The 57671-nt window shown below is 75.7% G+C and carries 48 protein-coding genes and 2 tRNA genes (2 of these 50 running past the window's edge); 12 read left to right on the forward strand and 38 right to left on the reverse strand.

All coding sequences use genetic code 11. The features are described from left to right. The 4 genes from BM414_RS12000 to BM414_RS12015 all read right to left on the reverse strand — a co-directional run. On the reverse strand, positions 1-319 hold the 5' end (the start) of the coding sequence (locus BM414_RS12000) for a M28 family metallopeptidase (RefSeq protein WP_245784658.1). Its footprint begins 1133 nt before the window's first position; 319 of the gene's 1452 nt are visible here — the first part of the coding sequence; the start codon lies at positions 317-319; its stop codon lies beyond the left edge, outside the window. Between the two features lie 315 nt (positions 320-634). Then, a tRNA-Leu gene (locus tag BM414_RS12005) sits at positions 635-708 on the reverse strand. 36 nt (positions 709-744) lie between these two features. After that, a complete protein-coding gene (locus BM414_RS12010) occupies positions 745-2127 on the reverse strand; it encodes an NAD(P)/FAD-dependent oxidoreductase (protein ID WP_093579671.1) in 1383 nt (460 codons plus the stop codon). A 51-nt stretch (positions 2128-2178) separates the two neighbouring features. After that, positions 2179-2943 carry a uracil-DNA glycosylase gene (locus BM414_RS12015; protein WP_093579672.1) on the reverse strand — a complete coding sequence of 255 codons (765 nt, stop codon included), beginning with the start codon at positions 2941-2943 and terminating at the stop codon, positions 2179-2181. A gap of 236 nt (positions 2944-3179) precedes the next feature. Here BM414_RS12015 and BM414_RS12020 point away from each other — a divergent pair, with 236 nt between their 5' ends. Then, positions 3180-4331 (forward strand): GNAT family N-acetyltransferase, encoded by a 1152-nt coding sequence (locus BM414_RS12020; RefSeq protein ID WP_175551565.1) that lies wholly within the window; start codon positions 3180-3182, stop codon positions 4329-4331. A gap of 68 nt (positions 4332-4399) precedes the next feature. After that, complete coding sequence (locus tag BM414_RS12025) at positions 4400-4693, forward strand: DUF4235 domain-containing protein (RefSeq protein ID WP_093579674.1); 294 nt, start codon at positions 4400-4402, stop codon at positions 4691-4693. A gap of 81 nt (positions 4694-4774) precedes the next feature. Here the strand turns inward: BM414_RS12025 and BM414_RS12030 are convergent, their stop codons facing one another. The 4 genes from BM414_RS12030 to eno form a co-directional block, all read right to left on the reverse strand. Further along, the gene (locus BM414_RS12030; protein WP_217644685.1) at positions 4775-5725 is read right to left on the reverse strand and encodes a Ppx/GppA phosphatase family protein; all 951 of its coding nucleotides are present in this window, start codon (positions 5723-5725) and stop codon (positions 4775-4777) included. Continuing rightward, a complete protein-coding gene (locus BM414_RS12035) occupies positions 5722-6222 on the reverse strand; it encodes a DUF501 domain-containing protein (RefSeq protein WP_093579675.1) in 501 nt (166 codons plus the stop codon). The genes BM414_RS12030 and BM414_RS12035 overlap by 4 nt, the downstream gene beginning before the upstream one ends. Before the next feature lie 73 nt (positions 6223-6295). Beyond that, a complete protein-coding gene (locus tag BM414_RS12040) occupies positions 6296-6832 on the reverse strand; it encodes an FtsB family cell division protein (protein ID WP_093579676.1) in 537 nt (178 codons plus the stop codon). 4 nt (positions 6833-6836) lie between these two features. Then, positions 6837-8117 (reverse strand): phosphopyruvate hydratase, encoded by a 1281-nt coding sequence (gene eno / locus BM414_RS12045; RefSeq protein ID WP_093579677.1) that lies wholly within the window; start codon positions 8115-8117, stop codon positions 6837-6839. Between the two features lie 220 nt (positions 8118-8337). Here eno and BM414_RS30215 point away from each other — a divergent pair, with 220 nt between their 5' ends. Further along, positions 8338-9681 carry a glycosyltransferase family 2 protein gene (locus BM414_RS30215; protein WP_217644686.1) on the forward strand — a complete coding sequence of 448 codons (1344 nt, stop codon included), beginning with the start codon at positions 8338-8340 and terminating at the stop codon, positions 9679-9681. Next, complete coding sequence (locus tag BM414_RS29390; protein ID WP_175551556.1) at positions 9675-9839, forward strand: hypothetical protein; 165 nt, start codon at positions 9675-9677, stop codon at positions 9837-9839. The genes BM414_RS30215 and BM414_RS29390 overlap by 7 nt, the downstream gene beginning before the upstream one ends. Before the next feature lie 78 nt (positions 9840-9917). Here the strand turns inward: BM414_RS29390 and BM414_RS12055 are convergent, their stop codons facing one another. Both BM414_RS12055 and BM414_RS12060 read right to left on the reverse strand, forming a co-directional pair. Continuing rightward, entirely contained in the window at positions 9918-10832 is a 915-nt protein-coding gene (locus BM414_RS12055; protein WP_093579678.1) for a nucleoside triphosphate pyrophosphohydrolase, read from the reverse strand. Between the two features lie 4 nt (positions 10833-10836). Continuing rightward, positions 10837-11829 (reverse strand): SurA N-terminal domain-containing protein, encoded by a 993-nt coding sequence (locus tag BM414_RS12060; protein WP_175551566.1) that lies wholly within the window; start codon positions 11827-11829, stop codon positions 10837-10839. 80 nt (positions 11830-11909) lie between these two features. Between BM414_RS12060 and BM414_RS12065 the strand changes: the two genes are divergently transcribed. Further along, the gene (locus BM414_RS12065; protein WP_093579680.1) at positions 11910-12611 is read left to right on the forward strand and encodes a 4'-phosphopantetheinyl transferase family protein; all 702 of its coding nucleotides are present in this window, start codon (positions 11910-11912) and stop codon (positions 12609-12611) included. Next, entirely contained in the window at positions 12608-15526 is a 2919-nt protein-coding gene (locus BM414_RS12070; RefSeq protein ID WP_093579681.1) for an acetoacetate--CoA ligase, read from the forward strand. The genes BM414_RS12065 and BM414_RS12070 overlap by 4 nt, the downstream gene beginning before the upstream one ends. Here the strand turns inward: BM414_RS12070 and mfd are convergent. From mfd to BM414_RS12100, 6 genes are all read right to left on the reverse strand, one after another. Beyond that, positions 15523-19083 (reverse strand): transcription-repair coupling factor, encoded by a 3561-nt coding sequence (mfd, locus tag BM414_RS12075; RefSeq protein ID WP_093579682.1) that lies wholly within the window; start codon positions 19081-19083, stop codon positions 15523-15525. The two genes, BM414_RS12070 and mfd, sit on opposite strands and share 4 nt — an antisense overlap. Positions 19084-19231: 148 nt before the next feature. Next, positions 19232-20737 carry a sugar transferase gene (locus BM414_RS12080; protein WP_093579683.1) on the reverse strand — a complete coding sequence of 502 codons (1506 nt, stop codon included), beginning with the start codon at positions 20735-20737 and terminating at the stop codon, positions 19232-19234. 471 nt (positions 20738-21208) lie between these two features. Further along, positions 21209-21667 (reverse strand): FAD synthase family protein, encoded by a 459-nt coding sequence (locus BM414_RS12085; protein WP_093579684.1) that lies wholly within the window; start codon positions 21665-21667, stop codon positions 21209-21211. Positions 21668-21808: 141 nt separating this feature from the next. Beyond that, positions 21809-22651 carry a hypothetical protein gene (locus BM414_RS12090; RefSeq protein WP_093579685.1) on the reverse strand — a complete coding sequence of 281 codons (843 nt, stop codon included), beginning with the start codon at positions 22649-22651 and terminating at the stop codon, positions 21809-21811. After that, positions 22648-23412, reverse strand: coding sequence for a polysaccharide deacetylase family protein (locus BM414_RS12095; RefSeq protein WP_093579686.1), 765 nt, complete (start codon positions 23410-23412; stop codon positions 22648-22650). Before BM414_RS12095 ends, BM414_RS12090 begins: the two co-directional genes overlap by 4 nt. Then, the gene (locus BM414_RS12100) at positions 23409-24215 is read right to left on the reverse strand and encodes a CDP-alcohol phosphatidyltransferase family protein (RefSeq protein ID WP_245784659.1); all 807 of its coding nucleotides are present in this window, start codon (positions 24213-24215) and stop codon (positions 23409-23411) included. Before BM414_RS12100 ends, BM414_RS12095 begins: the two co-directional genes overlap by 4 nt. 274 nt (positions 24216-24489) lie before the next feature. Here BM414_RS12100 and BM414_RS12105 point away from each other — a divergent pair, with 274 nt between their 5' ends. Beyond that, entirely contained in the window at positions 24490-25644 is a 1155-nt protein-coding gene (locus BM414_RS12105) for a glycosyltransferase (RefSeq protein ID WP_139245828.1), read from the forward strand. Between the two features lie 65 nt (positions 25645-25709). Here BM414_RS12105 and BM414_RS12110 read toward each other — a convergent pair whose 3' ends face one another. Next, positions 25710-26300, reverse strand: coding sequence for an arsenate reductase/protein-tyrosine-phosphatase family protein (locus tag BM414_RS12110; protein WP_093579688.1), 591 nt, complete (start codon positions 26298-26300; stop codon positions 25710-25712). 2 nt (positions 26301-26302) lie between these two features. After that, the gene (locus BM414_RS12115; RefSeq protein ID WP_093579689.1) at positions 26303-27733 is read right to left on the reverse strand and encodes a tyrosine-protein kinase domain-containing protein; all 1431 of its coding nucleotides are present in this window, start codon (positions 27731-27733) and stop codon (positions 26303-26305) included. A gap of 265 nt (positions 27734-27998) precedes the next feature. Between BM414_RS12115 and BM414_RS12120 the strand changes: the two genes are divergently transcribed. Genes BM414_RS12120 through BM414_RS12130 form a run of 3 tightly spaced genes read left to right on the forward strand, consistent with a single transcriptional unit; the run spans position 27999 to position 31857 of the window. Further along, on the forward strand, positions 27999-29279 hold the full coding sequence (locus BM414_RS12120) for a hypothetical protein (protein WP_093579690.1): 1281 nt from the start codon (positions 27999-28001) through the stop codon (positions 29277-29279). After that, positions 29276-30751 (forward strand): lipopolysaccharide biosynthesis protein, encoded by a 1476-nt coding sequence (locus tag BM414_RS12125; protein ID WP_093579691.1) that lies wholly within the window; start codon positions 29276-29278, stop codon positions 30749-30751. The genes BM414_RS12120 and BM414_RS12125 overlap by 4 nt, the downstream gene beginning before the upstream one ends. After that, on the forward strand, positions 30748-31857 hold the full coding sequence (locus BM414_RS12130) for a glycosyltransferase (protein WP_217644687.1): 1110 nt from the start codon (positions 30748-30750) through the stop codon (positions 31855-31857). Before BM414_RS12125 ends, BM414_RS12130 begins: the two co-directional genes overlap by 4 nt. 84 nt (positions 31858-31941) lie before the next feature. Here the strand turns inward: BM414_RS12130 and BM414_RS30810 are convergent, their stop codons facing one another. The 12 genes from BM414_RS30810 to BM414_RS12190 all read right to left on the reverse strand — a co-directional run bounded on the left by BM414_RS30810 (position 31942) and on the right by BM414_RS12190 (position 47165). Beyond that, positions 31942-32697: a polysaccharide deacetylase family protein gene (locus BM414_RS30810; protein ID WP_093579692.1), complete on the reverse strand. Its 756-nt coding sequence runs from the start codon at positions 32695-32697 to the stop codon at positions 31942-31944. After that, positions 32694-33719 (reverse strand): glycosyltransferase family 2 protein, encoded by a 1026-nt coding sequence (locus BM414_RS12140; RefSeq protein WP_217644688.1) that lies wholly within the window; start codon positions 33717-33719, stop codon positions 32694-32696. Before BM414_RS12140 ends, BM414_RS30810 begins: the two co-directional genes overlap by 4 nt. Positions 33720-33730: 11 nt before the next feature. Next, a complete protein-coding gene (locus tag BM414_RS12145) occupies positions 33731-34729 on the reverse strand; it encodes a glycosyltransferase family 2 protein (RefSeq protein ID WP_175551567.1) in 999 nt (332 codons plus the stop codon). 14 nt (positions 34730-34743) lie between these two features. After that, positions 34744-38931, reverse strand: coding sequence for a PKD domain-containing protein (locus tag BM414_RS12150; RefSeq protein ID WP_245784660.1), 4188 nt, complete (start codon positions 38929-38931; stop codon positions 34744-34746). Positions 38932-39150: 219 nt separating this feature from the next. Next, positions 39151-39810 (reverse strand): hypothetical protein, encoded by a 660-nt coding sequence (locus tag BM414_RS12155; protein ID WP_093579695.1) that lies wholly within the window; start codon positions 39808-39810, stop codon positions 39151-39153. 29 nt (positions 39811-39839) lie between these two features. Next, positions 39840-41099, reverse strand: a complete 1260-nt coding sequence (locus BM414_RS12160) for a DUF1972 domain-containing protein (RefSeq protein ID WP_245784661.1) — start codon at positions 41097-41099, stop codon at positions 39840-39842. A gap of 155 nt (positions 41100-41254) precedes the next feature. Continuing rightward, on the reverse strand, positions 41255-42658 hold the full coding sequence (locus BM414_RS12165) for a sugar transferase (protein WP_245784662.1): 1404 nt from the start codon (positions 42656-42658) through the stop codon (positions 41255-41257). A 273-nt stretch (positions 42659-42931) separates the two neighbouring features. After that, positions 42932-43498 (reverse strand): aminoacyl-tRNA hydrolase, encoded by a 567-nt coding sequence (pth, locus tag BM414_RS12170; protein WP_093579696.1) that lies wholly within the window; start codon positions 43496-43498, stop codon positions 42932-42934. Positions 43499-43587: 89 nt separating this feature from the next. Continuing rightward, the gene (locus BM414_RS12175; protein ID WP_093579697.1) at positions 43588-44292 is read right to left on the reverse strand and encodes a 50S ribosomal protein L25/general stress protein Ctc; all 705 of its coding nucleotides are present in this window, start codon (positions 44290-44292) and stop codon (positions 43588-43590) included. Positions 44293-44514: 222 nt separating this feature from the next. Further along, positions 44515-45495: a ribose-phosphate diphosphokinase gene (locus tag BM414_RS12180; RefSeq protein WP_093579698.1), complete on the reverse strand. Its 981-nt coding sequence runs from the start codon at positions 45493-45495 to the stop codon at positions 44515-44517. Between the two features lie 12 nt (positions 45496-45507). After that, positions 45508-47019: a bifunctional UDP-N-acetylglucosamine diphosphorylase/glucosamine-1-phosphate N-acetyltransferase GlmU gene (glmU, locus tag BM414_RS12185; protein WP_093579699.1), complete on the reverse strand. Its 1512-nt coding sequence runs from the start codon at positions 47017-47019 to the stop codon at positions 45508-45510. A 73-nt stretch (positions 47020-47092) separates the two neighbouring features. Then, positions 47093-47165 (reverse strand) — tRNA-Gln (locus BM414_RS12190). 211 nt (positions 47166-47376) lie between these two features. On the opposite strand from BM414_RS12190, the gene BM414_RS12195 reads away from it, so the two are divergent. Both BM414_RS12195 and BM414_RS12200 read left to right on the forward strand, forming a co-directional pair. Continuing rightward, positions 47377-48360: an acyl-CoA desaturase gene (locus tag BM414_RS12195; RefSeq protein WP_093579700.1), complete on the forward strand. Its 984-nt coding sequence runs from the start codon at positions 47377-47379 to the stop codon at positions 48358-48360. A 38-nt stretch (positions 48361-48398) separates the two neighbouring features. Next, complete coding sequence (locus BM414_RS12200) at positions 48399-48986, forward strand: TetR/AcrR family transcriptional regulator (RefSeq protein WP_093579701.1); 588 nt, start codon at positions 48399-48401, stop codon at positions 48984-48986. Between the two features lie 9 nt (positions 48987-48995). Here the strand turns inward: BM414_RS12200 and BM414_RS12205 are convergent, their stop codons facing one another. The 8 genes from BM414_RS12205 to BM414_RS12240 all read right to left on the reverse strand — a co-directional run. Beyond that, entirely contained in the window at positions 48996-49955 is a 960-nt protein-coding gene (locus tag BM414_RS12205) for a 4-(cytidine 5'-diphospho)-2-C-methyl-D-erythritol kinase (RefSeq protein WP_093579702.1), read from the reverse strand. Continuing rightward, positions 49952-50671, reverse strand: coding sequence for a 16S rRNA (adenine(1518)-N(6)/adenine(1519)-N(6))-dimethyltransferase RsmA (gene rsmA, locus BM414_RS12210; RefSeq protein WP_245784663.1), 720 nt, complete (start codon positions 50669-50671; stop codon positions 49952-49954). Before rsmA ends, BM414_RS12205 begins: the two co-directional genes overlap by 4 nt. Before the next feature lie 145 nt (positions 50672-50816). Next, on the reverse strand, positions 50817-51926 hold the full coding sequence (locus tag BM414_RS12215) for a resuscitation-promoting factor (RefSeq protein ID WP_093579704.1): 1110 nt from the start codon (positions 51924-51926) through the stop codon (positions 50817-50819). A gap of 316 nt (positions 51927-52242) precedes the next feature. Beyond that, complete coding sequence (locus tag BM414_RS12220) at positions 52243-53082, reverse strand: hypothetical protein (RefSeq protein ID WP_093579705.1); 840 nt, start codon at positions 53080-53082, stop codon at positions 52243-52245. Between the two features lie 27 nt (positions 53083-53109). Further along, positions 53110-54000, reverse strand: coding sequence for a TatD family hydrolase (locus BM414_RS12225; protein WP_093579706.1), 891 nt, complete (start codon positions 53998-54000; stop codon positions 53110-53112). After that, positions 53997-55790 (reverse strand): methionine--tRNA ligase, encoded by a 1794-nt coding sequence (gene metG / locus BM414_RS12230; protein ID WP_093579707.1) that lies wholly within the window; start codon positions 55788-55790, stop codon positions 53997-53999. The genes BM414_RS12225 and metG overlap by 4 nt, the downstream gene beginning before the upstream one ends. 35 nt (positions 55791-55825) lie before the next feature. Further along, a complete protein-coding gene (locus tag BM414_RS12235; RefSeq protein ID WP_093579708.1) occupies positions 55826-56431 on the reverse strand; it encodes a hypothetical protein in 606 nt (201 codons plus the stop codon). Between the two features lie 98 nt (positions 56432-56529). Beyond that, positions 56530-57671 carry the 3' portion of an amino acid permease gene (locus BM414_RS12240; RefSeq protein ID WP_093579709.1) on the reverse strand. Its footprint extends 379 nt past the window's final position, so 1142 of the gene's 1521 nt are visible here — the last part of the coding sequence; its start codon lies off the right edge, out of view; the stop codon is at positions 56530-56532.

Here is a 57671-nt window from a genome sequence, read left to right on the forward strand (position 1 = left end):
CGGTGGCGGCGAGGTCGACTGCGGTGACGGCGCCGTTGTCGACCGTCCCGGGGCCGGTGTAGGTCATGGGGGTGAAGTCGGCAGGCGTGTAGGTCGTCGCCGTGGGCGTGACGCGGCTGAACGAGCTGCTGCGCAGCTGGAAGAACGGGAACTGGAAGGCCTGCCTGGTCACCTGGTAGCCGGCTGCCTCGAGCCGCTGCTCCACGTAGGCGACCGAGGCGTCGTACCCCGGCGTGCCCGAGGCGCGGTTGCCCCCGTTGGCGTCGGCGATGCCCTGGAGGGCCTCCAGGTGGTCGGTGACGCCTCGAGCGTCACGCACTCGGTCAGCTTCGCCACGGTGTTGTTGGTGCGCTGGTCGCAGCCGTTGCCGCCGGCGGCCCCGGCGGGCAGCGCGGCGACCACGCTCCCGGCGAGCGCCAGCACGCCGGCGGTGCCGGCCACCGCGATGCGTGATCGCCGGAACGGGTGGGTCTGGGTCATGGACGTCTTCCCCTCGAACGTCAGCCGTGGGCTCCGTTGCTCACGAGGGGTAACCCTGTCAATACAGTCAGGGGGGACGTCAAGCCCTGTATTCTTTCGGCCCATGGTGTAACGGGCCGGAAGAAGTCGTGAGCCGGGCGTAGGGTCGTGGTCGTGCCCCCGGTGGGGTTCGAACCCACACTGTGACCCTTTTAAGGGGCCTGCCTCTGCCGGTTGGGCCACGGGGGCGGTCCACGCCGTCCGTCCGGACGGACGGCGTGGCGGTCAGCGCGCCTGCGCGCGGTCGGCCGGCGAGGGCGCCGGCATCTGACCGGTCCCGCCGGAGGTCGCCGCGGTGACGAACTCCCGGCGCGGGTCCTGAAGCTGGCCGAGCGCGACGACCTCCCGCCGGAACAGCGAGGCCAGCGTCCAGTCGGCGACCACCCGGGCCTTGCGGTTGAACGTCGGCACCCGGCTGACGTGGTAGCTGCGGTGCATGAACCAGGCCGGCCAGCCCTTGAGCTTGACCCCGTAGACCTGCGCGACGCCCTCGTGCAGGCCGAGGCTGGCCACCGACCCGGCATAGGCGTGCCGGTAGGGCCGCGGCTGCTCGCCGTGCAGCGTCGCCGCCACGTTGTCGGCCAGCCGCTTGGCCTGCCGGACGGCGTGCTGGGCGTTGGGCGCGGTGGTGGCCCCCGGCTCGCTCTTGGTGAGGTCGGGGACGGCGGCGAGGTCGCCGGCGGCCCAGGCGTCCTCGAGCCCGCTGACCTGCAGCGTCGGCTCGCAGCGCACCCGGCCCCGCTCGTCCAGGGGCAGGTCGGTCGAGGCCAGCAGCGGGTTGGGCTTGGTGCCGGCGGTCCACACGAGGGTGTCGCTGGCGAACTCCCCGCCGTCGGAGAGGCGGACGACGCCGTCGGCGACCGACTCCAGGCGCGTGTTGAGCCGCACGTCCATGCCGCGCGCGGTGAGCTGCTTGACCGTCCAGGCGGCCATGTCCAGGTCGACCTCGGGCAGGATCCGGCCGGTGGCCTCGACCAGCACCCAGCGCATGTCGCTGGGCGACAGCCGCGGGTAGTAGTGGGTGACGGCGTAGCGGGCCATGTCCTCGAGCTCGGCGAAGGCCTCGATGCCGGCGTAGCCGCCGCCGACGAAGGTGAAGGTCAGGGCACGCTGCCGGACGAGGGGGTCGTCGGTGGAGGCGGCGGCGTCGAGCCGGGCGAGGACGTGGTTGCGCAGGTAGATGGCCTCCCCCACGGTCTTGAAGCCGATGCCGTGCTCGGCCAGGCCCGGGATGGGCAGCGTGCGGGCCACCGACCCCGCCGCCATCACCAGCACGTCGTAGGACAGCTCGTACGGGTCGCCCTCGGCCGGCAGCACCCGCGCCCGCCGGTCGGCGTGCGACAGCCCGACGACGGCGCCCGTGACCACCCGGCAGCGGGGCAGCGTGCGGCGCAGCGGGACGACGACGTGCCGCGGCTCCACCGAGCCGGCCGCGGCCTCGGGCAGGAACGGCTGGTAGGTCATGTGCGGCTGCGGGTCGACGACGACGATCTCGGCGCGCCCCCGGGACAGCTTCCGCTGCAGCCGCAGCGCGGTGTAGAGGCCGACGTACCCGCCGCCGACGACCAGCACCACCGGACGGGACCCCAGATCCGGACGAGACGACATGGGCCCACCCTAGGGGCGCCCGCCCCGGCCGCGACCCGGCCGCGACCCGGCTCAGCCGGGGCCGGCGAGCTCCGTGGCCCGGGACAGCACGGCGTCGAGCATCGGCTCGGTCAGCCGGCCGGTGAAGGTGTTCTGCTGGCTCACGTGGTAGCTGCCCAGCAGGGTCAGCGGCCCGCGCGGGCCCTCCAGCGTCACCTCCACGCCGTGCCCGAAGGCCGGCCGCGGCCGGGGCAACGGGTACCCGGCCCCGGCGAGCACGGGCCACAGCGCCGTCCAGCCGAACCCGCCGAGGACGACGACCACCCGCAGGTCCGGCAGCAGCGCCAGCTCGCGGGCCAGCCAGGGCGAGCAGGTGTCGCGCTCGGCCGGCGTGGGCGCGTTGTCGGGAGGCGCGCACCGGACCGCGGCGGCCACCCGCACGCCGGTCGGCTCGAGGCCGTCCCCGACGTGCGTCGACGTCGGCTGGTTGGTCAGGCCCGCCCGCCACAGCGCCGCGAAGATCCAGTCCCCGCTCCGGTCGCCGGTGAAGACCCGGCCGGTGCGGTTGCCGCCGTGCGCGGCCGGCGCCAGCCCGACGACGGCGATCCGCGCGGAGGCGGGACCGAGGCCCGGCACCGGGCGGCCCCAGTAGTCCTCGTCGCGGAAGGACGCGCGCTTGACCCGGGCGACCTCCTCGCGCCAGGTGACCAGCCGCGGGCAGGCACGGCAGCCGGAGATCCGGGCATCGAGGACGGCGAGGTCGCGGGCCCCGCGGGCGGAGCGGGCGACCCCCGCCGGCGTCCGCGTGACCGGGAACCCCTGCGCGTCGACCGCCACCGGCCCAGTGGACCACCCCGCGCCGGCGCGGCTCCCGGGTGGGGTGCGCCCGGTCATCTCCCCCTTCGGAGGGTCGGCGCCGGCTGATCCGGTCCCTACGCTCGCTGTCGTCAGCGACCCGGCCGGACGGCGGGAGGCGCCGGGCGGAGAAGGGGTGGAGACCGGTGAGTGCAGCGGTGGGAGCGTCCAGGAGCGGGCCCGGCCTCGCGGCCGGACGCGGGACCCCGCCCGCGCCGGTGCCGCCGCCCCCGGGCCGGCCGCGCACGGCGGTGGTCTCCGGGCACGCCGACCTCGACGCCCTGGCCGGGGCCTGGGACCACCTGTGGCGCCGCGTCCCGGGCGCGACCGCCTTCCAGACCCACGCGTGGAGCAGCGCCTGGGCCCGCGCGTACGTGCCGGCCGCGCGGCTCGCCGTCGTCACCGTGTGGGACGGCGACACGCTCGTCGCGGCAGCGCCGCTGCACCGGGTGCGCCGCGGTCCCGTCACGGCCCTGGTACCCCTCGGTGGCCCGCTGAGCGACTCGACCGACGTCCTGGTCGACCCGCAGGTGCCCGACGCCGGGGCGCGGCTCACCGACGCGCTGCTGCAGGTCCCCGGGTGGCGGGTCCTCGACCTGCCCGAGGTGCTGCCCGGCTCCGCCGCGGAGACCTGGGCGCCGGGGTGGCCGGGCCGGGTCCGCCGCACACCCTCCTCGCTGAACCTGCAGCTGCCGGTGCTGCCGCAGGCCGAGGTCCTCGCGCGGGTCCCCGCCCGGACGGCGGGGACGCTGCGCCGCAAGCTCAGGAAGGTCGACAAGGCCGGCATCGAGCGCACCGAGCTGACCCCCGACGCCGTGCCGGACGCCGTCCCCGCACTCATCCGGCTGCACGAGGCCCAGTGGGCGGGCCGGCGGGGCAACCCCGAGCACCTCACCGCGCGGTTCCGCACCTTCCTGACCGAGTCCCTGGTGCCGATGGTCGAGCGCGGCCAGGCGGTCGTGGTGGAGTACCGGCTCGACGGCCGGCTGGTGGCCAGCGAGGTCGACCTCGTCGGTCACCGGCAGCTGGCCTACTACCTCGCCGGGATCGACCCCTCGCTGCGCTCGCACATCGACACCTCGGTGCTGCTGGTGAGCGGCGCCCTCGACCTGGCCCGCCGGCTCGGGCTGGTGGAGTACTCCTTCCTGCGGGGGGACGAGGACTACAAGCTGCGCTGGCGTCCGGACCACGTGACCGCCGAGCGGGTGCTGCTCGCGCGGCCCGGCCTACTGGGGTCGGGCGGCCACCTCCCCGTGACCGCCGCCGCCTCCGCCGTCATGTCCCTCGCCCGGCGGCTGCTGGCCGGCCGCGCGCGGGAGGTGGCCCGGGCCGTCATGCACCGCGTCCGGCAGGCGCGGGCGAGCGGGTAGCCACCCCGACCATGCGGGTCCACCGCCGGGGACGCGCGGCCCGCGCGAGCGCCAGGCATGATCACCCCATGGCCCGCACGCAGAAGCCGCCGCTGACCTGGAAGCTGCTGGGGACCGGCTCCGCCACCCTGTCCGGCATCGCCGCCCGCAAGCTCACCGACGCGGCCTGGTACGCGGCCCGCGGCAAGACCCCGCCGAAGAACCCCGCCGCACCGGGCGTCTCCTGGCCCGAGGCGCTGGCCTGGGCCGCGTTCTCCGGGCTCACGGTCGCCGGTGGCCGGCTGCTCGCCGCCCGCGGGGCGGCGGCGGCCTACCAGTCGTTGACCGGCAAGCTCCCGCCCGGGATCAACGAGGCCAGCTGAGACGGCGGAGCACGAACGGCCCCTCGGCCCCCTTCCGGGTCCCGCCCCGAGCTCGCGAGGGGTGAGGAGGAAGGGGGTCCTTCACCCGCGGGCGAGACGCAGTGCGATGCCGTCGAGGATGTCGTGCTCGCTGACGACGACCTCGTCGAGCGCGAACGCGTCCATGACCACCCGCAGCACCAGCGCGCCGGCGCCGATGACGTCGACCCGGCCGGGGTGCATCACCGGGAGGGCGGCCCGCCGCGCGCGGGTGGCCGTGAGCAGCCCCGCGGTGACCGAGCGGACGGCACCCACCGGGATGCGCGAGCCGTGGATGGCCTCGGCGTCGTAGCCCGGCAGCCGCAGCGCGAGGGCGGCCACGGTGGTCACCGAGCCGGCCAGGCCCACCAGCGTGGCCGTCTCGCCCACCGGCACCGCCTCGGCCACCTCGGCCAGCGCGACCCGGATGTCGGCCTCGCTGGACCCGATCTGGTCCGGTGTCGGCGGGTCGCCGTGCAGGTGGCGCTCGGTGAGCCGCACACACCCGACGTCCACCGAGCGGGCGGCGTGCACACCGCCGGCGTCGCCGAGGACGAACTCGGTGGACCCGCCGCCGATGTCGACGACGAGGTACGGCGGGCGCGGTGGCGGGCCGCCGTGGGCGGCGGCCGCGGCGTCGAGGGACGCGGTGGCGCCGAGGAAGGACAGCCGCGCCTCCTCGTCACCCGGGACGACGTCGGGCGGCTGGCCCAGCGTGGCCTGCACCATCGCCTCGAAGTCGGCGCGGTTGGCGGCGTCGCGGGTGGCACTGGTGGCCACCATCCGCACGGCGGTGGCGCCGAGGTCACGGGCCTGGGCGGCGTACTCGGCGAGCACGACGCGGGTGCGCTCGATCGCCTCCGGCGCCAGCCGGCCGGTGGCGTCGACGCCCTGCCCGAGCCGCACGACCTCCATCCGGCGCAGCAGGTCGGTGTGCGCGCCCTCGGGCGGCACGTCGGCGACCAGCAGGCGGATCGAGTTGGTGCCGCAGTCGACGGCGGCCACCCGCGTCACGACGGCTCCTCCGGCCGCACGCAGGGGCCGGCGGCCCACCACTCCCCCATCTCGGCCACCGCGCGGTCGCCGACCGGGTTGACGCCCGGCCCCGCGGCCAGCGCGTGGCCGGCGAGGGCGTGCAGGCACTTGACCCGGTCGGGCATGCCGCCGGCGGTGGCGCGGGTGGGCAGCTCGCCGAGGGCGTCGCGCTCGGCGAGGTAGGCCTCGTGCGCCGCCCCGTAGGCCGCGGCGAGGTCGGCGTCGGTGGCGAGGTCGGCCTGCCACTCGCGCATGCGGCCGGCCGACTCCAGCCGGCTGGCGGCCGCCGACGCCCGCGGGCAGGTCAGGTAGTACAGCGTCGGGAACGGCGTGCCGTCCTCCAGCCGCGGCGAGGTCTGGACGACGTCGGGCTGGCCGCACGGGCACCGGTGCGCCACCGCCCGGACCGCGCGCGGCGGCCGGCCCAGCTGCCGGCCGACGACCTCGCGCTCCTCCGGCGTGATCGGGATGTCCACCCGGTGAGTCTGCGGCAACGGGCCGGCGGACCGCGCGGCCCCCTCCCGAGCCCGAGGGGTGAGGAGGGACCCGTCAGCCGTCGGCGTCGGCCACCGAGCCGAGCAGCTCCTCGTACCAGGGCCGCGGGGTGGCGTCGACGGCGTCGGGCAACGTGCCGGCGTCGCCCTCGGCCGCCTCCCCGTCGACCACGACGACGAGCCGGTCGCCGGGCAGCACGTAGGCCAGTCGCTCGCGGGCCTCGCGGGCGGTCCAGGCCGGGTCGGACTGGCGCTCGAGCTGCTCCTGCAGGTCGGCGATGCGCTCGTCGTAGGCGGTGCTCTCGGCCGCCAGGCGGGCGATCTCGGCACGGCCCTCCAGCCACTGCCGGACCGGACCGGCGAGGGTCAGCGACAGCAGCAGGAGCAGCCCGACGAACACGACGGCACGGCCGGTGAACAGCGGCCGGCGGGCCGTCGCGGGACGGGAGGGCGTCCGCGGCGTGCGCCGGCCGGGGCGCCGGGCGTCGGGACGGCTGCCGGCACCCGAGCGCGTCCCGGCCGGGATCGGCCGGGACGCGGCGTGCGACAGCGGGCGGCCGGTCGAGCGCCGCCGCCCCGTACCGGCGCTCACCGGGTCAGGAGGTGCGCAGGCGCGGGAAGGCCGCCGCGCCGGCGTAGCGCGCGGCGTCGTCGAGCTCCTCCTCGAGGCGCAGCAGCTGGTTGTACTTGGCCACCCGCTCGCTGCGCGCCGGGGCGCCGGTCTTGATCTGCCCGCAGTCGGTGGCGACGGCGAGGTCGGCGATCGTGGTGTCCTCGGTCTCGCCGGAGCGGTGGCTCATCATGCAGCGGTAGCCGCTGCGGTGCGCCAGGTTCACGGCGTCGAGGGTCTCGGTGAGCGTGCCGATCTGGTTGACCTTGACCAGCAGGGCGTTGGCGGCCCCGCGCTCGATGCCGTCGGCGAGCCGGACGGGGTTGGTGACGAACAGGTCGTCGCCGACGATCTGCACGCGGTCGCCCAGGGCGGAGGTGAGGGCGATCCAGCCGTTCCAGTCCTCCTCCGACAGCGGGTCCTCGATCGAGACGATCGGGTAGTTCGCGACGAGGTCGGTGTAGTACTCGGTGAGATCGGCGGCCGAGAGCGTCTTGCCCTCGAAGGTGTAGCCGGCCTCACCGTGGAACTCCGTCGCCGCGACGTCGAGGGCGAAGGCGACGTCGGTGCCCAGGGAGTAGCCGGCCTGGTCCACGGCCCGGACGATGAGGTCGAGGGCCGCGCGGTTGCTGGACAGGTTCGGGGCGAAGCCGCCCTCGTCGCCGAGCCCGGTGGCCAGGCCGTCCTTCTTCAGCACCGACTTCAGCGCGTGGTAGGTCTCGGTGCCCATGGCCAGCGCCTCGGCGAAGGTCGCCGCGCCGATCGGGGCGATCATGAACTCCTGCACGTCGACGTTGCTGTCGGCGTGGGCGCCGCCGTTGAGGATGTTCATCATCGGCACCGGCAGCAGGTGCGCGGAGGGCCCGCCGACGTAGCGGAACAGCGGCAGGCCGGTGGACTCGGCGGCCGCACGGGCGACGGCGAGGCTGACGCCGAGGATGGCGTTGGCGCCCAGGCGGGACTTGTCGGGGGTGCCGTCGAGGTCGAGCAGCCGCTGGTCGACCAGGCGCTGCTCGGTGGCCTCGTAGCCCACGAGCTCGGGGCCGATGACGTCGAGGACGCCGTCGACGGCCTTGGTCACGCCCTTGCCGCCGTAGCGCTCGCCGCCGTCGCGCAGCTCCACCGCCTCGAAGGCGCCGGTGGAGGCGCCGCTCGGGACCGCCGCCCGGGCGATCGTCCCGTCGTCGAGGGCGACCTCGACCTCCACGGTGGGGTTTCCGCGCGAGTCCAGGATCTCCCGCGCGCCTACGGCGTCGATGCTCGGCACGGGGGGCAGCCTAACCAGCCCGCGCGGCGACGACGGGACGCCGCTCCCGCGGGCCGGGGTCGCTCTGCGTCACCGGCGCCGCGACCACCCCACCCGAGACGGGTGGCACACGACCCGATGGGAGGAGGCCGACCTCCGTTCCGGGTGCAACGCGTCCGCACCGCCGCAGACTCGGGCGGCACCCGCCGATCCCCCGGCGGCCCGAGGAGGAGGTCCGGCCGTGACCGCGAGTCCGACGCTGGAGCGCCTCGACGCGGCCGACGTCCGCGCGGGCGAGCCGCAGGTCCACGTCGTCGCGCTGGAGGCGCTGGGCGCCGCCGACGCCGGCGTCGCACTCCCCCGCGAGCCCTACGTCACCGTGCTGGTGCCCGCGCATGACGAGGGCGACCAGATCGCCGCCACCCTCGAGGGTCTGCGCCGCCAGACGCTGCGCCCGACCCGGGTCGTCGTCGTCGCCGACAACTGCTCCGACGACACCGTCGCCATCGCCCGCGCCGCCGGCGCCGAGGTGTTCGAGACCGTGGGCAACACCGCCAAGAAGGCCGGCGCCCTGAACCAGGCGTGGTCGCTGCGCTTCCGCCGGGTCGCCGAGGGCGACCGCCGGGACGGCGAGCGGCGCGCGGCCGACCGCCGCACGGTCAGCGGCACCGTCCGGGGCCCGGAGCGCCGCGCGCAGGACCGGCGGGCCGACGACGACCGCCGTGGGCCCGACGGGGACCGGCGCAGCGACAGCACCGGCCGGCCCGACGCGGCCGACGACGACCTGGTCCTCGTCCAGGACGCGGACTCCTCGCTCGACGAGGGCTTCCTCGAGGGTGCGGCCACCCACGTGCGGGCCGACGACCGGCTGGGCGCCGTCGGCGGCACGTTCCGCGGCGATCCCGGCGGTGGCCTCGTCGGGCACCTGCAGCGCAACGAGTACGCCCGCTACGCCCGCGACGTGCGGCGCCTGAAGGGCAAGTGCCTGGTCGTCACCGGTACCGCGGCGATGTTCCGCGCGGCCACCCTCCGCCGCATCTCCGAGGCCCGGCTCGACGGCCGGGTGCCGCGCGGTGACGGCGCCGGCGGCATCTACGACACCACCGTCCTCACCGAGGACAACGAGCTGACCTTCGCGATCCTGCACCTGGGCTACCAGGTGCTCAGCCCGAAGGAGTGCACGCTCACCACCGAGGTCATGCCGACCTGGCGGGCGCTGTGGAACCAGCGGCTGCGGTGGAAGCGCGGCGCGATCGAGAACTGCGTCCAGTACGGCGTCACGCGCGTCACCTGGCGCTACTGGGGCCGGCAGCTGCTCACCTTCGCCGGTGTCGTGGTCACGTTCCTCTACCTCGGGTCCCTGGCCGCGTCGCTGCTGAGCAGTGGTCACGTCAAGGTGCAGCCGTTCTGGCTCGCGGTGACGGGGGTCTTCGTCGTCGAGCGGGTGGTCACCGTCCGCGACCGCGGCTGGCGGCACATGGTCGCCGCGGCGACGATGTACGAGCTCCTCTACGACGTCTTCCTCCAGCTCGTCCACGCCAAGGCGTACCCGGACGCGGCCCTCCGTCGTGAGAGGAGGTGGTAGAGATCTACGACAACCCCGCGGCTCCGCTGGCGGCGGGCGGCACCGGCTCGGTGCTCGCCTACACCGGCTTCGGCAGCATCTGGCTGGCCCTCGCGGCCTTCGCGCTCATCGCGGTGGGCACCGCGCTGTTGCGCATCGTGCCCCGCGAGCAGGGATGACCCCCGGGACCCGGTGGCGACGGCGCCACCGGGTCCCCGTGCGTCCGGTCCGGCGCACGGCTCGGTCCGGTGTGCGGCTCAGTCCACGGACCGGCGGTACGCCTCGGCGTCGAGCTCGCCGGCGTAGCGGCGGACCGCCTCGCGCAACGCGTCCTCGGCATCCCACCCGCGCTGCGCGGCCGCGGCGACGACCGCCAGCAGCCGCTCCCCCAGCTCCTCCGGCGACGACGAGCCCAGCTCGGCCGGCTCCGGCGTCGGGAACCCGGCCCGCGCGGCCCGGCGCACCAGCGCGGTCCCCCAGGCGGTGGCCGGCTGCGAGCGCGAGACGCCCTCGGTGGGCGAGCGCCGCTGCTTCTCCGCCTTCTTGATCTCCTCCCAGCCTGCCTCGACGCCGGCGACGTCGCGGGGGCCGGCGTCGCCGAAGACGTGCGGGTGCCGGCGGACCAGCTTCTCGACCAGCTCGCCGGCCACGTCGTCGACGTCGAAGCGCCGGTCCGGACCGGCCTCGGCGGCGACGCGGGCGTGGAAGACGACCTGCAGCAGCACGTCGCCGAGCTCCTCGCGCATGGCGACCGGGTCGTCGTCGACGATCGCGTCGTAGGCCTCGTGCGCCTCCTCGAGCAGGTAGCCGCGCAGCGAGGAGTGGGTCTGCTCGGCGTCCCACGGGCAGCCGCCGGGCGAGCGCAGCCGGTCCATCACGGTGACGACGTCGAGCAGGCCGGCGCCGGGCGGCTCGGGGGTGCCCTCGACGACCGGCGCGCCGGGCACCGCCTCCCCCGGCCCGGCCAGCACGGCGACCGCGCCGGGCAGCGCGGCGGCGGCGTCGGCGTCGAGCACGTCGGCGACCTCACGGCCGGCGGCCCGCAGGACGTCCGCGGTGGCCGCCGCGCCGGGCAGCGCGGCGAGCGGGCGGTCGGCGAGCGCAGCCCAGCCGGCAGGGCCGAGGAGACCGGGCAGACGGGGGCTGACCGGGACCACGACGGCGACCGGCACCGCCTCAGCCCCCGGTGCCGGACGCGGGAGCGGCTCCGGTGCCGTCGTCGAGCAGGTCGACCACGCCGCCCTGGGCCTCCTGCACGACGTCGTCGCCGGAGAACTCGCCGTAGCTCGGGTTGACGGTGACGCCCACGTCGTCGCGGACCCCGTCGACGACGGTGGCCCCCGCCTCCTCCGCGCCCGTCGCTGCCTCGCTCTCCAGCTGCGGGCGGACCTCCTCGAACGACGGCGTGATCCGCTGCCCGACGAAGGCGACGACCACGCCCTGCAGGTCGGGGACGGTGACGCTGAAGCCGGTGTTCGGCGCCGCGGCGGTGACGCCCTCGGCCAGCGGCGCCGGCACCTCGGCGACGCCGGTGGGCTGCAGCGCCGGCAGGGCGACCTCCCCCGGGTAGCGCGCCGCGACGGCCGGGTAGGACGCCGGGGCGGCGGCCAGCTCGGCGACGGCGGCGTCGGCGGTGGGCTGGTCGGGGACGACGAAGTAGCCGAGCTCGATCTGCTCGAGGCTGCCGCGCACCTCTTCGTACCGGGCGCGCAGCGCGGCCTCGTCGGTGCCGGCGTCCTCCCCGGAGGCGGCGCCGAGCTCACGGCGCACCAGCTGCTGGCGGGCGCTCTCCCGGACGTCCTCGGGTGAGTAGCCCTGCGCGGCGGCCTGGGCGTAGAGCTCGTCCTCGTCCCGGCCGGCGAGGGCCGCGTCGACGAAGGCGGTGACGTCGGAGTCGGTCACCTCGACGTCGTTGCGCCGCGCCGCCTCGGCGTAGAGCTCCTCCCGCACCAGCAGGGTGAGCACCTGGCGGGTGAAGCCGGTGCCGGCGCCGCCCACCGCCTCGGCGATCGCCGGGTCGGCGAGCCGCTCGTCGACGGCGGACTGCAGCTCGGCCACCGTGACCTGTTCGTCCCCGATGTAGGCGGCGACGTTGGGCGAGGTCCGGCAGCCGGTCAGGACGACGGCCGCCAGCAGCCCGAGGGCGACGACGGGACGGCGGGTACGCACGGACGCAGGCTGCCACACCCGGTGTGGTGCACGACGCAGGCGGCGGGCCACCCGGGAGGGTGGTGTCCCCACGAGGAGGGATGGCCACGCTCCCCGCCGCTGCCAGCATCGCGGGCATGCCGCCGTCCGTCCCCGCGCCCGCGCGCACGGGAGCGCCCGGCGTGACCGTCATCCTCGTGCCCCTGGTGGCCGACGACGACGCGCTGGCCCGCGCCGAGGCCGTGCTCGCGCCTGCCGAGCTGGCCCGCGCCCGGCGCGGCACGCCCGCCGTCCACCGGCGCCGGGTCCTGCTGCGCGCCGCCCTGCGGACCGCGCTGGCCACCGAGCTGGGGACCGACCCCCGGCACGTGCCGCTCACCACGGGCCCCACGGGTCGCCCGGAGCTGCCGGCGCACACCGGCCTGGACGCCGGCTGCTCGGCCGGCGGTGCGCTGGGCGTGGTCGCGGTGGGCCGCGGCCGCCGGATCGGCGTCGACCTGGAGCCGGTGGCTCCCTGGACGCCGGACGTCGCCGACGAGGGCTGGCTGCACCCGGCCGAGCTGCGGGCGATCGCCCTCCTGCCGCCCGCCGCCCGCCCGGTCGCGGTGACCCGCGCCTGGACCCGCAAGGAGGCCGTCCTCAAGGCCCGCGGGACCGGCCTCCGGGACGACCCGTCCGCCGTGGTCACCCCCGTCGGGCGGACCGGCGGGACGGTGGCCGGCTGGACCCTGCACGACGTGCCCGTGCCCGACGGGTGGGTGGCCAGCCTCGCGGTCGCCCCTGACGAGGGGAACCCCCGATGACGCTCGCCCCCGCCGCTCCCCAGCTCGCCTCCTTCCGGGCCCGCTGCGAGGAGGTGGCCGGCACCGCCCTGGACGCGCCCGGCGCCCTGCACGCCTTCTCGGTGCAGCGGCCCGAGGAGTTCTGGCGCACCCTGCTCGACTGGTCGGGGGTGCCGTGGTCCGGGTCCGCGGACGTCGTCCTCACCGGCACCGACGTCGAGACCGCCCGCTTCTTCCCCGGCCTGCGGCTGAACTACGCCGAGGCGCTGCTGCGCCCGCTGGACGACGCCGGGGACGACGCGCCCGCGCTCACCGCCGTGCACGCCGACCGTCCCGCCGACCGCTGGACCCGGGGCGAGCTGCGCGACGCCGTCGCGCGGACGGTGACCGCGGTGCAGCGGCTCGGGCTCGCGGCGGGCGACCGGGTCGTGCTGATCGCCGGCAACACCGGCGAGACCGCCGTCGCCGCCCTCGCCGCCGCCGCGATCGGTGCGGCGGTCTCCACCGCGGCGCCCGACATGGGCGCGGCGTCCCTGCTCGGCCGCTTCGGCCAGGTGGACCCGGCCGTGCTCGTCCTCGACCGCCGGGCGGTTGCCGACGACGTCGTGGCCGAGGTCGTCGCCGGCCTGCCGACCCTTCGCCGGGTGCTGCTGCTCGACGACGGGCCCCTGCCCGACCTCGGCCTGCCGGTGGACCGGCTGGCCGACTGCACCGCGGACGCCCAGCCCATGCACGACTGGCCGCGGCACGCCTTCGACACGCCGCTGTTCGTGATGTTCTCCTCGGGCACCACCGGCCCGCCGAAGGCGATGGTGCACGGGGCCGGCGGCACGCTGCTGGAGCACGTCAAGGAGCACCGGCTGCACGTCGACCTCGGCCCCGGCGACACCCTGTACTTCCACACCACCACCGCCTGGATGATGTGGAACTGGCAGCTGTCGGCGCTGGCCACCGGCGCCCACGTCGTCGTCTACGACGGCCCCGTCGCGGGCCCGGGGACGCTGTGGCAGCTGGCGGCCGACCACGGCGTCACCGTCTTCGGCACCAGCCCGGCCTACCTGCAGCTCGGTCAGGACGCCGGCTCCCGCCCCGCCGAGGCCGCCGACCTGTCGCGGCTGCGGGCGGTGCTCTCCACGGGCGCCGTCCTGCACGACTGGCAGTTCGACTGGGTGACCGAGGCCGTCGGCCCGGTGCCGCTGCAGTCGATCTCCGGCGGCACGGACATCATCGGCTGCTTCGTCCTCGGCGCTCCCGACCTGCCGGTCCGGCGCGGCCGCAGCCAGACCCGCAGCCTCGGCCTCGACGTCGCGGCGGTCGACGAGGACGGCCGGGAGGTCGTCGGGGCGGTCGGCGAGCTGGTCTGCCGGCGCCCCTTCCCGAGCCGCCCCGTCGGCTTCCTCCGCGACCCCGACGGCAGCCGCTTCCACGACGCCTACTTCGCCGACCATCCCGGGATGTGGACCCACGGCGACCTGATCGAGTTCGACGCCGACGGGTCCTCCCGGCTGCACGGCCGCTCGGACGGCGTCCTCAACATCGACGGCCTGCGCATCGGGCCCAGCGAGATCTACACCGTGCTCCGGCAGCTGCCCGAGATCGCCGACGCGATGGCCGTCGAGCAGCGCGACGAGAGCCGGCCCGGGGGCTCGCGCATGGTGCTGCTCGTCGTCCTGCGGCCCGGCACCCGGCTCGACGGCGGCCTGGACCGCACGATCCGGCGCACGCTGCGCCGGGAGGCGTCGGCCGCGCACGTGCCCTCGCTGGTCGTCGCGGTCGGCGACCTGCCGCTGACCCACAACGGCAAGCGCTCGGAGCGCGCCGCCCGCGACGCCGTCAACGGCGACCCGATCGCCAACGCCGTCGCGCTGAGGAACCCCGGCTGCCTGGAGGAGATCCGCCGGGCGGTCGCCGCGGCCGCCGAGGCGCCGTCCGCGCCGGAGGAGGACGACGGCCTGCTCGGCCGGGTCTCCCGCATCTGGTGCGAGGTGCTGGGCCTGCGCTCCGCCGATCCCGACGACGACTGGTCCGACCTCGGCGGCACCTCCCGCCAGGTGCTCAGCCTGCTCCGGCGGGTCCGGCTGGAGCTCGACGCCGACGTCCCGGTGCAGCGCTTCGCCGAGGACCCGACGCCGGCCGGCCTCGCCCGGGCCGCGGAGGCGGCGGCCTCCGCCACTCCGGCAGGCGTCGCCGTCCTGCGGGCCGGGGAGGGCCGCCCGGTCGTCCTCGTGCCCGACGCCTGGGGCCAGCTGAACCTCTACGCGGGGCTGGTCGACCGCCTCGCCACCCCGCGGCCGGTCGTGGGCCTGCGGCTGCCGCTGCGGGACGGCGACGGGCGGCACGGCACGGTCGAGGAGGTCGCCGCCGACGCCTTGGCGCAGGTGCGCGAGGCGCAGCCGGAGGGGCCCTACACGCTGCTCGGCTACTCCTTCGGCGGCCTGGTCGCCTACGAGGTCGCGACCCGGCTGCGGGCCGCGGGCGAGGAGGTCGGCTGCCTCGGCCTGCTCGACGCCCGCCCGCCGCAGGCGGCGCTCAGCCGCTGGGAGACCGAGCGGGTCCGCTGGGCCGGCCGCTGGGCGACGGTGCGCTCCGGTGCCGCTCTGCGGAGGGTCGTGCGCCGCCGGGAGCGGCCGTCAGCGCCCGCGCCCGTTCCCGCCGCGCCCGATGCCGAGTTGGCGTTCTTCCTCGGGACGCAGGAGGTGTCGGAGGCCTACCGGCCCGGCCGCTTCGACGGGCCGGTCGACTACTTCCTCGCCGAGGGCTCCCGGGCCGCGGCGTCCCGGACCCTGGGCGCCTGGCGGCGCAGGGTCCGGGAGCTGCGGGTGGTCGACGTCCCCGGCTACCACGGCGACCTCGACGACGAGCGGATCGGGATGCTCAGCGACCGGCACGTCGGCACGCTGGCCGCCTCCGTCTCCGCCGCCCTGGACCGGCCCTAGGAGGCCGCTGCCACCGGCTGCTCGAGCACCGCCTTCAACAGCGAGTGCAGGTGCTCGAGCAGCGCGACGTCGCGCAGCGGCGTGCGCCGGTCGGGGCCGACCGGGACCTTGAGCGACACCGTCTCGACGGCGGACTTGTACGTGGCGCCGTCGGCCATCCGGGCCAGCCGCATCTGCTGCGACTCCCGCAGCGGCACCGGCGAGACCCGGATGACCCGGCCCTGCAGCGACACCTCCGTGATGCCCAGGTGCCGCATCGCGACGCGGAAGCGCGCCACCGCCATGAGGTTGAGCACCGGCGCCGGCGGGGTGCCGTAGCGGTCGGTGAGCTCGTCGAGGACGGCCTGCGCCTGCTCGTCGTCCTGGACCGAGGCGACCTTGCGGTAGGCCTCCATCCGCAGCCGCTCGCCGGGGACGTAGTCGTGCGGGAGGTGCGCGTCGACCGGCAGGTCGACCCGGACCTCCACCGGCTCGGCGGGCGCCGTCTCGCCGCTGACCTGCGCCCGGTAGTCGGCCACCGCCTCGCCGACCAGCCGCACGTAGAGGTCGAAGCCCACGCCGGCGATGTGCCCGGACTGCTCGCCGCCGAGCAGGTTGCCCGCGCCGCGGATCTCGAGGTCCTTCATGGCCACGGCCATGCCGGCGCCGAGGTCGGTGTTGTGCGCGATCGTCGTCAGCCGGTCGACCGAGGTCTCGGTCAGCGGCCGCGACGGGTCGTAGGTGAAGTAGGCGTAGGCGCGCTCGCGGCCGCGGCCCACGCGGCCGCGGATCTGGTGCAGCTGCGAGAGGCCGAAGGTGTCGGCGCGGTCGACGATCAGGGTGTTGGCGTTGGGGATGTCCAGCCCGGACTCGACGATCGTCGTCGCGACCAGGACGTCGTACTCCTTCTCCCAGAAGCCGACCATGATCCGCTCGAGCTCGTGCTCCTTCATCTGGCCGTGGCCGACGGCGACGCGGGCCTCGGGCACCAGGCTGCGGATCTTCGCGGCGGCCTTGTCGATCGACTGCACCCGGTTGTGGATGACGAAGACCTGGCCGTCGCGCAGCAGCTCCCGGCGGATCGCGGCGGCCATCTGCTTGTCGTCCCAGGCGCCCACGTAGGTGAGCACCGGGTGCCGCTCCTCGGGCGGGGTGAGGATCGTCGACATCTCGCGGATGCCGGTGAGGCTCATCTCCAGGGTGCGCGGGATCGGGGTGGCCGACATCGACAGGACGTCGACCGCCGTCCGCATCGTCTTCAGGTACTCCTTGTGCTCGACGCCGAAGCGCTGCTCCTCGTCGACGATGACCAGCCCCAGGTCCTTGAACCGGGTGGTCGGCTGCAGCAGCCGGTGGGTGCCCACCAGGATGTCGACCTCGCCGGCGGCCAGCTCGCGCAGGATCTGCGTGGTCTCGGCGTCGGACTGGAAGCGGGAGAGCACCCGCACCTTCACCGGGAACTGGGCGACCCGCTCGGAGAAGGTCTTGACGTGCTGGTTGGCCAGCAGCGTCGTCGGCACCAGGACGGCGACCTGCTTGCCGTCCTGCACCGCCTTGAACGCCGCGCGGACGGCGATCTCGGTCTTCCCGTAGCCGACGTCGCCGCAGATGATCCGGTCCATCGGGACCGGGTTCTGCATGTCCCCCTTGACCTCGTCGATGGCGGCGAGCTGGTCGGGGGTCTCCTGGAAGGGGAAGGCGTCCTCGAGCTCGCGCTGCCAGACGGTGTCCGGACCGAAGGCGTACCCCTTGGTCGCCATGCGCGCGGAGTACAGGCGGATGAGCTCCGCGGCGATCTGCTTGACCGCCCGGCGCGCTTGGCCCTTGGTCTTCGCCCAGTCGGCGCCGCCGAGCTTGGACAGCGCCGGCTGCTCGCCGCCGACGTAGCGGGTCAGCTGGTCGAGGGCGTCGGTGGGCACGAACAGCCGGTCCGGCGGCTGGTTCCGCTTGCCCGGCGCGTACTCGACGATCAGGTAGTCGCGTTGGCCGCCGTGCACGGTGCGGCTGACCATCTCGACGTAGCGGCCGATGCCGTGCTGCTCGTGGACGACGATGTCGCCGGGCTGCAGCTGCACCAGGTCGACGGCGTTGCGGCGGCGCGCGGGCATCTTCACCGCGTCGCGCATCGTGGTGCCGCGCTGGCCGGTGAGGTCGTGCTCGGTGAGGAGCACGAGGCCCACGCCGGGCAGCGCGAAGCCGGACTCCAGGTTGCCCTGGGTGATCGAGGTGAGGCCCTCCTCGGGCGCGGACTCCACGCCGGGCACCAGCCGGACGCCGAGGTCGGCGGCGCCCAGCTGCTCGGCCGCACGCTGCGCCGGGCCGGGGCCGGCGAAGGTCAGCACGACCCGCCACCCCTCGCGGGTCCAGCCGCGCAGCGACTCGACGGCGCGGTCGACGTCGCCGGAGAAGCGCTCGACCGTGGTCGCATCGAGGGTGACGTGCGTGTCGTCGTCCTCGGTGGCCAGCGTGAAGGCGCCGGTGGTCCACCACGGCAGGCCGCGGCCGCGGGCGGCGGCCTCGACGACCTCGAGGTCCCGGAACGACGACGCCCCGAGGTCCAGCGGCGCCTCCCCCGCCTCGTCGTCAGGGGCGCTGGCGGCGGTGGCCCAGGACGCGGCGAGGAACTCGTCGGCGGTGCGGACCAGGTCCGCGGCGCGGGTGCGGACCCGCTCGGGGTCGGCGACGAGCACGTGGGTGCCGGCCGGCAGCAGGTCGGTCAGCAACTGCATGTGCTCGTCCCCGATGAGGGCCGGCGTCAGCGACTCCATGCCCTCGACGGCGATGCCCTCGGCCAGCTTGCCGAGGACCTCGATCAGGGCGGGGTGCTCGACGGCGAGCGCGGCCGCCCGCTGGCGCACCACGTCGGTGAGCAGCAGCTCGCGGCACGGCGGCGCCCACAGCCGCTCGGGGCGGTCGTCGAGGGAGCGCTGGTCGGCGGCGGAGAAGTAGCGCAGCTCGTCGACCTCGTCGCCCCAGAACTCCACGCGAACCGGGTGCGGCTCGGTGGGCGGGAAGACGTCGAGCAGGCCACCGCGGACGGCGAACTCGCCGCGCTTCTCGACCAGCTCCACGCGGGTGTACGCGGCGTCGGACAGGGCGCGGGCGACGTCGTCGAGCTCGGCGGTGTCCCCGGGCTTCAGCTCCACCGGCACCAGGTCGCCGAGGCCGGGGGCCAGGGGCTGCAGCACGCTGCGGACCGGGGCGACCAGCACGTCGATCGTGCCGTTCTGGCCGGGGTGGGTGAGGTCGCGCAGCACGGCCAGCCGGCGACCGACGGTGTCCGCCCGCGGGGAGAGCCGCTCGTGCGGCAGCGTCTCCCACGCCGGGAAGGTCTCCACGCGGCGCTCGGGCAGGAAGCACCGCAGCAGGCCCGCGGCGACGTCGGCGTCGCGTTCGCCGGCGGTGACCAGCAGGACCGGCACGCCGGCGCCCGGCGCCCGCGCCGCCAGCGCGGCGGCCACCAGCGGCTGCACCGGCGGTGGTGCGGTCACGGCGAGCTCGGCGGACCCGGCAGCGGACACCACACGGGTCACGCCGGGATCGGTGAGGACGACGTCGAGCACGCCGCGCAGACTCACGAGGGACTTCCTCCGGGATGTGTCGGCCCGCAGAGGCGCCGCCGAGTGCGGCGCCGGGCCGCATCGAGGTTAGTCCGCGGCAGGGACACTCGCCGCCGACGTCAGGGTGGCCGCCCGCCCCGCCCTCGTGGCGTGCCCGCCCGGGACGTCAGTAGGCCCCGTCGGCCCGGATGACGGCTCTGAAGGTCTTCCACAGGATCAGGAGGTCCAGCGCCAGCGACCAGTTCTCCACGTACCGGAGGTCGAGTCGCACGGCCTCCTCCCAGGTCAGGTCGCTGCGTCCGGAGACCTGCCACAGGCCGGTCAACCCCGGCTTCACCAGCAGCCGACGCCGCATCGAGCTGTCGTAGCGGGCGACCTCCTCGGGCAGCGGCGGCCGGGGCCCGACGAGGGACATGTGGCCGCGGAGGACGTTGAACAGCTGGGGCAGCTCGTCGAGCGAGTGACGCCGGAGCACCTGACCCACCCGGGTGATCCGCGGGTCGCCGGGGATCTTGAAGAGCAGACCGTCATCGTTGTGGTTCCGATCGGTCAGCTCGGCCCGTCGAGCCTCCGCGTCGGTGATCATCGTCCGGAACTTCAGCATCGTGAACGGGCGGCCCGCCTGACCGATGCGCTGCTGACGGAACAGGACGGGTCCTGCGCTGTCGAGGTGGACCGCGACGGCCAGGGCCGCGAGGACCGGGAGCGCGAGGACGACGAGCAGCCCGGCTCCGAGCCGGTCCAGCGATGCCTTGACCAGCCGCGCGGGACCGGTGAAGTGCGGTTCCTCCACGTGCACGAGCGGGAGCCCGATGAACGGCCGCACGTGCATGCGGGGGCCGGCGACCTCCATGAGACCCGGCGCGACGAGGAGCTCCACGCCCGTGCCCTCCAGATCCCAGGAGAGCTGACGCAGGTAGGCCGCGGCGGCCTCGCTGCAACTGGTGACCGCGACGACGTCGACCGCCCATGCCGAGGCTACGTCGGGGACGCGCGTGAGGTCGCCCACGACCTCCACCCCCTCGGCCCGCAGCAGTGCGGCGTGGTCCGGGTTCGGCACACAGGCCGCGACGACGGTCATCCCGCAGTGCCGCTCGCGACGCAGTTGGCGGACGAGGTCCAGTACCGCCCGCTCCCTCCCCACGGCCAGGACCGTGCGCAGGCACAGCCCTCGAGCCCGCAGGTGGTGCACGTACCGGCGGAGCAGGTGCCGGCCGACCGCGCTGACCACCACGGTCGTGGGGACGGCGAGGACCACGAGGGCCCGTGACAGCTGCCAGCCCGTCGCGTAGGAGGCGAACCCGATGGCGGCCATGCTGACCAGGCCGCCCTGCAGGATGCTGCGGAACTCCTCGTTGCCGCTGCCGATCGTCGACGCGTCGTAACCACCCTGGAGCGCCACCACCGCCACCCACACGAGGGGGAAGATCGCCACCGCGAGCTGGGTCGCCGAGCCGACGTCGGTGCCGAAGCGGATCAGGTGGGCGCACACCCCGCACAGCGCGGCGGCCAGCAGGTCTGCGGCGACGGCGGCCGCCACGTACCGGCGCACCCAGCGCAGCGGGCGGCGGCCGGCCGGCAGCGCCGAGGTGCCCGGCGGGAGTGGCTCGAGGGCTGCACTGCGGAGCGGGACCCGTTGGCCGGGTCCCGCCGGCTCTCGGACCTCGGGCATCTCCAACGCCACGTGCGCCGCCCCCCTCCTGCCAGTGATGACAGGCGCGAGCAGCGCACCAGGACGCCCCCGCGTATCCCTCGGCGGTCCGGAGCTCCCCAGGAGGGGACGGTCCACCGTGGCTGGGTCAAGCAACCAGAACGGGTGACGCAGCGCAACCCCTTCCGGCGCCGGACTCCCTGATCAGGGCCCTAAGACCCCGACCGGGGGTGAGAACGCGGTGACGGAAGGTGACGAGCTTCGATGCCCAGGCCGGAGGCCGATCACCTCGAGGGACGGTCTCCGGCCACCGGACACCCGCCCGGGCCACGTCGAGGGAGTCGCTCGGCCCGGGACGCCGAGCAGGAGGTGGCGCACCTCGACGACCCGCGCCACGACACCGCGGGGTCCGTCGAGGCCGCGTACGCGATCCGCGGGTGTCTCCGAGGGCCGCTCGGGTGGGACGGGGACGCGCGGCCGTCGGCGCGCTGGTCAAGAGGTGTGCAGATCCGCCACGCGCTGACCGCCCGCGTGGGCGTCGAGGACGGCGAGCGCGCGGCGCAGCGCGGTGCTCGAGGTGTGCATCGTGTACGGGAAGTAGTGGACCGTGACGCCGACCGTGGCCATGTCCCGCTCGAGCCGATCGCCCTTGGGCGTCCCGCGCCAGTCGTCGCCCTTGAACAGGACGTCGAAGCCGACCGCGCGCCACGCCTCGAGCTTGTCCGGCACGACCTCGGCGTGGACGTCGTCGACGAAGCGCAGGTTGCGGACGATCTCCATGCGCTCGGCCAGCGGCACGACCGGCAGCCGGCCCTTGGTCTCCAGCAGCACCTCGTCGGCGACCACGCCGGCCACCAGCCGGTCGCAGTGCGCGGCGGCGTGCCGGAGCACGTTCAGGTGCCCGATGTGGAGCAGGTCGTACGCGCCCGGCGCGTACCCGATCACCGTCATGACTCCCCCAGGACCTCGTCCGACGTCCTGGCCAGTCGACCAGCCGCGGTCACTCTGCGTCATCCCCCGGACGGGTTGACCCTGGTCGGTGACACCCGGTCGGGCGACACCGTGACGGGCGGTGAGCGTCTCCGCCGGCGGTCAGCCCCCGGCGGCGGCCGCGAAGAAGGCCAGCACGCCAGCGAGGTCGTAGTGCGACGGGTCGCCGTGCTCGCCGCGGGCGGCCACGACCTCGGCGGTGCCGCCGCCGGCGCGGACCTGCCCGGCGCACACGTCGGCGTTGCGGTCGCGGGCCACCACGGTGTCCTCGCCGGACGCCCACAGCCGCACGGGCACCCGGGGCTCGAGCCGCACCGGGGACAGCCGGCCGAGCGCCTCGTCGACGTCCGCGCCGTACGCCGCCTCGACGGACTCCGGGAAGTCGCCGTACACCGAGCCGAGGTCGCACAGCGGCGCGATGCCGGCGTAGGCGCGCAGCCCCTCGATCCGGTCCCCGGTGACCAGCTGCGCCGCGGCCAGCCCGCCCATGGACTCGGCCACGAGGAACGTCTCGCCCGTGCCGGTCAGCTGCCGGGCCGTGGCGGCCAGCGCGGCGTGGGCCTCGACGCTGGCGGCGCTGCCCCAGGCGTCCCCCTCGGCGTCTGCGGCCGCGACCGCGTAGCCGGCGGCCACGAGGCCCTGCGCCACGCCGCCGATCGCCTCGTCGTCGAGGAGTGCGGCGAGGTCGGCGCCGTACCCGTGCGCGTAGAGGACCAGCCGGCCGTTCGGGCGCTCCGGGACCAGGACGACCGCGGGCCCGCCGGCGACCTCCAGGGAGTGCACCCCCGGGTCGAGCAGCTCGCCGGGTGCAGTCCCGGCGACCGGCGCCGGTGCCGCCGGGCCAGACCCGGTCGCCACGGCGCCCGGCTCGCCACCGGACGGTGCACACGCGCCGAGGACCAGCGTCAGTGCGACGAGGACGCCTGCGCCAGGGAAGCGGCTCACCGACCGCGCCCGGTCGCCCTCACGCCGCGCATGCGCCAGGAGTGCCGGGCCAGCTTGGCGAGCAGCTGGGGCGTGCCGTCCCCGGGAGCCACGAAGAACCGCGGGATCGTGAAGCGGTCCCCCGGCAGGTAGTCCCCGGTGACGCAGGCGTGGTCGTGCCCGGCGGCGCGCACCGCGTCGGCCGCGGCCGCGTCGAAGTGGCCCCACGGGTAGGCGAACCCGGGCACGGGCGCCTGCAGGACCTCCTCGAGCACCCGCCGGCTGTCGCCGATCTGCTCGGCGAGCACGGCCGGGTCGGCTCCGCGGAGGGAGACGTGGTGCAGCGTGTGGCTGCCGACCTCGTGCCCCGCGGCGGCGATGACGCGCACGCCGTCGGCGTCCACCAGGTCCAGCCGGGGGCCGTCGTCCCACTCGTTCCGGCCGGCCAGCCGGCCGGCCACCACGTAGACGGTGCCGGTCATGCCGTGGCGGGCGAGCACCGGCGCCGCGTGCTCGAGGAAGTCGGTGTAGCCGTCGTCGAAGGTCAGCCCCACCAGGCCGGCGGCCGTGCCGCGGTCGTGGGCCTCGACCAGCTCGGCGAGGGGGACGCCGCGCAGGCCGAGCCGGCGCAGCAGCCGCAGGTGCCGGTCGAACCGGTCGGGGTGGACCCGCACGCGGTGCGGGTCCGGCTGCCCCGACGGGCTGATCGAGTGGTACATGAGCACCGGGGGGATCCGCAGCCGCACCCCGGCCGGCGGCGCATGCGGCTCGGTCGTGCTCACGCGGTCCCCAGCCGGGACATCTCGCGCCGCCAGCGCGGCAGGGCGGCCAGCACGAACCCGGCGGTGCAGACCGCGAGGAAGCCGTAGCCGGCGAGGAACGCCGGTGCCGAGCCGAGGAGCACGAACACCAGGCACAGCACGCCGTAGTCCGTCGGCAGGACGACCAGCGAGCGGACGACGCTGGCCCGGCCCGCCCGGGGCTGGGCGCGGGTCGGGACGCCATGGGCGGTCCGCAGCGCCTCGTTGAGGAGCATGGCGGAGAAGTAGACGACGTCGGCGACCACGAACGCGACGGGCACCAGCAGCCAGCCGGAGCCGACCTCGCCCTGGCGGAAGAGCCCCACGAGGACGGCGAGGTGGATCGAGACGGTCTTCGCCGCGTCCACCATGTGGTCCAGCCACTCCCCCGCCGGTGTGCCCCCGCCGCGCAGCCGGGCCAGTTGCCCGTCGGCGGAGTCCAGCGCGTAGCCGAGGGCGAGGCCGAGGGCGACGAGCACCCCGACCCACCAGGTGTGCGGCGCGAGGGCGACAGTGGCGATCGCGGAGAAGGAGAAGACGGCGCTCGTGGCGGTCACGGCGTCGGGCGTCATCCCGCGGTGGAAGGCCAGCGCCGCCAGGACGCGGCCGGCCGGGCGGTTGACGAAGCGGCTGTAGGCCGGGGCCCCGTGGGCGCCCTTCTGCGCCGCGGCCAGCCGGCGCACCGTGTGGCGCAGCGTCTCGGCGGGAGCCGGCCGCGACGGGGGCCGGGTCGGGGTCGCGGGCGGCGCGGGTGCGTCCGCGACCGCCACGTCGTCCTGCAGCACGGGTCCTCCGGGGGTGTCGGTGCGGCCCACTCGGGCGGACCGGCCCGTCGAGTGTCGCCGCCGGCGCGCCCACCGACGGGGGTCCCGGGTGCCGGTCTCACCCCGACGGGTGGAGCGTCCGCACCCGTGCGCGGCGAGCCTCCCCCGAAGGGGTCAGAGGGCGTGGTCGCTGCCCCCGGGCCGGACCTAGCGTCCGCTCGCAGCCACCGATCCGGCTGTGACGCCGCGGTCACCGAGCGCGGCCGCCACCGGCCGCAGAACACCTGGAGCCTCCGTGGGAAGACCGCGCACCGGCCGCGTCGTGGCCGTGCACCCGCATGCCGACCTGTACGGCAGCGACCGGATGTTCCTCGAGAGCCTCGGCCCGCTGGGACCCGACGTCCTGGCCGTGCTGTCCACCTCCGGTCCGCTGGTGGAGGCCGTCCGCGCCCGGGGGGTCGAGGTCCTGGTGAAGGACTTCCCCGTCCTGCGCAAGGTGGAGCTCCGGGACCCCCGCAAGGCCGTCGTCTTCCTCCGGCGCTTCCTCTCCTCGGTGGGGACGCTCGCGGCCTGGCTGCGGGAGCAGGACGCCTCCGTGCTCTACGTCAGCACCGTCACCGCACCCGAGTGGCTGCTGGCCGGCCGGCTCGCAGGAGTCCGCGTCGTGTGCCACGTCCACGAGAGCATGCCGATGTCGCGGCCGGCCAGTGCGCTGCTGTTGTCCCCTCTGCTCGCCGCCGACCTGGTGGTCGCCAACAGCGGCGACACCCAGGCCTGGATCCGGGCCTCCCTCGGAGAACGCGTCGCCCGGCGCACCTGCGTCGTCCACAACGGCGTGCGCGAGCCGGCGTCCCCCGCCGCCGCCCCGTCCCCCGGCCGCCCGCGCAGCCTCGTCGTGGTCGGCCGACTGTCCGTCATCAAGGGCCAGGACACGGCCGTCCGCGCGACCGCGCTGGTCCGGCAGGCCGGTCACGACGTCACCCTCACGCTCGTCGGGGACTGCTACCCCGGCTACGAGGCCGTCGAGGACGGGTTGCGCGACCTCGCCGTCCGGGAGCGGGTCGACGACGTCACCGTGTTCACCGGGTTCCGGGACCCCGCGCCGATCGTGGCCGGCGCCGACGTGGTGCTCGTGCCCTCGCGCGTCGAGTCCTTCGGGCTGGTGGCGGTCGAGGCCCTGCTGCTGGGCCGGCCGGTGGTCGCCACGCGGATCGGCGGGCTCCCCGAGGTGCTCCGCGACGGCGAGACCGGGCTGCTCGTCCCCGTCGACGACCCGCGGGCCCTGGCCGACGCGGTGATGCGGCTGCTGCAGGACCCGCAGCTGGCCGCGGCCCTGGGCGCGGCCGGCCGCGCCGACGCCCGCGCCCGCTTCTCCATGACGGCGTTCACGGCGGCCCTGGCCGACGCCGTCCTGCCGGGCCCGGCCGGGGGCCTGCCCACCGCCGCCTGACGAACGACCACCCTTCCCCCCCACCCCTCGCACGCTCGGCGCGGGCCCCTGGAGGGTGGCCGCCCTCAGCTGACCGCGCGCACCAGCCGGTCGACGGCGTCCCCGAGCATCGCGAAGCACCGGCGGTACTCCTCGAGGGGACGGCGGTGCGGGTCGGGCACCTCGGCAGGCGCCGCACCGGGCACGCGGTGGCGGCCGGCCAACCCGGGCAGCGCCGCCAGCCGTGCTGCGGCAGAGGGGGCCACGTCGGCCGGCCAGCCCGCGGCGGCCGCGGCCTCGGCGATCTGCACCGCGTCGGTGAGCAGGAAGGTGCGGCGCAGCGCCGCCGGCGCGAGCTGCACCACCGCCGCCCGGTGCTCCCTGGTCATCGCCAGGACGAGCCCGGCCTGCCGGAGGTCGGCGGGGCTCAGCTCCCGGGACCCCGAGGGCCCGGCCGGGACGCCCGCGGCCTCCAGCAGCGCCGCCATCGGCGGGTCGACCGGCATCCCGGCGCGGGCGCGGGTACCGGCGCTGGCCACCGTCACACCGGAGCCGGCCAGGCGCCGGGCCAGGAGCCGCTCGGCCACGGGCGAGCGGCAGACGTTCGCGGTGCAGACGACGAGGACGGTGACCCCGGCGGGGTCACCGTCCTCGTCGTGCGGTCGGGACGACGGCATCGCTACCCGCGGCCCACCGGCGTCGCGTCCCGCGGGCTCCGGGCCAGCGGAGCCCGCCAGGACGTGGCCGGGACCTGCTCGGCCGGCTCCTGCGTCGACTCGTAGCCGTAGGTGTCGCTCGACCGCTGGCGGACGTGGGTGAGGACGACGCCGACCACGCGGGCGTCCAGCCGGCGCAGCAGAGCCAGGGACGAGGTGAGCGCCGGGCGCCGGATGCGGCTGGTGTCGGCGACCACCATCGTCCCGGAGACGATCCGGGCCAGGACGGCGGAGTCGGTGACCGGCAGCAGGGGCGCGCCGTCGATCAGCACGACGTCGTGGGTCTCCTGGAGCCGGGCGAGGACGTCGGCCATCGCCGGCGAGGCCAGCAGCTCGCTGGGGTTGGGCGGCAGCGGGCCCGTCGTCAGCACGTGCAGGCCGGCGCTGCCCCACTCCTGCAGGACGTCGTCGAGCCCGGCCTGGCCGATGAGCACGGTGGTGAGGCCCGCGGCGCCCTCGAGACCGAAGGTGTCGGCCACGGAGGGACGGCGGAGGTCGGCGTCGACCAGCGCGACCCGCAGGCCGGCGTCGGCGAGGGCGAGGGCGAGGTTGGCCGCGACGGTGGACTTGCCCTCGCCGGAGTGCGACGAGGTCACCAGCAGGGACAGCGGCCGGCCCGGCTGGGCGGAGAACTGGACGGCGGTGCGCAGCGAGCGGACGGCCTCGGCCGCGGGGCTGCGCGGCGCGGTGAGGACGACGAGGTCGCGGCTCCGGCCCCGCCCCGGCGGGGTGTCCAGCGCGGCCAGCAGCGGGAGGTCCGTCACGCGGGGGAGGTCCTCGGCAGTGCGGACGCGGGTGTCGGTGAGGTCGCGGGCCAGCCCGGCGGCGATGCCCAGCACCAGCCCGGCGAGCAGGCCGATGGCGAGGTTCAGCGTGGTCCGCGGCGCACTCGGCGCGGTCGGGGCCACGGCCGGCGACACCGTCGTGCCCCGGACGGTCGGCTGGCCCTCGGCGGTGGCCGGTGCGAGGTCGGCCACCGTCTCCACGAGCTGCCCGGTGACGGCGTTGGTCAGCACCGCGGCACGCTCCGGGGAGGCGTCGGAGACGCGGACCTGCAGGACCACGGTCCCGGCCATGACCTCGGTGGAGACGCTGCCGGCCAGGCGGCGGGCGGTCGTGTCCAGCCCGAGCTCGTCGATGACCGGGTCGAGCACGGTCGGCGTGGTGGCCAGCATCGCGTAGGAGGCGACCTGGTTCTGCGCGAACGCCGAGCCCTGGACGAGGTCGTCGGCGGAGTCGCCGAAGCTCAGCGAGAAGAAGACGCTGCTGCTGGCCTCGTAGGACTTCGGGGTGGTCAGCGAGACGGCACCGGCCACGGCCAGGCCGGTCAGCGCGAGCGCGACCACCCACCGCCAGCGGCGTCGCAGCATCTGCAGGAACTCGTGCAGGTCCATCAGCTCTCCCCGTGCGTGCGCACACCGATCGGCCGGGCCCCGCGGGTCGTCGGCGGCGCCGGTGCGGTGACCAACGGCCACCTCCGGCGCAAGTTACCGAGACGGGACCGTCCCGGGACCCCGTCCGGACCGGGGCTGACCCGAACGGGGTGTCCCGGCCCTCCGGCCGCCGTACCCGAGCGGGCCGGCGGGCGGCCTGCCACTTCCGGGTGGGGGCGTCCCGCGCTCCGGCTGCGCAGCGCCGCGGCGGCCGCACACTCCGTCCGTGAGCACAGGGGACGGCGACGCGCGCCGGGCTGGGTCCGACGGCGACGTCCGGAGCCCGCTGCTGACGCGGCCGGGGACGGTGCTGCTCGCCGTGGTGGCGGTCTGGAGCGCGGTCCCCTCGGTCGTGGCGCCGCCCAAGCTCACCTGGGGACTGCTGACGCTGCTCCTGGGCGCCGTGGCCGTGGTGCTGGTCCGGCACGCGCGCCGGCTGCGCTGGACGACCCCGGTGACGCTGCTGACGGTGGTGCTGCTCTGCGCCACCGTGTCCGCCGTCCGCTCCGCCACCCTCGACGAGCTGGTCACCGGGACGCTGACGGCGGCGCTGCTCGTCGGCTGCGCCCTGCTGGCGGGCAACTGCGACCCCGCCGACGTCCGGCTGCTCGCCCGCGGCCTGGTGCTGCTGGCGCTGGCCGAGCTCGCGGTGGCCCTCGCCGGCGTCCTGCTCGGGGTGCCCGCCCCGTTCGGGTACCTCGGCATCCCGGGGACGACGTTCGGCGTGAACGACCTGGTCCCGGCCCTCGGCGGCAGGTCCACGGGCTCGATGGCCCACCCCATCCCGTTCGGGACGCTGATGGCCCTGGCGGTCGCCCTGTGCCTCACCTCGCTCACCCGCTGGCCGCTGCTCGTCCGCGCGGTCGCGGGGGCGGCGGCCTGCTACGGCCTGGCCCTGTCGGGGAGCCGGAGCGCCGCGCTCGTCCTGTGCGTCGCCACCGTGGTCGCCGTCCTCACCCCGCGGGCGCTGCGGATCGGCGCGGCCGCCCGCGTGGCGGTGGTGCTCGTCCTCGCCGCGGCGGTGCTCGCCCTGCAGGACACCCGGCTGTCGGTGGTGACCAGCCTGGAGGGCACCGGCTCGCTGACGCACCGGCTGGGCGCCCTGGACGCCCTCGGCCGGCTGTTCGACCGTCCCGTGGCGGAGACCCTCCTCGGCAGCGGCACCGGGTCGCTGGACGACCTGTTCGCCGCCGGCCTGCTGCAGCACGACGGCTTCCTCACCGTCGACAACCAGCTCGTGACCACCTTCGCCCTCTCCGGGCTGGTCGGCCTCGCCGCGCTGCTGGCGCTGGTCGCCGTCGGCCTGCTGCGCGGCGTCCCCGAGGTGCGCCCGGCGGCCCTCCTCCTCGTCGGCATGGTGATGTCGTTCGACCTGCTGGAGTGGAACGCCACGGCGGTGCTCTTCGTCGCGCTCGTCCTGCTCGGCTCGGCCCGCCGCCCGGCCGACGCACCGCCGCCGGGCGAGGCCGCCCCGCTCGGCGTGCCGGCCGCGGCGGCCCGGCCGTGACCGCGACCGAGGCCCCGCGGCCGCCCGGGGCGCAGCCGCGCGCCGCGCGGGCCGCCGGGGTGACGCTGGTGGGTCAGGCGCTGCGCATCGTCGTGCAGTTCGGCTCGATCCTGCTGCTGGCGCGGCTCCTGCTGCCGGAGGACTACGGCCTGCTGGCCATCGTGCTCGTCGTCGTCGGCATCGGGGAGATCATCCGCGACTTCGGCCTGAGCACCGCCGCGATCCGCGCGCCGGAGCTGTCGGAGGACACCCGCGACGCGCTGTTCTGGATCAACACGGCCATCGGCGCGCTCCTCTGCCTCGTCGTCGTCGCCTGCTCCGGGCTGCTGGCCGACCTGTTCGACCGCCCGCCGCTGACCGCGATCGCCTGCGCCCTCGCCGGCACGTTCGTGCTCAACGGGATGGCGACCCAGTACCGGGTCACCCTGACCCGCGAGATGCGGTTCCGGCCCCTGGTGACCGCCGACGTCGTCGCCCAGACCGGCGCGGCGGCCGTCGCGATCGCCCTGGCCGCGCTGGGTGCCGGGTACTGGGCTCTGGTCGCCCAGCAGCTGGTGCAGTCCGTGCTCGTACTCGTCCTCGTCGCCGTCCCGGCGCGGTGGCTGCCGGGGCGCCCGCGCCGTACGCCCGGCCTGCGCCCGTTCCTGACGCTGGGCCTGAACCTGGTGGGCACCCAGCTGGTCAACTACGCCGGCAACAACGTCGACACCGTCACCATCGGCCTGCGCTTCGACGCGGCCGCACTCGGGCTCTACAACCGCGGCTTCCAGCTGCTGATGACCCCGCTGAACCAGCTGCGGTCCCCCGCCACGACCGTCGCCCTGCCGGTGCTGTCCCGGCTGCAGGACGACCGCGAGCGCTTCGACGAGTACCTGCGGCGCGGGCAGCTGGCCCTCGGCTTCCCCATCGTCGTCTCGCTCGGCGTCGTGGCGGGTGCGGCCGAGCCGCTGGTCGAGCTGCTGCTGGGGCCGCGCTGGTCGGGCGTGACGCCCGTCCTCGCGCTGCTGGCCGTGGCCGCGGCGTCGCAGACGCTGGCCTTCGTCGGCCTGTGGACCTACCTCTCGCGCGGCCTGGGCGCCGAGCTGTTCCGCTACACGGTGGGCACCTCGGTGCTGCGCCTGGCCTGCGTCCTGACCGGCAGCGACTGGGGCGTCGTCGGGGTGGCCGCCGGCTACGCGCTGGCGGCCTGCCTCGAGTGGCCGCTGTCGCTGTGGTGGCTCTCGCGCATCACCGACTTCCCCGGGCGGACGCTCCTGGCCGGCGCGCTGCGGGTCCTCGCCTGCGCGGTCCCGGCCGGGCTCGCCGCCTGGCTGGTCCCGCTGGCCGCCGGCGCGCTGCCCACCGCGGTCGCCCTCCTGCTGGCCGTGCTCGCCGGTGCCGCGGTCGTGGCCCTGGCGGCCACCGTCTCGCGCACGATCCGGGCCGACCTCGCCGGCGTGCTCGCCTTCGGCCGCTCGATGGTGCGGCGGTGACCGCCCGCCCGGCGGCGGTGACCGTCCCCGTCCCGACCGACTCCACACCGACCGAGGAGGACCCCGCGGCCATGAGCGCCGACGTCCCGGCGGCCGCGCCCCGGCCGTTCACCGTCCTGCAGTCCTTCCCCGAGCCGCGGGAGACCACCAACCCCTACGTCGTGATGCTGCGGGACGCGCTGGACGCCGTCCCCGGCACGCGGGTGCTGACCTTCTCCTGGCGTCGGGCGCTGACCGCGCACTACGACGCCTTCCACGCCCACTGGCCGGAGATCCTCGTCGACGGCAACGGCCCGCTGAAGAAGGCCGTCCGCCAGGGCCTGTTCGTGCTCTTCCTGCTCCGGCTGCGAGCGACCCGCACGCCGCTGGTGCGCACGGTGCACAACCTCGAGCTGCCCGAGGGCATCTCACGCCGCGAGCGGGTGCTGCTGCGGTGGGCCGAGCGCGCGACGGCGTCGCGGATCCGGATCAACGAGAGCACCGAGCTCGACGCCGGCACGCCCGTCGAGACGATCGTGCACGGCCACTACCGCGACTGGTACGCGCCGCACCCCCGCCGGGAGCGCCGTCCCGGCCGCCTGGCCTTCGTCGGCCAGGTGCGCCGCTACAAGGGCGTCGACGCGCTGGTGGAGGCCTTCGGTGAGACCACCGACGACGGGCTCAGCCTGCGGATCGCCGGCCGGCCGACGTCGGAGGAGCTGGCCGCGCACCTGCGGGACGCCGCCGCGGCCGACCCCCGGATCAGCCTGTCCCTGGGCTTCGTCCCGGACGCCGACCTGGTCGGTGAGGTGTCCGAGGCCGAGCTCGTGGTGCTGCCCTACCGGGAGATGCACAACTCCGGCGGGGCGCTGGCCGCGCTCTCCCTCGGCACCCCGGTCCTCGTGCCGGACAACGCGGCGAACCGCCGGCTGGCCGAGGAGGTCGGCGACGGCTGGGTGCACACGTACACGCCGCCGCTCACCGGCGCCGACCTGACCGGCACGCTGGCCCGGCTGCGCGCCGCTCCCCCGGCGGCCGCGCCGGACCTGTCCCGGCGAGAGTGGGCCGACGCCGGGCGCGCGCACGTGGCCGCCTACCGCAGGGCGCGGGCGGCGCTGCGCCGCTGACCGCGGCGCCCGCCCCCGGGAGCACCGCACCCCGGTGGTGCCGGACCCCGGGAGCGCCGGACCCAGCGGACCGGCGCCCGGACCTCAGCGGACGAAGCGGGCCTCGCGGACGGCGGTGCCCTCGGCCAGGACCTCGCCCAGCGAGCGGGCCCGCAGCCCGTCGGCGGCGTATCCGGCCAGGACCTCGCGGACCAGCCGGCCCTTGTCCAGGACGGGGGCCGGCCCGTCGGCGGCGCCGTCCTCGGGCCCGGCGAAGCCGTCGTGCGCCAGCACGATCGCCCCGCGGTGCACGCCCTCCCGGGCCTTGGCGAGGCGCCGCTCGTGCGGCACGTCCCGCCAGTCCCAGGTGGTCGGGCCCCACAGCACCGGGGTCAGCCCGGCGCCGGTGACGGCCCGCCAGGTGCGCGGCGTCTGGCGGCCGTTGGGCGGGCGGTGCCAGCGGACCGTGCGGCCCAGGACGTCCTCGAGCTCGGCGCGGCCGCCCCGGACGACGGGACCGACGTCGTGCGGCGGCAGCGTGGGCAGCGGGCGGTGGTCGACGCCGTGCAGGGCCACCTCGTGGCCGGCGGCGACGACCTCCTCGAACAGCGCGCGGTGGCGGCGCACCCGGGTCATCAGGACGAAGAAGGTGGCGGTGGCGCCGGCGTCGGCCAGCGCGGCGAGCACGCGGTCGGTGCCGCCGGGTTCCGGGCCGTCGTCGAAGGTCAGGACCACCGACGGCGCCGTCGTGCGCACCGACACCACCGAGCCGGCCACGGACCCGGCGGCCCGGCGCGCGGCCGTCAGCGCGGCGCGGCGACCGGCGCGGTAGGCCCGCACGGCCGGTGACGGAGCGCTCATCGGGGCGCGACCCGGCCCAGCCGCCAGCGGCGCCCGTCGCGGGCGTACTCCTCGTAGACGACGCCGAGCGCGCCGCCGACCATGCCGAGGCCGCGGAAGACCGCACGGGCGCCACGGGCCTGGTGCCGCGCCGACCCGCTGACCCGGCCCAGCGCCCAGCGGGCGCTCCCGCCGCCCAGGCGGAGCAGCCCGCGCAGCACGCCCCGGGCCCGGACCCGCAGCCGGGCGGCGGTGCCGGCGGTCAGCCGCAGCTCGGTCAGCACGGTGGCGTTGCCGTGGCTCCAGGCGCGGATGAGGACCCAGCGGCGGGTCGTCCGCTCGGCCGGCACGCGGTCGACCGCGGCCGACTCGTCGCACCAGACCATGCGCGCACCCGCGTGCGCCAGCGAGCGGCTGAACAGGGTGTCCTCGCCGCCGGCCAGCCCCAGGGCCGACTCGAACCGGGTGCCCGCGGCACGGACCTGGTCGAGGTCGAGGAGCAGGTTGCCGGTGGCGGCGACGTCGATCTCGGTGCCGGTCGGCATCCGGCGGCGGACGAAGAAGCGGCCGGCGAGGATCCAGGGGTCGACCGGGCCGGGGTACTCGGCCAGGATCCGCCCCGAGACCGCGGCGGCGCCGGAGTCCTCCCAGGTGGCCAGCAGTGCGCCGAGCCAGTTCTCGCAGGGCCGCTCGTCGTCGTCGATGAAGGCGAGCAGCCGGGAGCCGGCGGCCTCGTCGAGGGCACGGTTGCGCACCGCGGCGATCCCCGGCCGGGACTCGACGACGTACCGGACGCCGGGGACGGCCGCCGCGACCGCGGAGCCGGAGCCGGCGGGGTCGTTGTCGACGACCAACACCTGAGCGGTGAACCGGCCGCCGGCGGCCACCTCGGCGACCTGCTCGAGCAGCCGCGGCAGCAGGTCGCGCAGGTCGTCGGGGCGGCGGAACGTCGGGACGGCGACGGTGACCCGCACGCCGCCCGGGTCGGGCCGGCGACGGGCCGACGGCAGGGTGGTCGACTGCATCGGGGGCGTGGCGGTCACGCCTCATCCCATCACCGGGGCTGCGGCGTGCGCTTCCCCCGGAAGGGCTGGGAGGAGGGCCCGCGGACCAGCGCGGCGACGGCGATCCCGGCCCCCTCGAGACTGCCGCGGACCGCCGTGACGAGCGGCCGGGGCGAGTGGAGCAGCTGGCGGCGGCCACCGCGCAGCAGGATCTCCCAGCTGACCCGCGGCGTCCGCACCAGCCACCCGAGCAGCTGCCGGCGGGGCAGGTTGCGCGCCGCGAAGACGAGACGGTTGCGGCAGTTGTAGCGGTAGTAGAGGTCGGACTTCGCGTCGCCCTCCCGCTCCCCCTGCGTGCCGCCCTCGTCGTGGACGGCCACCAGGTCGGAGCGGACGACGAGGGAGCCGCCGGCGGCCAGCGCGCGGTGGCTGAGGTCGACGTCCTCCCAGTAGAGGAAGTAGCCCTCGTCGTACCCGCCCAGCCGGTCGGCCATCTCCGCCGAGACCACCAGGCAGGCCCCCGTCAGCCAGTCCTCGACCGGCCCCCGGGACCGGGTGGGGCTGTGCCGGGCGCCGGTGCGGCCGTCGCGCAGCCCCAGCGTGGAGCCGGCGAACACCGTGGCGCCCGTCGAGTCCACGATCCGCGGGGCGAGGACCGCGAGCGGGTCGGTCAGGCTGGCCAGTCTCAGCTCCTCGAGCACCTCGGGTGTCGCCGAGGCGTCGGGGTTGAGGCAGCAGAATGTGGCGCAGCCGAGCTCGCGGGCCCGGGCGAACCCGGCGTTGGTCGCCGCGCCGAACCCGCGGTTGTCCGGGAGGGCCACCAGGTCCCACCCGCGCTCGGCGGCCAGCGCGGTGACCGCCGCGCGCTCCTCGTCGGTGCTGTGGTTGTCCACCACCACGACGCGGACGTGCGGGCCGAGCGCGCCGGCGGCTGCCAGGTTCCGGCGCAGCAGCGCGCTGGAGCCGTAGTTGACGACGACCAGGCCCAGCCCCTCCGGGCCGCCGCGGTCAGCGACGGCCCGGAGGGAGGGAGGGCTCTCCAGCGACACGCGAGCAGTGTCGGTCACGGAGCGGCCGGCGCCGTGCCCGCCTCGCCGACCCACAGCTGGTCGAACCGGACCGCGGTGGCCGCGGTGGCGGTGCCCGACACGTACGCGTCGAGCAGGACCGTGCCGGCACGCTGCAGCACCGCGGCGTCGTCGGTCCGGACCAGCGCCCAGGCCGCCGGCTCGGCCGTGCCGGTGGCCCACGCCTTGACCCGCAGGGTCGTGGTGCCGGTGCCGGCCGTCTCGAACCGGACGGTCAGCGACGTGCCGGGCCGGTGGCCGCCGGGGAGCAGGTAGCCGCCGAGGATGGTGTCCTGGTCGTTCACCGTCCGGACGAGCATGACCTCGACCTGGCCGTCGGCGCGGAACCGCAGCTTCACCCGGTAGTCGGTCAGCCCGACGCTGCGGGTGGCCAGGCCGACGTACACGCCGCCCCCGGTGGGGGCCTGCGGGAGCGTCAGCGCGACCTGCATCGCGACGTCCTGCCGGGAGAACTGGGACAGGCCGGCGCCGGTGGTCTGCCCGGCCGGGCTGCGCAGCTGGCCGGCGCCGTCGACCACCGAGGCGTTGGCCACGGGGCCGGCGATCGCCCAGGGGCCGCCGGTGTCGGCCGTGCCCCACCCGCCGGTGACCTGACGCTCGAAGGCGTCGGCGGCCAGCGGCGGAGTGCCCGGCTGCGGCTGCGGCTGCGGCTGGGGGGCCGTGACGGTCACCGACCGGGTGGTGGTCCCGGTGGCGCCGGCGGCGTCGGTCACGGTCAGCCGCACCGTGTAGGTGCCGGCCGCGGCGTAGGTGTGCGTCGCGGTGGCACCGGTGGCGGTGGCGCTGTTCCCGAAGTCCCAGGCGTACCCGGTCACCCCGGTGTCGTCGGTCGAGCCGGAGCCGTCCACCGCCACGGTCAGCTGCGACGGCGTCGCGGTGAACGAGGCCACCGGGGCCTGGTTCGGGACCGTCACCACCGTGCCGGACGGCTCGACCCGCAGGTCGTCGACGCGCAGCGTGGAGATCGCCGTCGCGCTGGCGGAGACGTAGGTCTCCAGCGCGACCGCACCCGGGCGCTGCAGGGCCGCGGTGGCGTCGGTCCGGGTCAGGCCCCAGGTCGCGGGCTCGGCCGTGCCGGCGCGCCACACCTTGACCTTGAGGGTCGTGGGCGCACCGCCGCTGGTCTCGAACCGCACGGTCAGCGCCGTGCCCGCGGCGTAACCGCCGGGCATCTGGTAGCCGTCGAGGATGGTCTCCACGCCGTCCACGGTGCGGGCGAGCATGACCTCGACCTGGCCGTCGGCGCGGTACCGGAGCTTCACCCGGTAGTCGCTGAGCCCGACGCTCTGGGCGACGAGGCCGACGTACGTGCCGCCGCCGGTGGCGAGCTGGGGCAGGGTCAGCGTCGCCTGCAGGGCGACGTCGGTCCGGTTCACGCCGGACAGCCGCGCCGAGGCGCTCTGCCCGGCCGCACCGGCCAGCCGGCCGGTGCCGGCGCTGACCGAGGTCGAGCCGGCGGTGGTCCAGACACCGCCGCGCTCGGCGGTGCCCCAGCCGGAGGCGACCTCCCGGCCGAACGAGTCGGCCGCGATCGAGCCGGCGCCGGTCGGGGCCGCGGTGACGGTGACCGACCGCGTGGTGGTGGCGGTCAGGTCGCCACCGTCGGTCACGGTCAGCCGGACCGTGTAGGTGCCCGGGGCCGCGTAGGTGCGCGAGGCGGTGACGCCGGTGGCGGTGGAGCCGTCACCGAAGTCCCAGGCGTAGGAGCGGATCACGCCCTCGGGGTCGCTGGACGCGCCCGCGTCGACCCGGGCGGTCAGGTCGGCCACCTGGGTGCTGAAGGCCGCGGTCGGGGCGAGGTTCTGGCCCCGGCCGAGGGCGGCGTGGGTCGACACCTGCTGCGCGGACAGCGCGGCCGGGTAGACGGCGACCTCGTCGATGCGCCCGGTGAACCAGGCGCTGCCGCCGCCGGTCCACGCGGAGTCGCCGCCGATCCGCCAGTAGCCGTTGTACGGCTGGGCGCGGAAGGCGCCGGCCTTCGAGCCGACGAGGGTCCCGTCGACGTACAGGGCGAGGCCGGAGCGGTTCATCGTGGCCACGACGTGGTGCCAGCGGCCGTCGTTGTAGGCGGTGGGGCCGGTGATCGTCTGGGTGGCGCCGGTGTAGATGCCGAAGGACACCCTGCCGCTCGGGTCCATCCACACGTGCCGGTCCCAGTTGGCGCTCAGGCCGGTGTTGCGGTCGCCGAAGCCGATGATCTTGCCACCGGCCGACGAGGTCGTCTGGAACCACGCCTCGACGCTGAACGTCTGCGGGCCGGCGATGGCCGTGCCGGTGGACGCCATCCCGCTCGAGGTGCCGTTGAAGGCCGACGCGGTGTTCGGGTCGCCCGCGATGGCGCCGGCCACCTGCCGGGTCACGCCGCCGCCGACCGTGAGGTCGCGGGCACCGGCGTAGTCGTAGGCGATGCCGCCGGAGGCCTCACCGAGGTACCAGTGGTCCAGGGCGCCGTCGGCGGCGACCGCACGGGCGTAGGGCCGCGACGCGCCGCTGCTGGCGGCGGGCACCGTGCCGGTGACCCACGCGGAGCTCAGCCGGTTGCCCGCGGGGTCGCTGACCGTCACCAGCCAGCGGTGCGAGCCCGCCGAGGCGCTCGTGTCGACGCAGCCGAAGGTCGGCAGGTCCCACCAGCGGGTCGGCCGGGTCGCCTCGCAGACCGGCGCGGCGGTGTCGCTGTCCCGGTAGACGCGGTAGGTCAGGTTCTCGTTGTCGCGGTCGGTGACCGACGGCCAGGTCAGCCGGACGGCGCCGGGGACCATGGTGGTGGTCAGCGTGAAGGGGTTCCTCGTCGCCGGGCCGACCCGGTTGGGGGCCAGCGCCGGGACGGCGAACCGGACGAGGCCCTGCTGGCCGACGCCGTTGACGGTCGGGAACTCCCCGCCGTAGACGACGTAGTCGCCGTTGCCGGTGACCGACCAGCCGGCCTGGAACTGGCCGGTGTAGGTGCCGGCGATGAAGTCCGGGTCCCAGGGGAGGTACGAGGGAGCCGCCTGCCCGACCAGCCGGGTGTTGGAGCGCAGCTCGCTGATCCGCTGGACGGTGCCGGTCACGGCCACGGACAGTGCGTTGCCGAACATGTGCACCCGGGGCTGCTGCTCGGGGAAGCTGCCGATGTTGGCGCAGTCGTGGGCGTGCGACGCCGTGTAGACGACGCTGCTGGTCGCGTGGACGGCGTAGTGGTCACCCCGGCAGTCGGCGAACCACACCGCCTGACCGCCGTCGGCGCGCGCGGCGAAGGTGCCCTCGAGGTTGCCCGGGCCGCCGAAGTCGTAGCCGGTGCCGTAGACGACCCCGTTGCTGGTGGTGAGGCTGTAGACCGCGGCGTTGGGGCCCTGGTTGGTGATCAGCTGACCGACCGCGAAGGGCTTCGTGGCCCCGGAGGTGGCGTCCACGGCACCGACGCCGGACGTCGCCGTGCCGTTCAGGGTGCCGAACCGGCCGGCGACGACCACCTGGTTGGAGCCGGCCAGCGTGATCGCCATGATCTGGTTGGCGGTCCCGCCGGGCTGCGGCGCCCAGGCCGCGAGGGCACCGTTGGCGGCGCTCACGGCGGCCAGCCGGGTGCGGGCCACGGAGCCGACGGCGGTCACGGTGCCGCCGAAGTAGACGGTCGAGTCGGTGGCCGCGATGGCCGACACCTGGCCGGAGACGGCCGGCCGGAAGTCGGCCACCAGCTCGCCGGTGGTGGCGCTGAAGGCGGCGATGCGGGTGCGCACCTGCCCGTTGACCCGGCCGAAGTCACCGCCGACGTAGAGGCGGGAGCCGTCCGGGGAGGCGGCGAGGGCCAGGACCTGGCCGTCGAGCGTCGGCGCGAAGGAGGTGATCAGCTCGCCGGTGCGGATGTCGTAGGCGAGCAGGTTGCTCCGCGGGGTCTCCGCGACGCCGGGCGCGGCGCCGGCCGGACGGGCGGTGGTGAAGTCCCCGCCCACGAAGACGGTGTTGCCGACCACCACCTGGGCCCAGGCGACCCCGTTGATCTGCACGGTGGGCAGTGCGTCCGCCGTCACCGTGGCCGGGGTGGCGGGGTCGGCCGGGTTCACCGGCGCCCAGTCCGCCGAGGCGATCCCCGGGGCCACCCCGCCGAGGACCCCGGCGAGGAGCAGGGTCGCGAGGAGGCCTGCCAGGAGTGCCCTGGGCGAGGCGGCCGTGCGTGCTGACGTCACTTGATCCCCCGTGTGTCGCGTCGAGCGCATGACCGTCCTCCGGCCAGGCGGATGAACACTAAGCGTGACGACCAGGGGGCCCCATCCCCCGTTCCGGCGACATGTCCGCAGGTCGTGCGGAGATCTTGCGGATCGGTCATCACTCTGGGTGATGTCGGCGGAACGGCAGCAGGGCCCCGGCCGGAGCCGGGGCCCTGCTGTCCTGCGGGATGGAGCGGGTCAGCCGGCGGAGCCGGTGAAGACCATGAAGGGCGCCCCCGCGCGGTGACCGACGGAGACCGTGACGGTGTCGCGGTCGTCCCGGGGCACGCTGAAGACGTAGACGCCCTCGGCCGAGTCCCCCGGCTCGAGCGAGCCGGAGAACGGTGCCTGCGACGGGTCGTCCAGGGGTGAGGCCGGCACGGCGTCGCTGCCGTGGGTCAGGTCCACGGCCACTCCCCCGAGGTCGGCGGTGTCGTCGGTGCCGTTGGTGATCCGCACCGTCACCCGCAGCGCCGGCCCGGACACGTTGCCGCGGCCCTGGCCGGTGCCGTCGATCGCCTCGACCGAGGCGACCGAGGCCGTGATCCCGTCGCCGGCCGCGGCCGGCTGGTCGAGGGGGACGGCAGGCTGGCTGGGCGGCAGCTCGTCGACGACGGGCTGCGGGTCCTCCGCCGGTGGGGTCGCCTGCGCCCCGGGGTCGGTGGAGCCCAGCGACGGCTCGGTCTCGGTCGCCGGCGTCGAGGACTGCGTCGCAGCGGCGGCGGACCCGCCCGGCTCCTCGTCGTCCCCGCGCACGAGGACGGACACGGCGACGAGGGCGACGAGCACGACCGCCGCGAGCGCCAGGAGCAGTCGCCGCCTGGATGACGGCGCGGCCGGTGACGGACGTTCCTCCACGGCGGTTCCCCCTCGCTCCTCGATGTCGCTCACTGCTGGGCCGCCGGGAGGTACTCGTCCGCCCACGGCCGCGGCTGCGCCGGGGTGGGCAGGGGGACGACGTCACCGGCCGGCGCGCCCGCCCGGCCGGCCGGCAGGTCCGCGCCGGTGGGACGGCGGCGGCCACCGGGCCGGGTCCGGGGGAAGCGGCGGGCGGCCAGCGTCTCCGCGAGGGCCTCGTATCCGGCGGCGACCTGGTCCCAGTCGTAGCCGCGGGCGAGCTCCCGGGACCGGCGACGGTCCCGCTCGACGCGGTCGGGGTCGGCCTCGACGGCGGCCAGCTGGTGGGCGACGTCCTGCCACGTGCGGAAGAAGCGGCCCGCGTCGCGCACGACCTCGCGGTTGAAGTCGACGTCGAAGGCGGTCACCGCCGCGCCGGCGCCGATGGCGCGCAGCAGCGAGGGGTTGGTGCCGCCGACCGAGTGGCCGTGCAGGTAGGTCGCGCAGTTGGCGTAGAGCTGGTCGAGCAGCCGCTGGTCCCACACCCCGCCGAGGAAGCGCACCCGCTCGTCGGCGAGGGCGTGCACCCGGCGGGTGTAGCCGTCGCTGTAGGGAGCCGAGCCGACGACGACCAGCGGCTTGGTGGCCTCGCCGGCGGAGTAGCCGCGGACGATGACGTCGACGTGGTTCTCCGGCTCGAACCGGGCCACCACCAGGTGGTACCCGCCGGGCTCGAGGCCGATCCCGGCGAGCAGGTCCGAGCCCGGGTCCACCAGCGGCGCGCCGTAGGTGAGCAGCGTGGTGGGGGCGTCGAAGGTGTCGCGGTAGTAGTCGGCGATGCCCTGCGCGTCGGCGATGAGGACGTCGGACCATCGGACGGCCAGCGACTCGGCCGCCCGGTAGTAGTGGCGGCCGGCCGGGCCCCACTTGGCGCGCTTCCACTCCAGCCCGTCGACGTGCGTGGCGACCGGGATGCGCGCGGCGCGCAGCACCGGCAGGAGCGGGGCGTTGGCCGCGTTGAAGACGATGGCGGCGTCGGTGCGGTGGGCCAGCAGGTGCCCGACCGACAGCGCGGTGTGGCTCAGGGTCTCCAGCGACCGGCGGCGGGCGGCGGGCAGGTGCACCAGCTCCATGCCGAGGTGCTCGGCCGGCGGGGGCTCCTGCGCGCCCGGGGTGGTGCGGCAGTAGACGACCACCCGGTGCCCGCGGTCGGCGAGCCGGCGGCCCACCTCCTCGACCGCCGTCTCGAAGCCGCCGTAGCGGGCGGGGACGCCTCGGGTCCCCACCATGGCGATGCTCAAGCGGGCCATCGGCCGGTCCTCCGGGAGGTGTGTGCGGTGCCGCGCGGCGCGCGAGCGGGACGTGGGGGAGCTCCGGGAGGAGCCCTCCGTCGACGCTAGGGAGGGGACGGGAGGGCACTCGTCCCCCCGCGGGGTGGGACGCGGGTGAGACGGGGGTGAGCCGGTCAGTACGCGCCGGAGCTGCTGACCACGGCGCGGACGGTCTTGACGAGGATCAGCGCGTCGAGGGCGAGCGACCAGTTCTCCACGTAGCGGAGGTCCAGCCGCACGGCCTCCTCCCACGACAGGTCGCTGCGGCCGGAGATCTGCCACAGCCCCGTGAGGCCGGGCTTGACTAGCAGGCGACGGCTCACCGAGGAGTCGTAGCGCTCGACCTCGGCCGGCAGCGGCGGGCGCGGGCCGACCAGCGACATGGAGCCGCCGAGCACGTTGAACAGCTGCGGCAGCTCGTCGAGGGAGAAGCGGCGCAGCCAGCGGCCGACGCGGGTGACCCGCGGGTCCCAGCGCATCTTGAACAGCAGCCCGCCGCCCTCGTTGCGGTCGAGCAGCTCGGCCAGCCGGCGGTCGGCGTCGACGGACATGCTGCGGAACTTGAGGATGGTGAAGCCCCGGCCGTTCACCCCGATCCGCTCCTGGCGGTAGAGGACCGGCCCCGGGCTGTCCAGCCGGACGGCGAGGGCGATGAGGAGCAGGACCGGCATCAGGGACAGCAGGGCCAGCGCGGCCGCGGCGCGGTCGACGCCGCCCTTGACCACCCGGCGCCAGCCCTCGAAGCGCGGCTGCTCGACCGACAGCAGCGGCAGGCCCTCGAAGGGCCGGATGTGCAGCCGCGGTCCGGCGACCTCGATGAGGCCCGGGGCGACGAGCAGCTCGGTGCCGGTGCCCTCCAGCTGCCAGGACAGCCGGCGCAGGTACTCCGCCGCGGTCTCGCTCGCCGAGGTCACCGCGACGGTGTCGGCGCCGTGCCGGGCGACCGCGGCGGCGACGTCGTCCAGTCCCGAGACGGGGACGCGCAGGGCCTCGGCGACGCTGCTGCGGCTGTCGGGCGTCACGCAGGCGGCGACGACCTCCAGGCCCGCGAAGTCACCGCGGCGCAGCCGGGCGGCCAGCTCGGTGACCGCGCCGCCACGGCCGACGACCACCACCCGCTTGGTGCACGAGCCGCGGGCGCGCAGCCGGCGCAGCCGGCACCGGGCGGCGTACCGGCCGGCGAGGGTGAGCACGGTGAGCGCGGGGACGGCGAGGACGACGAGGGCGCGGCTGAGGTCGAGCTGCGCGATGTAGGAGACGAAGCTGGTCAGCGCGAGCAGCAGGAAGCCGGCTCGGCCGACGCCGCGGAACTCGTCGCTGCCGGTGCCGAAGACCCGCTCGTCGTGCGCGCCGGTGCCGGCGAGCAGCACCGGCCACGAGAGCACCATGACGACGGCCGGCAGCAGCAGGTCCGCGCGCACGTCGGCCGTCGAAGCGAGGAGCACGGTGCCGGTCGCGGCGACGGCGGCGGTCACGTCGAGGGCGTACAGGGCGGCCGAGTAACGGCCCTCCCAGCGGCGCGACGGTGGGCGGGACACCGCGCGGAGGCGGCCGGGGACGCTGCCCGGAGGAGTCCGGCGCGCCGTCGTCCGCGCAGCCGTCCCCGGTCCTGCGCCGTGGTGGTCCAGCAGCACGTCTCCCCCTCGACCGCGTCACTCTCAGTACGCGGAGGAGGTGCCGATCACGGTGTGTATCAGTTCACCGGACGCCGTGCCCGTGCATCTCCCCCTGAGCACATTCGACACTCACAGAGCGTCATCAAAGGGTCAATGCGGAGAGTGACCGTGTCACCCGAAGGGGAGACCCTGCGGTCACGTTCGGGGGTGCACCACGTTCTGCGCCGCCTCCAGGCCGAGGGCGAGCAGTTCCTCGGCGGCGTCGGCGGCCTCCGCGACGAGCAGGTCGAGCTCCTTGCGCTCGGTCGCGGAGAAGTCCCTCAGCACGAAGTCGGCCGGGTCCTGCCGGCCGGGCGGACGGCCGATGCCGACCCGCACGCGCAGGTAGTCCTTCGTCCCGGCCGCGCGGCTGACCGAGCGCAGGCCGTTGTGGCCGCCCTCCCCGCCCCCGCGCTTGAGGCGCACGGCCGCGAAGGGGATGTCGAGCTCGTCGTGCACGACGACGAGGTCGGTGACCGGCAGCTTGTGGTAGTCGAGCAGGCCGCGGACGGGGCCGCCGGACTCGTTCATGTACGTCGTCGGGCGGGCGAGGACGACGCGGCGGCCGGCCAGGCGCCCCTCGCCGGCCAGTGCGCGGGCGCGGGCGCCCTTGCCGGCGGTCAGCCTCACGCCGGCGCGGGCGGCGAGCTCGTCGAGCACCATCGCCCCGACGTTGTGCCGGTTGCCCGCGTAGCCCGGCCCGGGGTTGCCCAGGCCCACCACGAGGAAGGGGCCCTCCGAGGGAGGGGACGCCGCAGGGGCGCCGGCGGTGCCGGCGCCCCTGCGGGGAGTGCTCTCGCTCAGCGGGGACCTCAGCTGTTCTCGGTCGACTCGATCGACTCGCCGCTGCCCTGGTCCTGCGGCTCGGGGACGACGTCGCCCTCGCCGACGCCCTCGGCGGCGGGCGCGGACTCCTCGCGCTCGATGCCGGCCTCGGCCTCGGCCTCGGCGAGCTCGGCCTCGAGGGCCTCGGCGGTCGGGGCGCCCAGGAAGCCGATGACCAGCGCCTCGGGGTCGGTGATCAGCGTCGCGCCGCGCGGCAGGACGAGGTCGGCGGCCGTGATGTTCTGGCCCGCGGTGCGGCCGGTGACGTCGACCTCGATCGTGTCGGGCAGCGCGGTCGCGTCGGCCTCGATCGCGACGGTGTTGAGCTGGTGGTTGGTGATCGCGTCCACGCCGGGCTCGCCGACGACGACGAGCGGCACCTCGACGGTCGTCTTCTCGCCGCGGCGGACGGCCAGCAGGTCGACGTGCTCGTGCTGGCGGGTCAGCGGGTCGCGCTGCACCGACTTGGTGAGCGCGAGGTGCTCGGTGCCGTCGAGGACGACGGTGATCAGGGCGTTGGTGCCGCCGTTGCGCAGGACCGCGGCGAGCTCGCGGGCCGGCAGCGACAGGTGGACGACGTCCTGGCCGTGCCCGTAGAGGACGGCGGGGACGCGGCCCGCGCGGCGGGTCCGGCGGGCGCTGCCCTTGCCGAACTCGGTGCGGGCCTCGGCGGCGAGGCGGTAGTCAGCCACGGTGGTGTGCTCCTCAGGAGGTGGGTCTGGCGGCGGCCGGCACACGGCGCGGCACACCCCTCGGGGCACACGCACGTCGATCACGGAGTACGGACGGGCCGTCTCCCTCGCCGGGCAACCTCGTCAGGGTACCCGACCGTCCGACCGCGCCGTCCCGGCGGGAGGCGACACCCGGTCACACGGCCGGGAAGGCCCAGCTCACCGGAGTGCGGCGCCCGCCCGCTAGCTCGCTCCGTCGAAGAGGCTGGTGACCGAGCCGTCCTCGAAGACCTCCTTGATCGCCCGGGCGAGCAGCGGGGCGATCGAGAGGACGGTGAGCTTGTCGAACTGGCGGGCCGGCTCGATCGGCAGCGTGTTGGTCACGATGACCTCGCTGACGCGGCTGTTCTTCAGCCGGTCGACCGCCGCGCCCGAGAGGACGCCGTGGGTCGCGCAGACGATGACCTCGGCGGCGCCGGCCTCGAACAGCGTCTCGGCGGCCTTCACGATCGTGCCGCCGGTGTCGATCATGTCGTCGACCAGGATGCAGACCCGGCCCTCGACCTCGCCGACGACGCGGTTGGCGACGACCTCGTTGGGCCGCATGGGGTCGCGGGTCTTGTGGATGAAGGCCAGCGGGACGCCGCCGAGCTTGTCGCTCCACCGCTCGGAGACGCGCACCCGCCCGGAGTCCGGCGACACGACGGTGATCTCCCGGTCGCCCCAGCGCCCCTTGACGTGCTCGACCAGCAGGTCGAGGGCGAAGAGGTGGTCGACCGGCCCGTCGAAGAAGCCCTGGATCTGCGCGGTGTGCAGGTCGACGGTCATCAGCCGGTCGGCGCCGGCGGTCTTGAACATGTCGGCGACCAGGCGGGCGGAGATGGGCTCGCGGCCGCGGTGCTTCTTGTCCTGCCGGGCGTAGGGGAAGAACGGCGCGACGACGGTGATCCGCTTGGCCGACGCGCGCTTGGCGGCGTCGACCATGAGCAGCTGCTCCATGAGCCAGGTGTTGATCGGTGCGGAGTGGCTCTGCACGATGAAGGCGTCGCAGCCGCGGACGGACTCCTCGAAGCGGACGAACAGCTCGCCGTTGGCGAACTCGTAGGCGGCCGTGGGCGTCGGCGTGACGCCCAGGTGCCCGGCGATCTCGGCTGCCAGCTCGGGGTAGGCCCGACCGGAGAAGAGCATCAGGCTCTTGCTGGTGGTCTGCCGGATCGCACTCATCGGCTCACTGCCTCACTGCTCGTGGTGGGCCCCGGGCTCCGCCGGCCGGTCCGCCCCGTCGCTCGCGGGCCGGCTCCCGGCCGTGCCCTCGGCCGCTGCTCCTGTGGCTGCCGCCGCGGCCTGCGCGGCGGCGGTGCCCGGGCGGCGGCGTGCGACCCAGCCTGCCACATTGCGCTGGCGGGCCCGCGCCACACCCATGGCCCCCGGCGGGACGTCCTGGGTGATGACCGAGCCCGCGGCGGTGTAGGCACCGTCCCCGACGGTGACCGGCGCGACCAGCATGGTGTCCGATCCCACCCGCACCGCGTCGCCGATGGTCGTGTGGCTCTTGGTCACGCCGTCGTAGTTCACGAAGACCGTCGCCGCGCCGATGTTCGACCCGCGGCCGATCGTCGCGTCGCCGACGTAGGACAGGTGCGGCACCTTCGACCCCTCGCCGACCACGGCGTTCTTGGTCTCCACGAAGGCGCCGACCTTGGCGCCTTCGGCCAGCCGGGTGCCCGGCCGCAGGTGGCTGAACGGGCCGACGACGGCCCGTGGCCCGACCTCGGACTGGCTGCAGTGCGAGCGGAGCACGGTGGCGTCCTCCCCCACCGTGCAGTCGGTCAGCGTGGTGTCCGGGCCGACGACGGCACCGGCGGCCACCGTCGTCGTCCCGTGCAGCTGGACGCCGGGCAGCAGCCGGGCCCCCGGGAGGACGGCGGCGGTGACGTCGACCCAGGTGGTCGCCGGGTCGACGACGGTGACGCCCGCGACCATGAGCGCGTCGAGGACCCGGTCGTTGAGCGTGCGCCGGCGCGCGGCGAGCTCGCGCTGGTCGTTGCAGCCGAGGACGTCGACCGGGTCCTCGGCCCGGACGGCGGCCACGGGGGCGCCGCCCTCGACCAGCGGCGCGAGCGCGTCGGTCAGGTACTGCTCGCCCTGGGCGTTCGCGGTGGACAGCCCGGCCAGCACCCGGCGCAGCGTGGCGGCGTTGGCGACGTACACGCCGGCGTTCACCTCGCGGATCGCGCGCTGCTCGTCGGTCGCGTCCTTCTCCTCGACGATCGCCCGCGGCGCGCCGCCGGCGTCCCGGACGATGCGGCCGAGCCCGGTCGGGTCGCCGACCTCGGCGGTGAGCACGGTGAAGACGCTGCCGGCGGCGTGGTGGGCGGCCACCAGCGCACCGAGGGTGGCGGGGGTGAGCAGCGGGGAGTCGCCGTTGACCACGAGCACCGGGCCCTCGAGGTCGGGGACGGCGTCCATCGCGACCCGGGCGGCGTGCCCGGACCCGCGCTGCTCCTCCTGCACCACCGCGCGGGCTCCCGGCGCGACCGCGGCCAGGTGCGCCTCGACCGACTCCCGGCCGGAGCCGACGACGACCAGCGTGGCGCCGGCCTCCAGCGGCGCGGTGGCGGCGAGGACGTGGCCGAGCATGCTGCGCCCGCCGAGCTCGTGCAGGACCTTCGGGGTGGCCGACCGCATCCGGGTGCCCTGGCCGGCGGCCAGGACGACGACGGCGGCGACTGCCTGCTGCAGGCTCACGGAACTCCTCGGGACGGTGGGGTGGCTGCTGCCGGTCGGACGCCGCTGGTGGGACGCCGCTGGTGGGACGCCGCTGGGGGACTCGGACTCGAACCGAGACTTCCCGGCTCCAAAGGCCGGCGGGCTGCCGATTACCCCATCCCCCACCGCGCGCCGTGCCCGCACGGCGCCGCGTGGGTCGAGCCTAGGACGCGCGACCGGCGGGGGCACGGGAGCGGGGCACCGGAGCAGGGCGCCCGAGCGGGAGAGGGACCGGACCCTCCGGGGAGCGGCCGGTCCTACGGTGACGTAGGTTACGGCCTCGTAGCCGCCGGTCCTCGTCCGTGCGGCCCGCGACGGACGACCCCTGGAGGCCATGTGTCCGCCCCTTCCCTCACCCGGCCGACGGCCTTCACCCCCGCGGACCCCGACAAGGGGCTGCCGGCCACCGCGTACGGGAAGGAGAAGGGTCACCTCGAGCAGCTGGTCCTCTACGTCTTCGTCGTCATCCCGTTCCTCGCCCTCGCCGCGATCGTCCCGGTCGTGTGGGGCTGGGGGATGACCTGGCTCGACGTCGCGCTCTTCACCGCCTTCTACTTCGTGCCCCTCCTCGGGGTCACCGTCGGCTACCACCGCTACTTCACGCACGGGTCGTTCAAGGCGTCGCGGCCGCTGCGGATCGCGCTGGCGATCGTCGGCTGCATGGCGATCCAGGGCCCGGTCGTGCAGTGGGTGGCCGACCACCGGCGGCACCACGCCTTCTCCGACCGTGAGGGTGACCCGCACTCGCCGTGGCGCTACGGCACCGACACCCGGGCGCTGCTCAAGGGCATGTTCCACGCCCACCTGGGCTGGCTGTTCGACCGCCGCCAGACCAACGCCGCCCGCTACGCCCCCGACCTGCTCAAGGACCGCGGCCTCACGATCACCAGCCGGCTGTTCAGCCTGTGGGCGTTCCTGAGCCTGGCCCTGCCCGCCGCGATCGGCGGCCTGGTGACCGGCAGCTGGGCCGGCGCGTGGAGCGCGTTCTTCTGGGCCGGGCTGGTCCGCACCGGGCTGCTGCACCACGTCACCTGGTCGATCAACTCGATCTGCCACGTGGTGGGCAACCGCCCGTTCGCCTCGCGTGACCGCGCCACCAACTTCTGGCCGCTGGCGATCCTCAGCGCCGGCGAGTCCTGGCACAACCTGCACCACGCCGACCCGACCTGCGCCCGCCACGGCGTCCTGCGCGGCCAGATCGACATCAGCGCCCGCACGATCTGGGTGTTCGAGAAGCTCGGCTGGGCGCACTCGGTGAAGTGGCCCGACCCGGTCCGCCTGGCCGCCAAGCGCGTCCCTGCCGCGAGCGCCGCCTCCTGAGCGTCGCCGGGGCGCCCCGGCCCCGGCCCCGCCGCCGGATGACCGCCGCGCAGCGGCGCGAGCAGCTCGTCGCCGTCGGCCGGGAGGTGTTCGCCCAGCGCGGGTACGAGGCCACCTCCATCGAGGAGCTGGCCGCCCGTGCCGACGTCAGCAAGCCGGTCGTCTACGAGCACTTCGGCGGCAAGGAGGGGCTCTACTCCGTCGTCGTCGACCGCGAGATGGAACGGGTGCTCGACCGGTTCACCTCGGCGCTGGCCGCGGGCGGCAGCCCGCGGGCGCTGCTCGAGCGGGCGGCACTGGCACTGCTGGACTACGTCGAGGAGGACACCGACGGCTTCCGGGTGCTCTCCCGTGACTCCCCCGGCTCGTACTCCTCGTTGATCGGCGAGCTCGCCCGGCGGGTCGAGCACCTGCTCGGCGAGCGGTTCGGCGAGCGCGGCTACGACCCGCTGCTGGCCGCGCTCTACAGCCAGGCGCTGGTGGGGATGGTCGCGCAGGTGGGTCAGTGGTGGCTGGAGACCCGCTCGCCGGGCAAGGCCGAGGTGGCCGCCCGGCTGGTCGACCTCGCCTTCGCGGGGCTCTCCCGCCTCGACCCCGACCCGGCGCTGCGGCACGAGCGCTGCTGAGCCCCTCCCTCAGCCCACCAGGCGGGCGCCGGGCACCGGGCCGTGCACGACGCGGACGGTGCGGAACAGGCCCTCCCCCGCGAGGACGGCGGCCAGGCGCACCGCGGCGTCCTCGTCCGCGGCCAGCGCCGCCACCGTCGGGCCCGACCCGCTGACCACCGCGGCGGCGGCACCGGCGCCGGTGGCGCCCCGGAGGGCACGGCGCAGCGCGGGACGCAGCGAGACGGCCGGCGCCTGCAGGTCGTTGGTCAGCGCCGCCGCCAGGGCCTCCACCGGGCCGCTGCGCAGCGCCGCGACCACCGGCTCGGGCGAGGGGAACGCGGTGCCGTCGGGCAGGCGCCCCTCGGCCCGCAGCCGGTCCAGCTCGGCGTAGACCGCCGGGGTCGACAGCCCGCCGTCGGCGATGCCGAGCACCCAGTACCAGGGCCGTCGGGCCAGGACGGGCGTGAGCCGCTCCCCGCGGCCGCTGCCGAGCGCGACGCCGCCGGCCAGGCAGAACGGCACGTCGCTGCCCAGCTGCGCGGCCAGCCCGGTGAGGTCGCCCCGGGTGGCGTGGGTGCCCCACAGCGCGTCGAGGGCGACCAGGGCGGCCGCGGCGTCGGCGCTGCCCCCGGCCAGCCCCGCGGCGGCCGGGATGGCCTTGTCCACGGCGATCGCGGCGTCGGGGGCGACCCCGGCGTGCTCGGCGAGCAGCTCGGCGGCCCGCCAGACCAGGTTGCGCCGGTCGGTGGGGACCGGGTCGGGCCCGCCGGCGCCCTCGCCGGTCACCGTGACCGACAGCCCCTCGCCGCGGCGCACGGTCACCGTGTCCAGCAGCGAGACGGCGAGGTAGACCGTCTGCAGGTCGTGGAAGCCGTCCTCGCGCAGCGGGCCGACGGCCAGCGAGACGTTGACCTTGGCCGGGGCGTGCGCGGACACCGCGCCGTCCCCGCGGGTGTGCCCGGGACCGCCCGGGGACGACCAGCTCACGGGGCGGTCGCCGCCAGGCGCGCGAAGTCGGCCACCGACAGCTGCTCGCCGCGGGTGGTGGGGTCGATGCCGGCCGCCCGCAGCCGCTCCTCGGCCGCGGCGGGGCTCCCCGCCCAGCGGGCGAGGGCCGCGCGCAGGCCCTTGCGGCGCATGGCGAACGCGGCGTCCACGACGGCGAAGGTGGCGGCCCGGTCGCCGGGCGGCGGGTCGTGCCGGTCGAGGGAGACCAGCCCGGAGTCGACGTTGGGCTCGGGCCAGAACACCCGGCGGCCGACGTTGCCTGCCCTGCGTGCGGTGCCGTACCAGGCGGCCTTGACCGACGGCACGCCGTAGGCGGCGCTGCCCGGTGGGGCGGCCAGCCGCTCGGCGACCTCGGCCTGGACGAGCACCAGGGCACGCCGGAGTGAGGGCAGCAGTTCGAGCAGGTGCAGGAGGACGGGCACGGCCACGTTGTACGGCAGGTTGGCCACGAGCGCCGTGGGAGCGGGTCCGGGGATGTCGGTCACCCGCAGCGCGTCGGCCTCGACGACGGTCAGCCGGCCGGCCAGGTCCGGCCGGCGCGCGGCCACGGTCTCCGGCAGCAGGGCGGCCAGCCGGGGGTCGATCTCGACGGCGGTGACGGCCGCGGCGGCGGGCAGCAGGCCGAGGGTCAGCGAGCCGAGGCCCGGGCCGACCTCGAGGACGACGTCGTCGGGACGCAGCTCGGCGGTGCGCACGATCCGCCGGATGGTGTTGGCGTCGTGCAGGAAGTTCTGCCCGAGTGACTTGGTGGGACGCAGGTCGAGCCGCTGGGCCAGCTCGCGGATCGCGGCCGGGCCCAGCAGCCCGTCGGCCTGCTCGGAGGTGCTCAGCGGCTCACGCTCAGGAGAACAGCCGCGGGCCGCAGTGCGGCCACTGGCCGGCGCCGGAGCGCGCGTAGAGCATCTGGGCGCGCATGGTCTGCTCCGCGGGCGAGGCCTGGGACGGCAGGCCGCTGCCGCCGACCGACTGCCACGTACCGACCGAGAACTGGTAGAGGCCGTGGTACTTGCCGGTGGAGCTGACCGCGTTCGCGCGGCCGCCGGACTCGCACTGCGCCAGCGCCGCCCAGTTCAGCCCGTCGGCGGAGGGGGCGTTGCCGCTGCTGGCGGCCGGGGCCGGGCGCTCCTTGGTGCCGATGCTGACGAGCTCGTCGACCGCGGGGCGGGTCACGGCGGTGTTCAGCTGCTCGCGGGTGCTCTGCACGCCGTCGACGTAGGTGACCCGGAAGGTGGTGGCCTGCTCGCCCTCCACACCCTCCTGGGTGACGGTCTCGGTCCCCTCGAAGGCGTTCGGGTCGTCGGTCTCGACGGTCTGGAAGTCGACGGCGGTGGTGACGACCTCCTCGACGACCTGCACGCGGTAGACCTGCAGCCGCATGGCGTTGAGCAGCGGCTGGGTGGCGAGCAGGCTCAGGCGGTCGTCCGGTCCCAGCACCACGCCCTGCTCGGCCAGCAGGTCGCTCGCGGTGGGGGCCGTGGTGGTGACCACCCGGGTGCCGCCGTCGACGACGAGCGTGACGTCCTTCGGGGTGGTGATCGACAGCGCCATGCCGTCGAGCGGGAGGCGCTCGCTGCGGCTGGCCGACAGCACCATGTCCTCGGCGCGGTAGCCGAGCTGGTCGAGGGCCTCGTCCACCGACAGCGCGGTCACGTAGACCTCGCGGGAGACGCCGTCGACGGTGAGCTGCAGCGGGCGGGCGCGGTTGACCACGACCGTGTCGCCGTCACCGACCGCGGCCTCGGGCGCCGGGAGGACGACGTCGTGCGACTGCGTCTGCAGCCCCTCCTCCTCGAGGACCTCCCCGACGGTGTCGGCGTAGGTGCTGACCTCGCGGGCCTGGCCGTCCACGGTGAGGGTGAGCGACTTCTGCGCGGCGAACCAGGCCACGGACCCGTCCACCAGTCCGAGCAGGACGAGGGCGCAAAGGGCGAGCTTCAGCGTTCGGGGCACGACACTTCCACGGGGTCGGAGGACCGGGCAGGGGGTCGTGCGCGCGAACGACAGCCCCGGGGATCGGAGGACCGTCGGACGCCGCCCGGGTCGATCCCACTCCGGCTGTCAGTCACGACACGATAACGAGCCCGGTGCGTGTGGCAACTGTGCGCACGGAGTGAAGCAGAGGGCCGACACGTCGACATGCAGCCGCGCCGACACGTTCAGTGAGGAACTCGCCGCGTGTGACGGGTGGGGCGGATGCGCAGCGTGAGATCAGCCGGTGACCGAGGTCACGGTGTGGCCGGTGCTGCGACGGGGCAGGCGGGGCCGCTCAGCCGGCGAGCGCCCGCTCGTCCGCCCGCACGGGGCGCAGCCAGGTCACCAGGAAGGCCGCGACGGCGAGTCCCGCGGCCAGGCTCGCGAAGCCGCCCGCCACGAGCGCCACCGGGAGCAGGTCGACGTTCTCGGTCACGCGGTCGCCGAGGTCGATGCCGGCCGCCAGCAGCAAGGTGCCCAGGGGCAGCAGGGCGAGGACGCTGGTGGCAGCCGTGACCAGGTGCGCGGTCCAGGTGCGCAGCGCCTCGTCGACCGGCACGTCGGCGCCCTCGGCCGGCAGTGGGCGGACGAGCACGCGCAGCAGGGCCGTCTCGGCCAGCAGCCAGGCCACCAGCGGGACGAGCACGGCGACCCAGCCGACGGTGTCGGCGAGGTCCCCCCGCCGCCACATCACGACCGCCACGACGAGCTCGGCGACGACGACGGCGCGGGTGGTCCAGAGCAGCCACAGCGAGACCTGCTCGCTGCGGCGGGGCCGCCGGGCGGGGTCCGACAGCCGCCAGCGCGGCCGCGGCCGGGTGGCCTCGGCGAGGACGACGCCGGCGAGCAGGCCGACGACCAGGGCCGGGAGCCAGAGGAAGACCGACGCCTCGGCGAACATCACGACGCTGGCGACGACCCCCACGAGGCCCAGCAGCAGCCCGAGCCGCCGGACCCGGCGGCCGTGCTGCGCCTGGCGCTGCAGCGTGGCCACGCCCTCGGCCGTGGGGGTCGCGAACTCCACGCCCGCCGACGCGACGGCGCGGCGGCCGGCCGCCAGGGCCCAGGCGCGGGCGAGCAGCACGCCGGGCACCAGGACGGCGATGAACAGCACGACGGCGATGAGGCGGCCCACGGTGTCCAGTGTGCAACGCCGTGGCGACTAACCGGTGGGGTCGGTCCCCCAGGGGCCGAAGACGCGCTCGGCGTTCCGGGTCAGGGCGTCGCAGAGCTCCGCGAGTCCCACGCCGGTGACCTCGGCCAGCGCCCGGACGGTGTGCGGCAGCAGGCGCGAGGCGTTGGGCCGGCCGCGGTACGGGACCGGGGTGAGGAAGGGCGAGTCGGTCTCGACCAGCAGCTGGTCCAGCGGCGTGCGCGCCGCCGCCTCGCGCAGGTACCCGGCGTTGCCGAAGGTCAGCGTGCCCGCGAAGGAGAGCACGTGCCCCCTCTCGACGCAGGCCGTGGCGAAGGCGGCGTCGCCGGAGAAGCAGTGGAACACCGTGTGCTCCGGCGCCCCCTCGTCGTCGAGGACCCGCAGGATCTCCTCGTGCGCGTCGCGGTCGTGGATGACCAGCGCGACGCCGCGCTCCTCGGCGATCCGGATGTGCGCCCGGAACGACGCCTCCTGCGCCGCCCAGCCCTCGGGGCCGGTCCGGTAGCGGTCCAGCCCGGTCTCCCCCACCGCGCGGACCCGCGGCAGCGCCGCCAGCCGGTCGATCTCGGCCAGCGCGTCGTCGTCGGCCGCGCCCTCGCCCGCCTCGTTGGGGTGGACGGCGACGGCGGCCAGCACGTTCGGGTGCCGGGCCGCCAGGTCCGCCGCCCAGCGCGAGGAGGGCACGTCGACGCCGACCTGCACCAGCCGCGGGATCCCCACGGCGGCCGCGGCCGCGATCTCGGCGTCCACCGCCTCGTCGTCCGCGGGCTCGTCGGTGCGGAAGCCGTTCAGGACGATGTCGAGGTGGGTGTGGCTGTCGACCGCCGGCGCCGGGAGCGGCTCCGGGGACGGCGGCGGATCGCCCCGCCGGTTCGCCCGCGATGCGGCCGACCGACTCACTCCTCGCCCTCGAGCCGGCGCAGCTCCTCCTCGACGACGGAGTCGTCGAGCTTCCTGAACACCGGGGTGGGCGGGGACAGCGGCGTGCCCGCCTGCAGCCGACGGGACGCCCACACCGCCTGCGCGGCGTCGTAGTCGCCGGTGATGACCGGGTAGGGCGAGCCGTCGTCGAGGTCGGTGACCTCCCGGATCTCCGGCGTCGGCGACCACACGCCCGTGCCGCCGAGCAGCTCGTGCACCTTCTGCGCGGAGTGCGGGAGGAACGGCGTCAGAAGCGCGTTGCAGTCGCTGATCGCCTGCAGCGCGGTGTGCAGCACGGTGTCCCGGCGGGCCGGGTCCTCCTTGAGCTTCCAGGGCGCCTGGTCGGACAGGTACTTGTTCGCCTCGCCGACCACCCGCATCGCCTCGGTGGCCGCGGCCTTCTGCCGGTTGCGGGCGAGCAGGTCGCCGATCGGGCCGAACGCCGACGACGTCGCCTCCAGCAGCGCGCGGTCGGCGTCGGTCCGCTCCCCCGGCGTCGGGACGGCGCCGACGTTCTTGGCCGCCATCGACACCGTGCGGTTGACCAGGTTGCCCCAGCCGGCGACGAGCTCGTCGTTGTTGCGCCGGAGGAACTCCGCCCAGGTGAAGTCGGTGTCCTGCGACTCGGGGCCGGCGACGGCGACGAAGTAGCGCAGCGCGTCGGGGTCGTAGCGGGCCAGGAAGTCGCGGACGTAGATGACCACCTGGCGCGACGAGGAGAACTTGCGCCCCTCCATCGTGAGGAACTCGCTGGAGACCACCTCGGTGGGCAGGTTCAGCCGGCCGAGCGAGCCCGGGGAGCCGCCGCGGTCGCCCTCGCCGTCGTACCCGAGCAGCTGGGCCGGCCAGATCTCGGCGTGGAAGACGATGTTGTCCTTGCCCATGAAGTAGTAGGCGTCGGAGTCCGGCGTCTGCCACCACTGCCGCCAGGCCTCGGGGTCACCGGACCGGCGGGCCCACTCGATCGAGGCCGACAGGTAACCGACGACGGCGTCGAACCACACGTAGATGCGCTTGTCGGGCCGGTCGCGCCAGCCGTCGAGCGGCACGGGCACGCCCCAGTCGATGTCACGGGTGTAGCTGCGCGGCTTGAGGTCCTCGAGCAGGTTCCGGCTGAAGTTGAGGACGTTGGGCCGCCAGCTCTTCCGGGTGGCCAGCCAGTCGCCCAGCGCGCGGGTGAACGCCGGCAGGTCGAGGAAGTAGTGCTCGCTCTCGACGAAGCGCGGCGTCTCGCCGTTGATCCGGCTGACCGGGTTGATCAGGTCGGTGGGGTCGAGCTGGTTGCCGCAGTTGTCGCACTGGTCGCCGCGGGCGCCGTCGTAGCCGCAGATCGGGCAGGTGCCCTCGATGTAGCGGTCGGGCAGCGTGCGGCCGGTCGACGGGCTGATGGCGCCGAGCGTCGTCTGCGGGAAGACGTACCCGTTCTTGAGCAGGCCGAGGAAGATCTCCTGGCTCACCTGCGCGTGGTTGGCCGTGGTGGTGCGGGTGAACAGGTCGTAGCTCAGGCCCAGGGCCTGCAGGTCGCCGACGATCAGCCGGTTGTTCCGGTCGGCGATCTCCCGCGGGCTCACCCCCTCGGCGTCGGCGGCGACGGTGATCGGGGTCCCGTGCTCGTCCGTGCCGCTGACCATGAGGACGCGGTCCCCGGCCATGCGGTGGTAGCGGCTGAAGACGTCGGAGGGGACGCCGAAGCCGGAGACGTGGCCGATGTGCCGCGGGCCGTTGGCGTAGGGCCAGGCCACGGCGGTCAGGATGTGCCGATCACTCACGGGACGAGAGTAGTGAGCCCCGCCCACCCGCCGGGTCAGTGACCGGCCACGGTGCTCGCCGGCGGCAGCTCACCGGCGACCGGCGTGGTGACCGCGAGGGCGCCGAGGGCGACGCCGATGAGCGCCACGGTGGCCAGCCGCAGTCGCGGGTGCCGCGTCGGGGCGGCGGTGCGCACGCGCGGCGGGGCGGCCTCGGCCCAGGCGAGGGTGGTCGGCGCCGAGGTCAGCAGCAGCTTGCCCACCGGCACGGCCAGCGCGAGCAGTGCGACGGCCGGCAGGGGCAGCGTGGTGGGCAGGTCACCGACCAGCGGGGTGAACTGGGTGACGACGAACAGCGCCGCGACGGCGGCGACCTCGGCGCAGGCGAGGCCGTCGACCAGCCGCCGTGCGCCCTCGAGGGCCGCCAGTGCGCTGCCCGCGCAGAGCACGACCCAACCGGCCAGCCCGCCGAGCACCGCCACCACCAGCAGCGCCGAGGGGCGCGGTACGGCGGTGAACAGCCCGTCGAGGCCGGTCAAGCCGCCGGCGAGCAGCGCGAGGGCCTCCAGTCCGCACACCGCGGCGAGCGCGAGCACGGGGGCCGGCCGCCGCACGGGCGCGGCGAGGACGGGGAGGGGGGCGTCGAGGACGCTGGTCGCCACGGGTCTGCTCCTGGCCGGGGACGTCGGTCACCGGTCAGGTCGTCGCCCGCGCGGGGGCGCTGGAGACGGGGCGGAGGGGGCCTCACCCCTCCGGAGGGTCAGCGGGTGCTGCCGCGGGCCTCCCGGTCCGCGACGAGGCGCTCGGCCGCGGCCTCGCCCTCGGCGCCGGCCAGACGGCTGCGCTTGCGGCCGTAGAGGAAGTAGATGGCGACGCCGATCGCCATCCAGACCGCGAACCGCACCCAGGTGTCGGCCGGGAGGTTGAGCATCAGGTAGAAGCAGGCCAGCGCCGAGACGATCGGCAGGAACGGCACCAGCGGCACCTTGAAGGAGCGGTGCAGGTCCGGCCGGGTGCGCCGCAGCACGATGACGGCGATCGAGACGAGCACGAAGGCGAACAGCGTGCCGATGTTCACCAGCTCGGCCAGCGTCCCCAGCGGCAGGAACCCGGCCAGCAGGGCCACCGCGATGCCCGTGCCGATCGTGATCTTGTACGGGGTGCCGTACTTCGGGTGGACGGCCGCCATCCCGGGGGGCAGCAGGTGGTCGCGGCTCATGGCGAACAGCACCCGCGACTGGCCGAGCATCAGGATCATGACGACCGACGTCAGGCCGGCCAGCGCGCCCACGGAGATGACGCTGGAGACGAACGACAGCCCGACGCTGCTGAACGCCTCGGCCAGCGGGGCCTCGGTGGACAGCTCCGAGTAGGGCTGCATGCCGACGACGACCAGCGAGACGGCGACGTAGAGCAGCGTGCAGATCACCAGCGAGCCGATGATGCCGCGCGGGAGGTCCCTGCGCGGGTCCTTGGTCTCCTCGGCCGCCGTCGCCACGATGTCGAAGCCGATGAAGGCGAAGAAGACGATCGAGGCGCCGGCGATCACGCCGCCCCAGCCGAAGCTGCCCTGGGTGAAGCCGAGGAGCTGGATGAGCGGGGCGTGCCAGCCGCCCTCCCCCTCGGCCGCGGGCTCGGCGGGCGGCACGAAGGGCGTGTAGTTGTCCGCGGTCAGGTAGAAGAGTCCGAGCACGATGACCAGCAGGACGATGGCCACCTTGATCGCCACGATCACACTGGTCACCCGCGAGGACAGCTTGATGCCGAGGACCAGGACGGCGGTCATCAGCAGCGCGATGGCGATGGCCGGGATGTTGACCGTCGCGGCCTCCCCGGCGATCGAGGTGGGCAGCGGGATGCCGAGGTCGCCGAGCAGCTGGTTGAGGTAGCCCGACCAGCCCA

This window comes from Geodermatophilus amargosae, assembly GCF_900116515.1.
GTDB lineage: Bacteria > Actinomycetota > Actinomycetes > Mycobacteriales > Geodermatophilaceae > Geodermatophilus > Geodermatophilus amargosae.

What these genes read in the sequence shown, in the direction of transcription:
- BM414_RS12070 (WP_093579681.1), top strand. Translation starts at nt 12,608, where the DNA reads ATGACGCTCGCCCCCGCCGCTCCCCAGCTCGCCTCCTTCCGGGCCCGC.
- BM414_RS12110 (WP_093579688.1), bottom strand. Translation starts at nt 26,300, where the DNA reads ATGCCGTCGTCCCGACCGCACGACGAGGACGGTGACCCCGCCGGGGTC.
- BM414_RS12180 (WP_093579698.1), bottom strand. Translation starts at nt 45,495, where the DNA reads ATGAGTGCGATCCGGCAGACCACCAGCAAGAGCCTGATGCTCTTCTCC.
- BM414_RS12025 (WP_093579674.1), top strand. Translation starts at nt 4,400, where the DNA reads ATGGCCCGCACGCAGAAGCCGCCGCTGACCTGGAAGCTGCTGGGGACC.
- BM414_RS12010 (WP_093579671.1), bottom strand. Translation starts at nt 2,127, where the DNA reads ATGTCGTCTCGTCCGGATCTGGGGTCCCGTCCGGTGGTGCTGGTCGTC.
- BM414_RS12200 (WP_093579701.1), top strand. Translation starts at nt 48,399, where the DNA reads ATGACCGCCGCGCAGCGGCGCGAGCAGCTCGTCGCCGTCGGCCGGGAG.
- BM414_RS12115 (WP_093579689.1), bottom strand. Translation starts at nt 27,733, where the DNA reads ATGGACCTGCACGAGTTCCTGCAGATGCTGCGACGCCGCTGGCGGTGG.
- BM414_RS12080 (WP_093579683.1), bottom strand. Translation starts at nt 20,737, where the DNA reads ATGCCCGAGGTCCGAGAGCCGGCGGGACCCGGCCAACGGGTCCCGCTC.
- BM414_RS12160 (WP_245784661.1), bottom strand. Translation starts at nt 41,099, where the DNA reads ATGGCCCGCTTGAGCATCGCCATGGTGGGGACCCGAGGCGTCCCCGCC.
- BM414_RS12085 (WP_093579684.1), bottom strand. Translation starts at nt 21,667, where the DNA reads ATGACGGTGATCGGGTACGCGCCGGGCGCGTACGACCTGCTCCACATC.
- BM414_RS30810 (WP_093579692.1), bottom strand. Translation starts at nt 32,697, where the DNA reads ATGAGCGCTCCGTCACCGGCCGTGCGGGCCTACCGCGCCGGTCGCCGC.
- BM414_RS12065 (WP_093579680.1), top strand. Translation starts at nt 11,910, where the DNA reads ATGGCCACGCTCCCCGCCGCTGCCAGCATCGCGGGCATGCCGCCGTCC.